At 67.9% G+C, this 57,671-nt stretch carries 41 protein-coding genes and 1 tRNA gene (2 of these 42 cut by a window edge); 21 read left to right on the top strand and 21 right to left on the bottom strand.

Annotated elements, in window-relative coordinates; all coding sequences use genetic code 11:
• From BJY18_RS06085 to lanL, 6 genes are all read left to right on the top strand, one after another.
• Window positions 1-2,679: the 3' portion of a non-ribosomal peptide synthetase gene (locus BJY18_RS06085; protein ID WP_184778432.1), read on the top strand. 1,173 nt of this gene lie to the left of the window's left edge; the window shows 2,679 of its 3,852 coding nt (coding positions 1,174-3,852); the start codon falls outside the window, past its left edge; it ends in the stop codon at window positions 2,677-2,679.
• Window positions 2,676-3,833: a methyltransferase gene (locus tag BJY18_RS06080; RefSeq protein ID WP_376774643.1), complete on the top strand. Its 1,158-nt coding sequence runs from the start codon at window positions 2,676-2,678 to the stop codon at window positions 3,831-3,833. The genes BJY18_RS06085 and BJY18_RS06080 overlap by 4 nt, the downstream gene beginning before the upstream one ends.
• A gap of 13 nt (window positions 3,834-3,846) precedes the next feature.
• A complete protein-coding gene (locus BJY18_RS06075) occupies window positions 3,847-4,614 on the top strand; it encodes a thioesterase II family protein (protein WP_184778428.1) in 768 nt (255 codons plus the stop codon).
• Between the two features lie 119 nt (window positions 4,615-4,733).
• Entirely contained in the window at window positions 4,734-6,515 is a 1,782-nt protein-coding gene (locus BJY18_RS06070; RefSeq protein ID WP_184778426.1) for a non-ribosomal peptide synthetase, read from the top strand.
• Window positions 6,516-6,547: 32 nt separating this feature from the next.
• A complete protein-coding gene (locus BJY18_RS06065; protein WP_184778424.1) occupies window positions 6,548-7,999 on the top strand; it encodes an FAD-dependent oxidoreductase in 1,452 nt (483 codons plus the stop codon).
• 156 nt (window positions 8,000-8,155) lie between these two features.
• Window positions 8,156-10,957, top strand: a complete 2,802-nt coding sequence (gene lanL, locus BJY18_RS06060; protein WP_184778422.1) for a class IV lanthionine synthetase LanL — start codon at window positions 8,156-8,158, stop codon at window positions 10,955-10,957.
• Between the two features lie 875 nt (window positions 10,958-11,832).
• On the opposite strand, the gene BJY18_RS06055 is transcribed toward lanL, so the two are convergent.
• From BJY18_RS06055 to BJY18_RS06010, 10 genes are all read right to left on the bottom strand, one after another.
• Window positions 11,833-12,975 (bottom strand): IS3 family transposase, encoded by a 1,143-nt coding sequence (locus tag BJY18_RS06055; protein ID WP_184778420.1) that lies wholly within the window; start codon window positions 12,973-12,975, stop codon window positions 11,833-11,835.
• 428 nt (window positions 12,976-13,403) lie between these two features.
• Window positions 13,404-15,494, bottom strand: coding sequence for a UvrD-helicase domain-containing protein (locus tag BJY18_RS06050; protein WP_184778417.1), 2,091 nt, complete (start codon window positions 15,492-15,494; stop codon window positions 13,404-13,406).
• Between the two features lies 1 nt (window position 15,495).
• Complete coding sequence (locus tag BJY18_RS06045) at window positions 15,496-17,076, bottom strand: protein kinase domain-containing protein (RefSeq protein ID WP_184778415.1); 1,581 nt, start codon at window positions 17,074-17,076, stop codon at window positions 15,496-15,498.
• Window positions 17,076-17,849 carry a DISARM system phospholipase D-like protein DrmC gene (gene drmC, locus BJY18_RS06040; RefSeq protein ID WP_184778413.1) on the bottom strand — a complete coding sequence of 258 codons (774 nt, stop codon included), beginning with the start codon at window positions 17,847-17,849 and terminating at the stop codon, window positions 17,076-17,078. Before drmC ends, BJY18_RS06045 begins: the two co-directional genes overlap by 1 nt.
• Window positions 17,846-19,744 (bottom strand): MrfA Zn-binding domain-containing protein, encoded by a 1,899-nt coding sequence (gene drmB, locus BJY18_RS06035; protein ID WP_184778411.1) that lies wholly within the window; start codon window positions 19,742-19,744, stop codon window positions 17,846-17,848. The genes drmC and drmB overlap by 4 nt, the downstream gene beginning before the upstream one ends.
• Complete coding sequence (drmA, locus tag BJY18_RS06030) at window positions 19,741-23,535, bottom strand: DISARM system helicase DrmA (protein ID WP_221457587.1); 3,795 nt, start codon at window positions 23,533-23,535, stop codon at window positions 19,741-19,743. Before drmA ends, drmB begins: the two co-directional genes overlap by 4 nt.
• Before the next feature lie 65 nt (window positions 23,536-23,600).
• Window positions 23,601-27,650, bottom strand: coding sequence for an Eco57I restriction-modification methylase domain-containing protein (locus BJY18_RS06025; protein WP_184778408.1), 4,050 nt, complete (start codon window positions 27,648-27,650; stop codon window positions 23,601-23,603).
• 106 nt (window positions 27,651-27,756) lie between these two features.
• Window positions 27,757-31,785 (bottom strand): Eco57I restriction-modification methylase domain-containing protein, encoded by a 4,029-nt coding sequence (locus BJY18_RS06020; protein ID WP_221457586.1) that lies wholly within the window; start codon window positions 31,783-31,785, stop codon window positions 27,757-27,759.
• A gap of 65 nt (window positions 31,786-31,850) precedes the next feature.
• On the bottom strand, window positions 31,851-34,985 hold the full coding sequence (gene drmD / locus BJY18_RS06015; RefSeq protein WP_184778404.1) for a DISARM system SNF2-like helicase DrmD: 3,135 nt from the start codon (window positions 34,983-34,985) through the stop codon (window positions 31,851-31,853).
• A 31-nt stretch (window positions 34,986-35,016) separates the two neighbouring features.
• Complete coding sequence (locus BJY18_RS06010) at window positions 35,017-35,829, bottom strand: hypothetical protein (RefSeq protein WP_184778402.1); 813 nt, start codon at window positions 35,827-35,829, stop codon at window positions 35,017-35,019.
• Between the two features lie 734 nt (window positions 35,830-36,563).
• Between BJY18_RS06010 and BJY18_RS06005 the strand changes: the two genes are divergently transcribed.
• From BJY18_RS06005 to BJY18_RS05990, 4 genes are read left to right on the top strand one after another with little or no spacing between them, the layout of a single operon-like run.
• On the top strand, window positions 36,564-37,049 hold the full coding sequence (locus BJY18_RS06005; protein WP_184778400.1) for a hypothetical protein: 486 nt from the start codon (window positions 36,564-36,566) through the stop codon (window positions 37,047-37,049).
• Window positions 37,046-37,678, top strand: a complete 633-nt coding sequence (locus BJY18_RS06000; protein ID WP_184778398.1) for a DUF3558 domain-containing protein — start codon at window positions 37,046-37,048, stop codon at window positions 37,676-37,678. The genes BJY18_RS06005 and BJY18_RS06000 overlap by 4 nt, the downstream gene beginning before the upstream one ends.
• Window positions 37,678-39,042, top strand: coding sequence for a hypothetical protein (locus BJY18_RS05995; RefSeq protein WP_184778396.1), 1,365 nt, complete (start codon window positions 37,678-37,680; stop codon window positions 39,040-39,042). Before BJY18_RS06000 ends, BJY18_RS05995 begins: the two co-directional genes overlap by 1 nt.
• Window positions 39,043-39,051: 9 nt before the next feature.
• Window positions 39,052-39,816: an ESX secretion-associated protein EspG gene (locus tag BJY18_RS05990; protein ID WP_184778394.1), complete on the top strand. Its 765-nt coding sequence runs from the start codon at window positions 39,052-39,054 to the stop codon at window positions 39,814-39,816.
• A 277-nt stretch (window positions 39,817-40,093) separates the two neighbouring features.
• Here BJY18_RS05990 and BJY18_RS05985 read toward each other — a convergent pair whose 3' ends face one another.
• From BJY18_RS05985 to BJY18_RS05975, 3 genes are read right to left on the bottom strand one after another with little or no spacing between them, the layout of a single operon-like run.
• Complete coding sequence (locus BJY18_RS05985; RefSeq protein WP_184778392.1) at window positions 40,094-40,492, bottom strand: MarR family transcriptional regulator; 399 nt, start codon at window positions 40,490-40,492, stop codon at window positions 40,094-40,096.
• Window positions 40,489-40,728, bottom strand: a complete 240-nt coding sequence (locus BJY18_RS05980; RefSeq protein WP_184778390.1) for a hypothetical protein — start codon at window positions 40,726-40,728, stop codon at window positions 40,489-40,491. The genes BJY18_RS05985 and BJY18_RS05980 overlap by 4 nt, the downstream gene beginning before the upstream one ends.
• Window positions 40,725-41,171: a hypothetical protein gene (locus BJY18_RS05975; protein ID WP_184778388.1), complete on the bottom strand. Its 447-nt coding sequence runs from the start codon at window positions 41,169-41,171 to the stop codon at window positions 40,725-40,727. The genes BJY18_RS05980 and BJY18_RS05975 overlap by 4 nt, the downstream gene beginning before the upstream one ends.
• Window positions 41,172-41,332: 161 nt before the next feature.
• Here BJY18_RS05975 and BJY18_RS05970 point away from each other — a divergent pair, with 161 nt between their 5' ends.
• Complete coding sequence (locus BJY18_RS05970) at window positions 41,333-42,802, top strand: helix-turn-helix transcriptional regulator (protein WP_184778386.1); 1,470 nt, start codon at window positions 41,333-41,335, stop codon at window positions 42,800-42,802.
• On the opposite strand, the gene BJY18_RS05965 is transcribed toward BJY18_RS05970, so the two are convergent.
• The 3 genes from BJY18_RS05965 to BJY18_RS05955 all read right to left on the bottom strand — a co-directional run bounded on the left by BJY18_RS05965 (window position 42,791) and on the right by BJY18_RS05955 (window position 45,190).
• Window positions 42,791-43,141: a cupin domain-containing protein gene (locus BJY18_RS05965; protein ID WP_184778384.1), complete on the bottom strand. Its 351-nt coding sequence runs from the start codon at window positions 43,139-43,141 to the stop codon at window positions 42,791-42,793. The two genes, BJY18_RS05970 and BJY18_RS05965, sit on opposite strands and share 12 nt — an antisense overlap.
• A complete protein-coding gene (locus tag BJY18_RS05960) occupies window positions 43,138-44,643 on the bottom strand; it encodes a helix-turn-helix domain-containing protein (protein WP_184784448.1) in 1,506 nt (501 codons plus the stop codon). The genes BJY18_RS05965 and BJY18_RS05960 overlap by 4 nt, the downstream gene beginning before the upstream one ends.
• A gap of 166 nt (window positions 44,644-44,809) precedes the next feature.
• Window positions 44,810-45,190 carry a helix-turn-helix domain-containing protein gene (locus tag BJY18_RS05955; protein WP_184778382.1) on the bottom strand — a complete coding sequence of 127 codons (381 nt, stop codon included), beginning with the start codon at window positions 45,188-45,190 and terminating at the stop codon, window positions 44,810-44,812.
• 155 nt (window positions 45,191-45,345) lie between these two features.
• On the opposite strand from BJY18_RS05955, the gene BJY18_RS05950 reads away from it, so the two are divergent.
• The 7 genes from BJY18_RS05950 to BJY18_RS05920 are packed head-to-tail and all read left to right on the top strand — an operon-like array spanning window position 45,346 to window position 50,887.
• A complete protein-coding gene (locus BJY18_RS05950; protein ID WP_184778380.1) occupies window positions 45,346-45,540 on the top strand; it encodes a helix-turn-helix domain-containing protein in 195 nt (64 codons plus the stop codon).
• Window positions 45,522-45,848, top strand: a complete 327-nt coding sequence (locus tag BJY18_RS05945; RefSeq protein ID WP_184778378.1) for a WhiB family transcriptional regulator — start codon at window positions 45,522-45,524, stop codon at window positions 45,846-45,848. The genes BJY18_RS05950 and BJY18_RS05945 overlap by 19 nt, the downstream gene beginning before the upstream one ends.
• Entirely contained in the window at window positions 45,845-46,174 is a 330-nt protein-coding gene (locus BJY18_RS05940; protein WP_184778376.1) for a hypothetical protein, read from the top strand. The genes BJY18_RS05945 and BJY18_RS05940 overlap by 4 nt, the downstream gene beginning before the upstream one ends.
• On the top strand, window positions 46,171-46,869 hold the full coding sequence (locus BJY18_RS05935; protein WP_184778374.1) for a hypothetical protein: 699 nt from the start codon (window positions 46,171-46,173) through the stop codon (window positions 46,867-46,869). Before BJY18_RS05940 ends, BJY18_RS05935 begins: the two co-directional genes overlap by 4 nt.
• Window positions 46,862-48,985, top strand: coding sequence for an FtsK/SpoIIIE domain-containing protein (locus BJY18_RS05930; RefSeq protein ID WP_184778372.1), 2,124 nt, complete (start codon window positions 46,862-46,864; stop codon window positions 48,983-48,985). The genes BJY18_RS05935 and BJY18_RS05930 overlap by 8 nt, the downstream gene beginning before the upstream one ends.
• Window positions 48,982-49,146, top strand: coding sequence for a hypothetical protein (locus tag BJY18_RS05925; RefSeq protein ID WP_184778370.1), 165 nt, complete (start codon window positions 48,982-48,984; stop codon window positions 49,144-49,146). Before BJY18_RS05930 ends, BJY18_RS05925 begins: the two co-directional genes overlap by 4 nt.
• Window positions 49,136-50,887, top strand: coding sequence for a recombinase family protein (locus BJY18_RS05920; protein ID WP_184778369.1), 1,752 nt, complete (start codon window positions 49,136-49,138; stop codon window positions 50,885-50,887). The genes BJY18_RS05925 and BJY18_RS05920 overlap by 11 nt, the downstream gene beginning before the upstream one ends.
• Here BJY18_RS05920 and BJY18_RS05915 read toward each other — a convergent pair.
• The 3 genes from BJY18_RS05915 to BJY18_RS05905 all read right to left on the bottom strand — a co-directional run bounded on the left by BJY18_RS05915 (window position 50,869) and on the right by BJY18_RS05905 (window position 53,575).
• Window positions 50,869-50,952: transfer RNA gene (locus tag BJY18_RS05915), tRNA-Leu, on the bottom strand. The two genes, BJY18_RS05920 and BJY18_RS05915, sit on opposite strands and share 19 nt — an antisense overlap.
• 125 nt (window positions 50,953-51,077) lie before the next feature.
• Window positions 51,078-52,418: an NtaA/DmoA family FMN-dependent monooxygenase gene (locus tag BJY18_RS05910; RefSeq protein WP_184778368.1), complete on the bottom strand. Its 1,341-nt coding sequence runs from the start codon at window positions 52,416-52,418 to the stop codon at window positions 51,078-51,080.
• Between the two features lie 20 nt (window positions 52,419-52,438).
• The gene (locus BJY18_RS05905; protein ID WP_184778366.1) at window positions 52,439-53,575 is read right to left on the bottom strand and encodes an LLM class flavin-dependent oxidoreductase; all 1,137 of its coding nucleotides are present in this window, start codon (window positions 53,573-53,575) and stop codon (window positions 52,439-52,441) included.
• A gap of 157 nt (window positions 53,576-53,732) precedes the next feature.
• Between BJY18_RS05905 and BJY18_RS05900 the strand changes: the two genes are divergently transcribed.
• Both BJY18_RS05900 and BJY18_RS05895 read left to right on the top strand, forming a co-directional pair.
• Window positions 53,733-54,584 carry an aminoglycoside phosphotransferase family protein gene (locus tag BJY18_RS05900; protein WP_312873754.1) on the top strand — a complete coding sequence of 284 codons (852 nt, stop codon included), beginning with the start codon at window positions 53,733-53,735 and terminating at the stop codon, window positions 54,582-54,584.
• Window positions 54,585-54,588: 4 nt separating this feature from the next.
• Window positions 54,589-55,611 (top strand): alpha/beta hydrolase, encoded by a 1,023-nt coding sequence (locus tag BJY18_RS05895; protein WP_184778365.1) that lies wholly within the window; start codon window positions 54,589-54,591, stop codon window positions 55,609-55,611.
• A gap of 6 nt (window positions 55,612-55,617) precedes the next feature.
• Here BJY18_RS05895 and BJY18_RS05890 read toward each other — a convergent pair whose 3' ends face one another.
• Window positions 55,618-56,406, bottom strand: a complete 789-nt coding sequence (locus tag BJY18_RS05890) for a nitroreductase/quinone reductase family protein (RefSeq protein WP_312873753.1) — start codon at window positions 56,404-56,406, stop codon at window positions 55,618-55,620.
• Window positions 56,407-56,471: 65 nt separating this feature from the next.
• Here BJY18_RS05890 and BJY18_RS05885 point away from each other — a divergent pair, with 65 nt between their 5' ends.
• Entirely contained in the window at window positions 56,472-57,065 is a 594-nt protein-coding gene (locus BJY18_RS05885) for a TetR/AcrR family transcriptional regulator (protein ID WP_184778363.1), read from the top strand.
• A gap of 25 nt (window positions 57,066-57,090) precedes the next feature.
• Here the strand turns inward: BJY18_RS05885 and BJY18_RS05880 are convergent, their stop codons facing one another.
• Window positions 57,091-57,671, bottom strand: partial view of an LLM class F420-dependent oxidoreductase gene (locus tag BJY18_RS05880; protein WP_184778362.1) — the 3' portion only. The gene runs 343 nt beyond the window's last position; 581 of the gene's 924 nt are visible here — the last part of the coding sequence; its start codon lies off the right edge, out of view — the gene reads right to left on this strand; its stop codon occupies window positions 57,091-57,093.

The following is a 57,671-nucleotide window of genomic DNA, read 5'->3' as shown; positions in this document are numbered from 1 at the left end:
TATCAGGCGGACGCGGTCGGCCGGGACGCCGCGGAGACGATGCTCGCCGCGCTCGAATCGGTTTTCGAGACCCTCGCGGCGGATCCCGGCCGCCCGCTCGGCAGCCTCGACCCGCTGGGACCGCGGTCGCGAACGTGGCTGGAGACGGGCAACGCGACGGGGCGGGACCTCCCGGCCGCCACTGTCGCCGAGCTGATCGAGGATCGCCGCGCCCGCCATCCGGACCGCGTCGCGGTGCTCGCCGGACCGCTGGAGCTGACCTATGCCGAGGTGAACGCGCGGGCGAATCAGCTGGCCCGGTTGCTGGTGGCCCGCGGGGCCGGTCCCGAGCGGACCGTCGCACTGGCGCTGAGCCGGTCGGCGGATCTGGTGGTGGCGCTGATCGCCGTGCTCAAAGCCGGCGCGGCCTACCTGCCGGTCGACACCGCTTACCCGGCCGAACGGATCGCTTACCTGATCGGGGACGCCCGGCCGGTGCTCGTGCTGACCGACGCGGACGGGATCCCGGCGACCGAGGCGCCGGTGGTGGACCTGCGGGACGTCGTGCTGACCGGGTTCCCCGCCGGCAACCTCGCGCCCGCCGAACTGCCGGGCGGTCGCACCGCGGAGTCGGCCGCGTCGGTTCTCTACACGTCCGGCTCGACCGGCCTGCCCAAGGCGGTGATCGGCACTCAGGGCGGGCTGGTCAACCAGGTGTCGTGGTACCGCGATCTGCGTCCGTCCGACGGCGACGGCGTCGTGTGCGCGCGGACCTCGATCAGCTTCGTCGACGGCCCGCTTGAGCTGCTTCGCCCGCTGGCGCACGGCGGACGCGTCGTACTGGTCGACGAGGAGACGGCGCGGGACATGGCGGCGCTGGCGGACCTGATCGCGGCGAGCCGGTCGAGCGTCCTCACCGCGGTGCCCACGGTGTTGCTGGCGTTGCTGGACGAGGCGGGCGGAGACCACCGGCTGGCGACGCTGCGCCTGGTGGGCAGCAGCGGCGAGCCCATGCCCGCGGAGTTGCCCGCTCGGCTCGCGGCCGCGAGCCCCGATGCCAGGCTGGTCAACCTTTACGGCTGCACGGAGGTCAGCGGCGACAGCCTGTTCGTCTTCTGCACCGAAGACGACCGGCCGGTCGGCCGTCCGCTGTGGAACACCCGGGCGTACGTGCTGGACGGGGCTCTGCGGCCGGTGCCGATCGGGGTGGCCGGAGACCTCTACCACAGCGGGATCGGCGTCGGCCGGGGCTACGCGGAACGGCCGGGAGCGACTGCCGCGCGGTTTGTCGCGGATCCGTTCGGCCCGCCGGGCGAGCGGATGTACCGGACCGGGGACCGGGTCCGGCGGCGCCGGGACGGCGCGCTGGAGCATCTGGGGCGGGCGGACGATCAGCTCAAGGTGCGGGGCGTGCGGATCGAGCCGGGCGAGGTCGAGGCCGCGCTGGCGCGTCATCCCGGCGTCGAGCGCGCGGCGGTCGCGGTGCGCGCCCGGCCCGGTGCCGGACCGGCGCTGGTCGGGTACATCGTCGGCACCGCGAAAGCGGCGGGCCTGCGCGCGCACGCCGCCGAAGTGCTGCCCCGCGCGTTGGTGCCGAGCGACTTCGTCTCCCTCGACCGGCTGCCCACGACGCCGAACGGGAAACTCGACCGACGCGCTCTGCCGGTGCCGGAAGCCTCACCGGAAGCGTCGCCGCCCGCTACTCCCGCCGAGCAGGTGATCTGCGAATTGTTCGCCGAAGTGCTCCAGCTCCCGTCGGTCGGCACGCAGGACGACTTCTTCGCGCTGGGCGGCCATTCACTGCTGGCCACCCGGTTCGTAGCCCGTGTGCGAACAGTGCTCGGCTACCGGCCGACAGTACGGATGTTGTTCGCCGCGCCGACTCCCGCCGCATTCGCCGCGCGGCTGGGAACCGCTGCCGCGGAAGGGTCCCTCGACGTGCTGCTCCCGCTGCGAGCCGGCGTCGGGAGGCCGCTGTTCTGCCTGCCTCCGGCCAGTGGATTCAGCTGGTGCTACGCGGGTCTGCTCCGCTACCTCCCCGTCGACCGGCCGATGTACGGGCTTCAGGCCCGTGGCCTGACCGACCCCGGCCGGATCGACGCGACGATCGAAGACGTGGCCGCCGACTATCTCGCGCAGATCCGTGCTGTGCAGCCGAAAGGACCGTACGACCTGCTGGGCTGGTCGCTCGGCGGCCAGTTGGCCCATGCCGTCGCCGTCGGGCTGCGCGGACTGGGGGAGGAGGTGTCGCTGGTGGCGATGCTGGACTCCTATCCACCCGGACAAATTCCGCTCGGCGAACCGGCGGCCCCGGATCAGGGCCTGCGGGCGCTTCTCGTCGAATACTTCGGTCTCGACGCGGTGCCCGAAGGGCCGCTTCGGCCGGCGGCGGTCGCGGAGATGCTGCGAGCACGCGGGATCGCGGATCTCAGCGAAACGCTCCTGTCGGCGATGAGCGAAGTGCTCACGGCGAGCGTTTCGCTGGCGCGGTCGCACCGGCCGGAAATGTTCGACGGCGACGTCTTGTTCTTTCGCGCCGCACAGGGATGGCCCGGCGCCCCGCCCGATCCGCAGGCGTGGCGCACCCTTGTGTCCGGCCGGATCGAGGTGCACGACGTGCGGGCAGCGCACGGAGCGATGACGAAACCCGCGTCGCTGGCCCAGATCGGCCAGGTGCTGCGCACCCGGCTCGGCCGATGAACGCCGGAAGCGAACCGGTTCCCGGTCCCGTGCCGGGAAGAGCAGAGGAATTGTCGATGAGTTACCGAAGGAATGGCTTTTCCGGTGTTCGGCCCTTGGTGGACCCGTCCCCGCTCGAGGACCGGGGCGGGGGAGGGCCGGAGATCGGAGCCGCGCACCGGGTGTACGAACACTTGATTTCGCTCTGGGCTCCTGGCGTGATCGAGGCGGCGCACGACCTGGGCGTGTTCGTCGAGCTCGCCGGGGAGCCGCGTTCCGGAGCCGAACTCGCGCGGGCCCTCGACGCGGATCCGCGGGCGATGTCGGTCTTGCTCGACGCGCTGTGCGCCTACGACCTGCTCGTGGAGGACGGGAACGCGCGCTACGCGCTGCCCGCCGAACTCCGGGAATGCCTGCTCCCGGACGGATTGTTCAGCCTGGTCGGGAAAATCGAATACGACCGGACCCTCGCTTGGCGCGCGTGGCGGAACCTCGCCGATACGGTGCGCGCGGGCACCCGCGTCGAAGACGGCTCCGATGCGCCGAACCAGATCGGCGAAACCGAATACCGGTCGCTGGTGCACGGCATCAACTTCTGGGCGCCGCCGATCGTGAACGTGCTCGCCGGAGCGCTCGCCGAGCGCGGCTGGACGCCCCGGCGGCCCGTGTCGCTGGTCGATGTCGGCTGCGGCAGCGGCATCTACAGCCACCTGCTGCTCCGCCGGTTTCCGGCGCTCACCGCGACCGGGATCGACGTTCGGCGGATCATGCCGCTGGCGCTCGCCCAGGCGGACCGGCTGGGGGTCGCGGACCGTTTCCGGCCTGCGGTGATGGACTTCTGGTCGGAAGACTGGGGCCTCGGCTACGACCTCGCGCTGTTCGTCAACATCTTCCACCTCCAGACCCCGGCCTCGGCTGAAGAACTGTTGCGCAGGGCGGCAAAGTCGCTGGCAGGCGGCGGCCTGGTCGCCGTTGTCGACCAGATCGTCACCGGCGACGCGCACTCCGCCCAGAACCGGTTCTCCCGGCTGTTCGCCGCGTCGATGCTGGCCACCGGCGGCGGCGGGGCGTACCGGACGGAGGACTACGACCGCTGGCTCGACGGCGCCGGGCTGACCAGGGTGGCGCTGCTGGACACCCCCATGCATCGCGTCCTGCTCGCCGGGCCGCGGTAGCCGGAGGATGACCATGGAAACCGGAGAACCGTTCGGCCCGTTGCTGTGGCGTTACGGCAGCGGAAACCCGGAACGCACGTTCGTGCTGGCGCCGTACGCCGGGGGCAGCAGCTTCGGCTTCGCCGAGTGGGTGCCCCCGCTGGTCGGGCCGGACGAGGCCGCGCTCGTGCTCCGGTACCCGGAACCGCGGTCCGGGGAGGACAGCGCGCTCGCCGCGTTCGCCGCGGAGGCCGCCGAAGCGGTGGCCGAGGCCGCGACGGGACCGCTGGTGCTGCTCGGGCACAGCATGGGCGCGCTGGTCGCCTATGAGATGGCTGTCCGCCTCGGCCGCCGGTCCCGGTCGCCGCTGCTGCTGGTGGTGTCGGCCAGCCGGCCGCCCGGCCAGCCGGCGATCACCGAGGCGGAGGTGCTGGGCAGGACCGGCGAGCAGTGGCGCGCAGAGGTGCTCGCGCAGGGAATTGTCGACGAGGAAATGCTCGATTCCCCGCGAGTGCTGGATTTCGTGGTGTCCCGGCTGCGCGCGAACTGCTTGCTGGCGGCGCGGTACCGGCCGAGTGCCGAACGGGTTTCGTGCCCGCTGCTGGCGATCGGCGGAGACGCTGACGCCTTGGCGCCTCCTGAGCTGCTTGCCCGCTGGGCCGCGCACACCTCGCGCGACTTCCTGTCGAAAACCTATTCCGGCGGCCATTTCTACTACCGGGACCAGTTGCCGTCGGTCTGCCGGGAAGTCTTGGCCGCGGCCGGATCGGGCGCTGCCCGGAGAACGGAGCGACCGTCTTGACAATCGAGGGCGAGAATCAGAAGGCTGGAGATCGCACGATTTATTCGGCCGGCGGCGGCGAATCATTTCGGCGGGCCGGCGACGCGCGTTCCGTGCCTCCGAAGAACGGGGTTGCCGCGATGGCGGAGCACGATCTGTGCATTCATGAGCTGGTGGCGGAGGCAGCGGCCCGGAATCCCGATTCGGCCGCGGTGGTCGCGGGCGAGACCGTGCTGAGCTACCGGCGGCTCGACCGGGCCGCCGCCGTGCTCGCCGGGGACCTGCGCGCACTCGGCGTCGGTCCCGAGACGGTCGTCGGCGTGCACGCCCGCAGATCGCCCGCCCTGGTCGTCGGGGCGCTGGCCGCGCTCAAGGCAGGCGGCGCGTACGCCCCGATGGACCCGGACGGCCCGGCGACCCGGGCGCTCGGCCGGAATTGGGGCGCGATCCTGACCGAACGCGAGTCGGCCGCGCGGTTCACCGGTAGCGGCCTGCCAGTGCTGGATCTCGACGAGAACCGCGACGACCGGACCCCGGCTGGGCTTCCGGGCCCCGCGGCCGCCCCCAGGAACCTGGCCTACGTCATCTACACCTCCGGGTCCACCGGGTGGCCCAAAGGCGTCGCCGTCGAGCACCGCTCGATCGTCAACTCCACCCGCGCGCGGCTGGCCGCATATCCGCCGTACCGCAGGTTTCTCCTGTTGTCGTCGGTGGCGTTCGACAGCGCCGTCGCCGGGGTTTTCGGCACGCTGGCCGGCGGCGGGACGCTCTACCTGCCGCCGACAGGAACCGAAAGCGACGCACGGGCGCTCGTCCGCCAGATCGCCGACCACCGCATCGACACGGTGCTGGCGCTGCCGTCCCTGTTCGATCTCGTGCTCGAAGCCGCGGGCCCGGACGAGGTGGCCTCCCTGCGGACAGTCGTCCTGGCAGGCGAAAGCTGCCCGCCCGCACTCGTTCGCCGGGCGCGGCAACGGGTTCCGGACGCGCGGCTGGCGAACGAATACGGTCCGGCGGAAGGCACCGTGTGGAGCACCGCCTGGCACGCGCCGTCCGGTGTGCTGCCCGAACTCGACACCGTGCCGATCGGCCGCTCGATCCCCGGCGTGCGAGTGAGCGTGCTCGACGAGTCCGGCCGTCCGGCGCCCGCGGGCGAGATCTACCTCGCCGGTGCCGGGCTGGCGCGCGGATATCTGGGCAGGCCGGGCGAGACGGCGGCGGCGTTCGTCGCGGACCCCGACGGCGTTCCGGGCGCGCGAAGGTACCGGACCGGCGACCGCGGCCGGTGGCGCCCCGATGGCGAACTGGAGTTCCTCGGCCGGACGGACCGCCAGCTGAAGATCAGCGGCTACCGGGTGGAGCCCGGGGAAGTCGAGGCGGCGCTCCTGGAGTTCCCGGGCCTCCGGCAAGCGGCGGTCGTCGAATCCCCGCGCGCCCCGGGCCGCGCGCTCGCGGCCTGCGTCGCGCCGTCCGGGACCGACCTGCCGGCCTTGCGGGACTTCCTCGCCGGCCGGCTGCCCGCGTACCTGGTCCCGCCGGACGTCCGGCCGGTGCGAGCGCTCCCGGTCAACCCGAACGGAAAGGCCGACTACGCGGCGGTGCGAGCGCTCCTCGCGACGCCGGTGCCCGCCGCGGTGGAACCGCCGCGCGGCGCGGTGGAACAGGCGGTCGCGCGAGTGTGGTGCGACGTGCTCGGCCTGCCGGACGTCAGCCGCTCGGCGGGCTTCGCGGACCTGGGGCGCTCGATCGACGCGATGCGCATTTCCTTGCGCCTGTCCCGGATCTTCGGCGTCGAGGTGCCGCTGCTGTGGGTGTACGAGGCCGCGAGCGTGGCGACTCTGGCCGCCTGGCTTTCCCGCACCGCCCCGGACGCCGGCGTCGCCGCGGAGAAGCGGCTCGCACTCGACCCGCCCACCCCATGAGGGACGAACAAACGACACGAGGGACGCACATCATGGATCAATCGGCACACCCCGAGTTCGACGTCATCGTGGCCGGCGGCGGGCCCGGCGGGGCGACGGCGGCGACGCTGCTGGCCAAACGTGGACACCGGGTCCTGTTGCTGGAGAAGGAAAGGTTCCCGCGCTACCAGATCGGAGAGTCCCTGCTGCCCTCGACCGTGCACGGGGTGTGCGAGATGCTCGGGGTCTCCGACGAGCTGGCCCGCGCCGGGTTCCCGGTCAAACGCGGCGGCACTTTCCGCTGGGGAGCCAATCCGGACCCGTGGACCTTCACCTTCGCGCTGTCGCGGAAGCTGGCCGGGCGCACCTCGACGGCCTACCAGGTCGACCGTGCGCGGTTCGACCAGATCCTGCTGGAGAACGCGCGCAAGCACGGCGTCGACGTCCGCGAGGAGCACGAGGTGCTCGCGCTGATCGAAGAGGACGGCCGGTACCGGGGCGTCCGGTTCCGCGACGATTCCGGCGCGGTGGCCACCGCCGCCGCGCGGTACGTCGTGGTGGCGGCGGGGAGCTCGACCGCGCTGTACAAGGGAGTGGGCGAACGAGTCTATTCGGACTTCTTCCGGAACGTCGCGGTATTCGGCTATTTCGAAGGCGGGAAACGCCTTCCCGCGCCGAACGAAGGCAATATCCTCTGCTCGGCCTTCGACGACGGCTGGATGTGGTACATCCCGATTTCGGACACGCTGACCAGCGTCGGAGCCGTGGTGGCGAGCGAGCGGGCGGCTACGATTCAGAAAGACCGCGAAGGCGCTTTGCACGGTTTCGTCGACTCGTGTCCGATCGTGCGCGATTATCTTTCGGAAGCGCGGCGCGTGACCTCCGGGAAATACGGTGAGGTGCGGGTGCGCAAGGATTACTCGTACCGCAGCACCCGATACTGGCGGCCGGGGGCGGTCTTGGTCGGGGACGCCGCGTGTTTCGTCGACCCGGTGTTTTCCACCGGAGTCCACCTGGCGACTTACAGCGGTGTGCTCGCCGCGCGATCGATCAGCACCGTCCTGTCCGGGAGCCTGCCGGAAGCGGAGTGCTTCCGGGAATTCGAACGGCGGTACGCCCGGGAATTGGAGGTGTACCACACGTTCCTGCAGGCGATGTACAACATCAACGAATCGGAATCGTCGTACTTCTGGGAAGCGCGCAAGGTGCTCGGCACCGACCAGCCGGACGAGGAGGCGTTCGTCGACCTGGTCGCCGGGGTGTCCGCGCCCGGCGCGTCGCGGTTCGGGGACGCGCTGCGAGACGCGACGCGGCCGGAATCGCTCGACGAGGGGGACGCCGTGTTCGCAGGCGAAGGGACCAGATTCCTCGGTTCCGTGCTGCGCGAGGCCGGGGATCTCCAGTTGCGGGCGGTTGCCGGCGAACAGGACGAGCCGGAGCCGGGAATGTTTCCCGACGGGCTCGTGTCCTCGGCGGACGGTCTCTCCTGGGAACGCCGCGCCTGACGGGTCCAGTGATCGGTATTTTTTTCGCGCGCGAAATTCGACGGGAACCGGCCGCGCATTCGAAGCGGCCTGGACGAAGTGGAGGCCACAACGGATGAAATGCTTGAGCGGTGGACCGGGCGCGAGCGGATTTCGGCCGGAGGCACGGTGAGCGGGGTGCCGAGGCCGGCGGATTTCCGGGAACTGCCCAGCGTTTTCGGTGCCGTCTGGAGGCTGGGCGGTCAGCCCGTCCCGCCCGCCGATTCGCCTTATGTCCGGGTGCTGCGCGCCCAGGCGTCCGGGGACGCACTCGACGTGGAGTTCGACGAGATGTGGTGTCACGTGCGCCCGGACGGCGCGTCCCATCCCGTGCAGGGCTGGAAGATCCACGTCTCCGCGACGACCGAGGCGGCGGCCGAAGTGCTGGACCGCTCGGCGGAGGTCCTGCTGCGGAACCGGTGCGTGTTCAAGTTCGCGAGTTCCCCGGACCGGCTGGCCCTGCTCAATTCCGCCCATTATCCGAGGCAAGGCGCGGCCAAGTTCATCACCTGCTACCCGCGTGACGACGAGCATTTCCGGCTGCTCGCCGAAGAGCTGCACGAGGCGGCCGAAGGACTTCCGGGTCCCCTCATCCTCTCCGACCGCGCGTACCGGCCGGGAAGCCCGGTGCACTACCGCTACGGCGGTTTCTCGCCGCGCCGGATGCTGACCAATGACGCGGAACTGGTCGGAGCGCTGGTGGTTCCCGGCAGCGGAACGGAACCGGTGCTGGTTCCCGACCGCCGCGAGGCCTGGTTCGCCCCGCCGCCGTGGGCGCGGGATCCGCTGGCGGACCCCGCGGCGCCGAGCGCCGCGCCCACCGGGCCCGCTCCGCGGGTCGAAGTGCTGCTGGGCGGCCGGTTCGCCGCGGCCGAGGCGATCCGCCACTCCAGTCGCGGCGGGGTGTATCTCGCGACAGACCGGGAAAACAGCACCGGCGTCATCGTGAAACAGGCCCGCCGGCATGTCACCGGAAACTCGGGAAAAACCGCGCAGACGGCGCTGCGGCACGAGGCCGCGGTGCTCGGGGAACTCGAAGCGCTGGGGCACACTCCGGCGAAGCTGGCCCTGTTCGAGCAAGACGGGGATCTCTTCCTGGCTGAGGAAGAGATCGAGGGAGCGGCGCTGCGGCGGTGGGTCCGCGAGCACAGCGGGGTCGTCGGCGCGCAGACGCGTCGCGAGCCGGGCGTCCCGCTGCTTGCCGCGCGCGCCATCCTGCGGCAGCTGGCGGACGTGGTGGAATCGGTGCACCAGGCCGGTTGGGTGCTGCGCGACCTGAGTCCCGGCAACGTCATGGTGCGGCCGGACGGCACCGTCGCTCTGGTCGACCTGGAGTTCGCCGCCCCGGCCGGCAGCGACGCGCAGCCGGGCGGCACACCCGGGTACGCCGCCCCGGAACAGCTCGACGGCGCCCCCGCGGCCGCCGCGGCGGACTGGTACAGCGTCGGCGCACTCGGGTTTTTACTGGTGATCGGCACGGACCCGGTGTTCCCGGCGGACAGCCCCGAGCCGCGTCCGGCGCGGGACCGGATGTCGCCCTGGCTGGCAGCTGCGAACTCGGCGGGGGCTGTCGCGCTGACCCCGTTGATCATGGGGCTCGTCGATCCTGACCCGCAGCACCGGTGGACCGGCGGCGAGATCCGCGCATTTCTCGCCGCCGAGACGCCAGCGGCGCGGCCGGCGACGCCCGGTCACTGGCCGGATTCGACCGCGCGGCGGGTGCTCGCGGACGGCCTCGCCCACCTTTGCGCCACTTTCGACCAGCAGAACACGAAGCACGGGCCGTGGCCGAGGACTTGCACGACCGGGTTCGTCGACCCGGCCAACGTGCAGCACGGCGCCGCCGGTGTGCTCGCCGTGCTGACCACTGCCTTCCGGCAGCAGCCGGACCAGGGACTGCGCGACACCGTCCAGACGGCTTCGCACTGGTTGCGCGACTACGTGGCGACGGAGTCCCGGCGGCTTCCCGGTCTGCACTTCGGCCGCTCGGGCACAGGCTGGGCCATGCACGACGCCGCCGGAGCGCTCGGCGACCGGCAGCTCGCCGACGCGGCGGTCGCACTGGCCAAACAGGTCCCGACCGACTGGGAAAACCCCGATGTCGCGCACGGGGCCGCCGGAGCCGGGATCGCGCAACTGCGGTTCTGGCAGGCGACCGGCGACCCCGAATTCCGGGACCGGGCCCAGTCGTGCGCCGAAGGTCTCGCCGCCAGGGTCGTCCGCACCGGAGACGGAATCCGCTGGCCCATTCCCGCCGCATTCGCCTCGCGGCTCGCCGGGCTGACCCATCTCGGATTCGCGCACGGCACCGCGGGAATCGCCTGTTTCCTGCTGAGCGCAGGACTGATCTGCGACCGGGACGACTGGGTCTCGCTCGCGGCCGACGCCGGCCGTAGCCTGGTCGCCGCCGCGGTCGGCGCGGACGCCACCGCCGCGTTGTGGCCGTCCTCCGCGGACGACGACAGCGATCCGATGGAACACTGGTGCAGCGGATCGACCGGTGTCGCGACATTCCTCCTCAGATTGTGGGAGGCGACCGGCATCCAGGAATTCTTCGACTTCGCCGACCGCGCGGCCACCGCCGCTTACCGGCGGCGGTGGCACGCCTCCCCAGTGCAGTGCCACGGGCTGGCCGGAAACGGGGAATTCCTGCTGGACCTAGGCGACGCGACGGGCGACCTCCGCTACCGGCAATGGGCCGAAGAACTTGCCTCGACCGGCTATCTCCGGCACGCGCTGTTCGAGGGCAAGGTGCTGATCCCCGACGAAACCAGCGTCGGATTCGGCACTCAGTACGGTGTCGGCATGGCCGGGTATCTCGGCTTTCTCCTGCGGCTGAGGTATTCCTTGCCACGACAATGGATGGTGGCGACGCCAGCACCGCGCCGGCACCGGGGCGGCGGTGCCGCCCCGGCGGAACTGTCGTCTGAATTCGCGTGATTCCACCACACAAGAAAGGGAAAACGGAATGGTCACGACCGACGTTTCTCAGCTGCAAGTTCTGCCCGAGCGAGAAGCTCTACCCGCCGGCGCGCATGTTGCCTTGTCGTGTCACGTAACCTGCCCGGTCGACACGAGCGACTCGCTGCCCAGCGACAACTGCCTGGGCTGATTGACCAGCACCCGAAACCGGAGGAGCGCGGTTGGCCACGGTCAACCGCGCTCCGCCGGATCTCTTCCGCGGCAAGCCGGCAGCGGATAGTGCTCGGCCACACCGGCCGCCGCGCCGCCGTGTCCCGCCGCCCGCCACTCGCCGCCCGTCGCCCGTGCGGTCCGCGGCAGTGCGGGTGGGTGTCGTGAGTGTTTATCCCGATTCGAGCCAACACTCAATTGGTTACCTACCTGTGACCTGGGCATGCAGGCAAGGGAACCCGGCACTCGCCACTGCGACTGGCCGCAGCGTCAAGCATCGTTGATCAATATCTAGCCGCCTGCTGGCGACCCCGGCAGGCGGCTAACCTTCCTGGCGCAGTCCCCCCGATAGTGGATCGCCGTTCTCGCGCTAGCGCCTGTTTGATGTGCTGAACAGCTAAGTTTCTGGCTGGCGTTGTTGGTGCGGCGTGTCTTAGGTCAAATAGATGAGGTCTCCGGTAGACCGATCAACGACCAAGCTGATCAAGAACACCGGAGACCTCGTGCCCAGCTTAGCGGCGACGGGGTGAGCCGACCTGACCGACGCGCAGTGGGCGATCCTGGAACCGCTGCTGCCCGTCGGCAAGAAGCCCGGCCGTCCACCACTGTGGACCAAATGATGCGCCCCGGGTCTGGTGCAGGTTGGTCTGCCCCGGGTTTCGTGGAGTCCGGTTGCTGGATTGTCATGCCACGATGGTTGCTTTTTCGTACTCTACTGGACTGAGCCAGCCGAGGCTGCTGTGGCGTCGTTGGCGGTTGTGCCAGATCTCGAGGTACTCGAAGATCGCGTTGGCCAACTCGACCCGCGTGCGCCATCGGTGGCGGTCGAGCAGTTCGACCTGCATGCGCGACCAGAACGACTCCATCATCGCGTTGTCGTAGCAGTCGCCGACGCTGCCCATCGACGGAACCAGCCCGGAGTCCTTCGCGCGCTTGGTGAACGCCCACGATCCATATTGGACTCCCTGGTCGGAATGAATGATCGTGCCAGACTGCGGCGCCCGGTTGTCGATGGCCATGCCGAGCGCGTTGGTCACCAGGGCCGCGGTGGGCGAGGAATCGATAGACCAGCCCACCACGCGACGTGAGTAGACATCGAGAACGACCGCGCAGTAGACCTGGCCCTCGCGGGTGCGATGCTCAGTGATGTCTGTGAGCCACTTGCGGTTCGGCCCCGCGGCGGTGAAATCACGCTTCACCAGATCCTTGGCGATCTCATCGGGCTTGGTGCGCTTCCACCGCGGCCGCCCCATGGCGCCGACCAGACGGGCGCGGCGCATCAGCATCTCCACCGCCCCGTGACCGACCTGGATCCCCCGCCCCAGCCGCAGCTCGGCGTGCACGCGGCGGGCACCGTAGCGCCCCTGGGAGTTCTGGTGGATCTCGGTGATCAGATCGGTCAGCCAGGCATGCCGGATCGATCGGGCTGACGGTGACCGCGATCGCCAGGCGTAGAACCCCGACTCCGACACTCCCAGCACCCGGCACGCGAGCTGGGCCGGCAAACCCTCCTCAGTCATCGCCGCGATCGCGGCGTAGCGGGCTTTTGGGCGCACCGCCTCCTTCAGCAGCTCGGTCGCTCGCCGATGCACCGCCAACTCGCTCTCCAACTCGGCGATCCTCTTCTTCGCGGCGGTCAGCTCGGCCTTCTCCGCGCTGGTCAACCCGGACTCCAGGCCCCGGTCGATCCGATCCTGTCGCCGCCAGCTGTAGATCGTCTGATCGCTGAGCCCCAGATCATGCGCCACATCGGCGACCTTGCGGCCGGCCTCGATCAGGTCCAGCACCCTCCGCCGGAACTCCGGCGGATACCCACGTCGTCCCATACCACCCTCTCAAGATCAAGTGGCATAAGAATCCAACAAACAGACTCTGTCAAACCCGGGGCAGACCAGTCACCACACGGGCACGGCACCGGAGCACCGGACGGTGGCCGCTGACGAGCATCGCCGCGCATTCCCTGCAATCGGCGAGCGACCGATACCATCAGGCGGTGTTAGCCATGGACCGATATAGAGATAACCCCACGGATCTGAAGATTCGTGGGGTAAAAGAGTGTCCGAGGACGATCTTGCTCGTTAGCCACACGCTTGCAGCTGGCCCTTTGAACGACGTAGTTTTCCCGCAGAAGCCAGCCCGTCCGTGTGGCTCTGGCCTACTGCCGGCGGAAGCTGACTCCACGACCGTATCGGGTGTTGATCGAGAATGGTGCTGAGCTTGGACATGATTGACCTTTCGGCTCGGGTATCCGTGGTCAGGCCAGGGCCGTCAGGAACGGGCTCGAAGCTCCGTGCCAGGAGACTGACAGCTGCTCGCGGGCCCGAGTGCAGGCGACGAACAGCAGGCAGCGTTCGCGTTGCATGTCGTGTTCATGGGTGATTTGGTCCTCTTCGGCCGCCGTCACGGCGTTGGGCAGTGGCACCTGTCGTGCCCCGGCTCCGACGACCGCGAGGCAGCGGAATTCGAGACCTTTCATGCGGTGCATGGTTCCCACCGACACCGCATCCTCCCCGGTCGATGCGCTGGCCAGTGCACGCACCGGTATGCCGTCCTTGCCGAGGGAAGCCTCGGTGGCGGTGACCAGATAGTTCGACCGGGCGGCGATCCCGATCTCGGCTGGGTGCACCCCCGCGGCGATCCAGTCGGTGACGGTCTTCGTCAGATTGGCGAGTTCGGTGTCCCAGTTGCCGAAGCCCTTGAGTTCAGGCGTCATGCCGTGCACGTCGGACCGGCAGCCCGCGATGGAGTCGAGCCCGCCATCCATGTCATCGATCCGTTCGCCACGTATCAGGCCGAGGCTCCAGGCCAGAATCTCAGCGGTCGTCCGGTAGTTGATGTTCAACTTGCTGGAGCGTCCCGCTATCGCGATGCCGACGTCTCGGAAGCTGACGCGGCTGTTGTAGATCCTCTGATGCGTGTCACCGGCGAGGAAGAGATCGTCGGGCGCCTGGGGCACTGCGGCACGCAGGAGCCGCCAGTGCACCGGGCTGAGGTCCTGCGCCTCGTCCACCACGATGTGGCGGTACGGTTTCTCGAGCCGGTCGTTGAGAAGCCGTGTTGCCTCGATGCAGATGGTCTCGTGTGTCGAGAGGTTGCGACGACGCAGCTCCTGCCGGAATTCCCAGATGACCTGCCAGACTTGGGCTTTCTGCCGGGCCCCGAGCCTGCGTCCGCGGCCCGTGCGATCGGCGGCGCGATAGTCGTCGGCATCGGTCACTTCCTGGGCAAGCACCACCTGGCGCCACTCTTCGGCGAGGAATGCCTCGCTGAAGTGCGCGCCCGCTTTTCGCGCCGCCGAGCGCCACAACTCCTTTTCTTGATCGGACCGCAACAGCAAGGGAGCCCCGTGCTGTTCCCGGTAGATCTGGTGTGAAAGTTGGTCGACGTGGCGGATGTCGATGTGGTCGAGGACGCCGGGCGAGTCCGCCAGGAGCTTGAGCCCTGCGCTCAACGTCGCTGGGAGAGTGGAGATGTAGGTGGTGACGAGTATCCGCCCCGCCCCGGCCTGAGCTAGGTTGTGCGCACGGTGCAGGGCTACGACGGTCTTGCCAGTGCCCGGTCCGCCCTTCACCTGCGCCGGTCCGGAGAATGAAGATTCGGCCAGACGGCGTTGCTGCGGGTGCAGGTAGACCCGCCAAAGGTCAAAAGGCCGCTCGAACATGACCATCAGTTCCTCGGGGCCGTCCACCAGCACCACGCGGTCGGTGCTGCGCTCGACCGCTGCGCCGATGTCGGAGGTGTCGACCTCGCCCGCCGTGGTGAACGCGCCGACCTCGGCCCACACCTCCTCCGGTGAGAGCCCCGCCGCCAGGCCGTACAACGCGTCCCACTGGTTCTGCGGCAGGAACGACTTGGAGGCGTCAAGCTGGACCGGGTCGGTCAACGCCCGCGCGAACTGCAAGGTCTGCTCGTCGATTCCCAGTTTGCGCAGTTCTGCGTCTTTGACGCCGTCGAAGAGGCGGGCCGGAGCGCTCGCGGCCATCTGCGACAGCGCGGGGAGCGTGGCGTCGATTGCCTCGGTGTCGCGGATCTCGATCCGCCCGGTCGCGGTGTTTACCGACGCGGTTCTCCGTTGCGCCCATGCGTAGGCGTCGTCGTGTGGCAACACCTTGAGCAGCGTGTAGCTGTCCCCGGATTCCGGCGCGAGCACGACACCACGCCAGAACTGGTCGATCCTGATCGTGCGGAAGTGGTCGTCGCGGGCGTTGGTGATCTTCTCCAGGTGCGCGCCTGCGTGCGTGGCAGCGTCGAACTTGCCGAACGATTCCAGCACCCGTTGTTGCACGGTCTTCTCGAGCTTGCTGAATTCGCGAAGGAATTCCTTGTCGATCCCCAGTTTCGCCATGTCAACGGCCTCCCTCTTGCGGTATTCCGCTCAGCAGATCGCGCACCTTCGGCACCGATGGATGAGTTGGCCCGTGAACCCGGATCAGGTCGTCGAGCAGCCGGGAGAGGGTCCGCGTGGCCTCGTCGCGTTGACCTCCTGCCAGGTGAAGCAGCCCGATCTGGCGGCGTAGCTCCAGCGGCCGGGAGTCATCGGCTCCGTAGACCCGTTGCTCGTCGGAGAGCAAGCTTTCCAGCGAGCGCACTGCGAGGCTGGTGTCACCGATCAGGGCCAGGCAGGTCGCCTCCTGCAGGCGGCAGCGGAACACGAGTTCGGAGTCCGGGCCGTCCTTCTTCGTGAAATCACGAGCCAGGTCGCGGTAGGCCGGCGCGGCGCGGCGGTACTCACCGCCTTCGAAGAGGACATTCGCCCACTCCAGGCGCAGTGCGAAAACGCCCTCGCCGGTGGGGTCCGAGGTTGCGAGCGAGGCGTGGACGGCGCCTTCGAGAACCTGCGCGGCCTGCGCGTAACGCGACTGCTTGACCAGGGATCCAGCCTCGCGGCGGGCCTGGCCGACGTCCGGCCGGCTCGCTGGTGGACGCTCGGCCGGTGTGGGGACCGGCGCCGCGGGTGTCGTGGAGCTGCCGGTCGCGATCGTGGTGTCGAAGGTCCTGCTCACGACCGACGCATACATCCGTAGCGGACTCGGAACCGCCGGCGGAGTCAGCGCTCCAGGAATGGGCCCGAGGTCGCGCACAAAGGGAAGCAGCCGTTCATACACGGATCGCGCGTCGGCCGGCCGGTCCTCCGGCTTCTTCTCCAGCAGTTCACCGACCAGCTGTGCCAGCGCACGTGGCGTGTCCGGTCGCGATGAAGTCACCGCGGGAGGGTGCTCGTCCACCTGCTTGTTCATCACAGCGTATGCGGTGGACCCGCCGAACACCTGCTGCCCGGTGAGCATCTCGAACAAGGTGCAGCCGAGCGTGTAAAGGTCACTCCGCGGCCCGCTCATGGCGGCGAGCACCTGTTCGGGAGCCATGTACGCGGGTGTCCCGATCGTCTGGCCGGAGCGGGTGATCTGTGACGCATCGGCCATGTCGAGGGCGACGGCAAGGCCGAAGTCGAGAACCTTGACGGTGCCGTCGGGTTCGAGCATGAGGTTGGCGGGCTTCAAGTCGCGGTGGACCAGCGATGCCTGGTGCGCGACGATGAGTACCGCGCACGTCTGGGCGGCGATCGAGGCGCACCAGCCAACAGACAGAGCGCCGCGTTCGGCCACCAGGTCAGCGACGCTCATGCCATGAATGCGTTGCATCACCAGGAACGGGCGCCCCTCGTGGGTGCCGACATCGAATACCGCGGGCACACCGGGATGCTGCAAGCGGGCCGTGATGCGCGATTCCCGAACGAACCGGCGCACCAGCTCGTCGTCGGGTGTGCCATCGGGGAACCGGATGAACTTGACCGCGATCTCGCGGTCGAGCTTGGTGTCACGGCCCTCCCACACCTCACCCATTCCGCCCCGCGCGAGGGGCAACGGCGTCAGCTCGTAACGTCCGTTGAGGACCGTGCGCTTGGACCTGTCTCCTCCTTGCCCCGGCATCAGAACGCCCCGTCGGTGCTCACGGACAACCGGTCCAGGACCTTCCTGGACCTCAGTTCGTCGATGTGCTCGGCGACCCGGCGGGGCGCGTTGCCGCCGCGGACGAGCAGCCCCGCCTCGATGTTCTTGGCGACCCCCGACTGCGTCAGGTTCGCGCTGGAGACGAGCAGGACACGGCGGTCGGCGATGGCCAGCTTCGCGTGCATCTTCGACCCGGGCTCAGTGCGTTGGGTGACCGGCCAATGCCAGAGGATGACGCCGGAAATCTTGGCAAACGCCGCGGCGGGTTCGGACCCGGCGAGTGCGCTGCGCGCACCTTGCAATGTCTCGACCACGGCCGATACCTCGACACCACGGGCCACCGCGTCCTCGAGCGCGGAGCGGATGTCGTCGTGGGGTTTGGCGGAGTAGGTCATCAGCACCAGTTCGTGCTCCGCGCTTTTGATCACCTCCACGAGAGCCTGTGCGGTGGCCCGCACGGGTACCGTATGGCTGCTCGGTCCGCTCCAGACGGTCTCCACGGTGACCGCGGAGGTCAGTTGCTCGTGCCCGGTCGCGAGGCCGCGGAGGAACGCCGCGGCCTCGCCGGAGGCCAGGCCCGACTGCTCGCGGGCGGCGAGCAGCGGTGCCGCGGCGCCGGCGAAGGGATGGCCGAGCCAGTCGAGAATCGCACCTGCTGGCCAGCCGGCGCGAAGACGTTCGGCCACACCACGCAGGGTTGCGGACCCGAGCTGCGAAGCCGATGCCGCGGCGACCTGTTCGAACGACGTCACGGCAGGTCCGGGAACAGGGCGAGCGCCGGGTCGTCGATCGGCAGGACGAACCGCCGGTCCAGAAAGCGATTACCGCGCTCGCAGGTCGTCTCCGACAGGAACAGGCAGACATGGCAGGCGGCCCCGTGCAGGTAGTCCGCGGGAGGTTGGGGGAGCCGTTCCTTGCAGAGCGGATCCGACGAGCAGGTCATGCCCTCGTTCAATGCCCGCCGGACCAGTGGGACGAGGCGCTCGGGCTCGGCTTGGGACACCAGACCGCCGAGGCTTCCCTCGGCGTCCGGTACCGCCGTGTAGATCAGGATTCCGGTCCGCGGGTCGTCCTCGGTACCCGCGTACACCCGTTCGGACAGACTTGCGGCGCTATAACCGCAATCGAGTGCGATCGTTCCGAGCAGCAGATGGGACAACGTGTGCAAGGCGATATACCGCGCGCCCGGCCAATTGCGCATCGGATCGAATGAGCCGGGGATCCGGTCCGAGTACCGGTTCTTGCGGAACTCGGCGTAGGCATCGCGATGGTGCGTGAGCGCGCTCGATCCGGCGATGCGGCTCTCCCAGTCGTCGAGTACCTGTTCCGGAATGTTCAGGAAGATGCCCTCACCGCGCACCTCGCTGGCCGGCACCCACTTCGGTGTTTCTCGCGCGAGCGGCGCAGGGGAGACGAGTTCGGGGTCTTCGGGATCCGGCGCGTCGAGTCGCGTGAAAGCGACCAGCGCGCGCACCTCGCGGAGCCGTTCGACCTGAACGACGTCGCCAAAGATCGCTTTCAGCGGATCGGGAACCCCATTCGGGTCGCGGTAGAGTGCGAAGTCGTCGGTCGGTTCGGGCAGCTGCCTGGCCGAGAACACGTCCCACTCCGCGGTGCGCAGGTCGGGATAGCCCTGGGGTTGCGGGTCCTGCGCGCTGTCCTTGCCGGCGCGAACTGCTGCGACCGCTGCTTCGATCTCGTCGTCGGACCACTTGCTGAGCTCACGAAACGCGGGCACGTTGTCCCTGGCGTAGGGATACATCGCCTTCGGGACCGGCGAGACCGGATCCCAATGCTGCTCGATCTTGGCTTCCAGCTCGCTGGCGCCGCTGCGCGGGACAGCGATCGCCGAATACACCTGAGGGAACCACTGATTCGAGGCTCCGACGACGAGCACCTTGGGATCCTGGTCGCATCCCTCGGGTTCGAAGATGCCGAGGTGTGCGTGGCGGCCGCGGCACCGTGGCAGGTTCGGAAGGTTCCGCACACCAGTGGCCTGGCGCATGTTGCGGCGTTCGTTGCAGCTCAGGCAGCGAATCTCGACGTTGGCGCCGATATTGCCACCTCGGTCGTCCATCTGCATACGCGGGTGGCTCGCCTTGGGGCACGGACCGCCTTGGTGCACGAAATGCGCGTACGGGAAGTCGTCGAGATGCCCGGCGGTGCAGGCCAGCACGAACCGGGCGGGCACCGCCAGCGGCTTCTTGCCCGAGCGCTTCTTGCCGCACAAATCGTGGAAGAACCGCGCGTCATGAGGCCTCTTCGGCAGGAAGTTCTCGAATCCGAACACCCGGGAATCCAGCGGTCCCAGCTCGTTGCAGGCCGTGCACCGCAACCAGGTGGGGAACGGCATGATGGGAACGCCGACGCGGGCGGCCGGCCCGCTGGGTTCGGTATCGGTTCCCGGCATCCAGGGAGCGGGCTTCAACTGTTCGACGAAGCGCATGCCGTGATGGGTCTTCACCGCGGCGAGCAGCCGCGGCTCGGCGATCGGCTCCCATTCGGGCACGTTGTCATGCCGCCAGTCGTCCAGACCGCTGACCAGCACGGAGAAGTTGGGCAGATCGACGAGCGCGCCCACCCCGGTGGTGAACATCAGGTGGCTGGGGCGGACGGCGCCGACTCGCCGCCGGTACTGCGCGGTCATTTCGTTCCTCGCCTTCCGCTGGTTTCGGGCAAGGCAGAGTCGCCCATCTCGTCGCCCTCGGGGGCGTCGTCGTCGGTGGTCTCTCCGTCCGGAGGTGAAAACGACCAGTCCGGCGCGTTGTACTGCGGGTCGAAGAACTCACCTCCGCCAGGCAGCAGGAGGTTGATCTCGTTCTCCGTTTCCCGCATCGAGAGGCCGACCGTGGTGTCGCGCCATTTAACTTCGCCGGGCTTGGTCAACAGCCCCAGCAGATGCTGCTTGCGAAAGGTCGCCTTCTCGTAACCGAGCCGGGTAGCCGCGGTCTTCGCCTGGGTCCAGATGTCGGCGAATCGTTTGATCCGTTCGCTGAGGTAGTCACGGCCACGCTCGCCACCGATCCGCTCGGCCCGGGCCAGCATACGCGCGGTGAGCCGGTCGATCATGGTGTCGTCGAGGTCGACGTCGTGCGCATCGGTGTTGCGCGAGTTCCGTTCGGCCATGTTGCGGACGGCCGCGACGAATGTGGCGGTGGTGCCACGGTCCAGGGATCGCCGGGTGTAGGGCGTGACGGACAGTGCTTCCACTTGGCGATAGAACGTGGCGTGGTAGTGCTCGAAGTCTTCGAAGTGCGCGAGGTCGCGTGGGCGTGACCAGTTGTACAGGGTGACGACGAGGCCGGGCCGCCGCGCGTCACGACCGACGCGGGAAGATGCCTGGATGTACTCCGCGGTGTTCTTCGGCTGCCCGGTCACCACCATCAGACCGAACCGGGTAACGTCGACGCCGACCTGCAGCATCGACGTCGCAAGGACGACGTCGACCGGTACCCGGTCACCCTGACGCCGGTCCATCATGCGTTGTGCCAGCGGATGGGGTTCCAGCCGGTCCTTGCTGCGGAGCGACTTGCCGCGGTTGGCGCCGATCACGTCGCTGAGGTTCTGGTTGATCGCGCGCCGGCGGGCGGTGGTGTCGATGTCGGGGTCGAACCCGATCTCCAGCCGTTTGAGCACGTCGCTGATATCGCCGGAAGAGATGCGGGAGGTGAGCTCCTGAATGGCCAGCATGGCCGTGGACCCGACGATCCGGTCGGAGAGGCCCTTGCTGCGCCCATGCCGGCGTACCCGGGTGGCCACGTCGTCGTCCAGGAAACGGCGCATGCCGGCCAGCTCACGGGTCGAGCTGAAGTAGCCCACGAGCGTTAGGTACGGATCGGCTGGCGCACCGTAGCTGTCGAACATCGTCTGACCTGCCAGGAGCAGGATTTCGGAGAGCCGGATCTCGGCGGACTTCAGGCGGACACCGTGGGCGCAGATTCCCAGGTAGCGCCGCCCGGGATTGGTTTCCGAGACGGGCACCTGCTTGGAGAAGAACGTGTCGGCGACGTCGGTGACCTGCGGCGGGAAGATCTCCAGGTCGCGCCCGAACACTCCGCGCACCTGCTCGCGGGCCCGCTTGGTTGTCGCGGTGGAGGCCACGATCTTCGGACCCACCTCATTGCCGCTCCGGGTGGTCCACGTGCACAGTTCGTCCACCGCAGCCTCGAAGAGGCCGACGGTGGTGCCGAGGGAGCCGGAGATCAGGTGCAGCTCGTCCTGGATGATGAGGTCGGGCGGCCGCAGCCGTGGTACCGGCTGGCTGACCACGGCGGCGAGCTTGTTCTTCTTGTTGTGTTTGGCTTTGCACTGGGTGCGCTCGTCGAGGTCATCGTGGCGGTATCCGTGCCGGGGGCAGTATTCGCGAACACGGCCGAAGAGAATGCCGGCGTATCCACGCCACGGCAGCTGCGCGAGCTTGTCCACGGTCGCGATGACCAGGCTCGGCGCGTAACGGTAGATCTCCTCGTCCACCGTCAGAATCGGTAGCCCCTCGTCCGACCGGGTTCGGGAGAACGGGCAGGCCGTCGTGCCTTCCGCGTTCGGGCAGTGCAGCAGGATGCGCCGGGTGTCCTCGTCGGGGTAGAGGTCTCGATGGGCCTCGAGCTTGGTTCCGCACCACGGGCAGGACAGGGTTTGCAGTACGTTGGCCCGCTTGCCCTGCCCGGCCTCGCGGGCCTCGGCGATCTGATCGCGGGCCTGGTCGAAATAGTTGGGGGAGACCGAGCCACCGACCCACAGCCCGATGCGGAACGGCTCGGCGCCCCAGCTTCGTACGTCCTTGCGCCGGATCACCTCGGCGGCGCACACGAGCGCCGCGGCGCGCTGGAACTGTTGTGCGGTGAGCAGGCGGAGGGTGTAGCGCATGAGCACTGCGACGCCGGCCATCCCACTTCGCGCGGCCTCGGCCGTGCCGACCACGCCTTGCAGGCGGCGGATGGCGAAGGTGTAGGCGGTCAGACCGAGGTAGGCCTCGGTTTTGCCGCCACCGGTGGGGAAGAACAGCAGGTCGACGGTGGCATCCGGGTCGGCCGCGCGTTCGGGGTGGTCGGGGTCGGTGATGGACGGGAGGTTCAGCAGGACGAATGCCAGCTGGAAGGGCCGCCACGACGCGGCTTCCGCGCCCTGCGCCTGCACTTGGGCATCGGCCTCGGTGTAGCTGACGTCCGGGTTCTCGCGGAGCCGGGAGATTTCGGTGTGGCGCCGCTGCAGTGCCATGGCACGGTTGGCGAAGTGGAACGCTTGAAGCGCCTCCGCGTGCCGGGGATGGCCCGGGTCGGTGAGCAGAGTGATGCCGGCGCTGATACGCCGATGCGCGGTGCGCGCCCGGAACAGCGCGGCTTCGGCCGCTTCCTGCAAAGTGCCGGGCAGGGTGGCGATGTCGGTTTCGCGTTCGTTCAGCCAGCCGGTGTAACCGTCGACGAGAGGCGTGAGACCCGCACGAAGCTGTTCCGGGGACGCCTCAGCAAGGGCGTCCATGGACAGCTCGGTGCCTTCCAGCGGAGTCCCGGGGCCGACCTGAGCGATGGTGGCGGGCACGTTGTAGGTGGGCAGCCACTGGGTTTCCAGCTTGTGCGCCCGGCGCAGCCGGTGGTCGTCGTGCGCGTGCACGGCGACGTTCTGGCCGGTCGCGAACTTGAGCTGATCGCGGTAAAGGAGCCGCAGGTGCAGGTCTTCGCGGTCTTCGACGGCCGGGTTGGGGTCGGTCATCGGATCGTCGATGGGCAGGAACACCGGGGCCCCACCGTCGAGCGCGGTCAGAGTCAGCTTGGTCTGGAAGATCCACGCGACGTCGGCTTTCGCCTGCGGCTCCTGCTGTCCGTTCACCAGCGTCACGTTGACGGTGCGCCGCTGGTCGTGCGTGCGGATTGCGACGGAGAGGTATACGCCGGGCTCACTGAGGTCGGCGGTGGTGGTGAGCGGGACCTGGTAGTCCTGTTCCCCGTCAAGGCGAAGTTCCCGTTCGAACTCGACCGGTTCCCGCGCCCACACCGTGCGTTTGCGACCCTCGGTGTCTTCGGTCTCGTGCGTGAAGTAACGCCCCCAGGACGCGGTCACAGCAAGCACATCGGTGTCCGCGCCGACGCGGAAGTACAGCCCCATCGACGACGCCCACAGACGCCCCAGGGCTTGTGGTGTCAGGATCTCCGGCAACTCGGCGCCGTCCTCGCCCTTGGCATCGCCGTGCACGCCGACGTCGGTGTCGGTGACCGAGTCGGCGGTTTCCGCGGTCGTCTTCGGTGCGGCCTTGGGGCCAAGCATCCCCACCAGATACCGCTCTCGGGGCCCCATCGCACGCGGCCGGAACTCTTCGGCAACACCGTCCCACGGTCCGAGCAGGTCGCGCTCGACGAGTGACTGGAACTCGTCGCGCACAGCGAACGACGTGCTGTCGCCGAAGGTCTGCGGGGTGTCCAGCGGCGTAGGTGTCTCCGGCACAGCACCGGAAGCGCCCGGTGTGTTTTGCTCGCCACGTGGGTCCGGAAAGAGGGCGTCTGAGCCCATCAGAAGATACCCCCTTCGGTTGCCTTCTTGATCTTGCCAGAACGTCGTTTCTGGATGTGGAGGCCTTTCGCGACTTCCTCGGCGTAGCGTTCGTGGTTGAGTTCGAGGAGGCTGTCGAGGATTTCGCGCTGTGCCGCGGGGCCGATGGTGTAGCGGGTCTCGCGGCCGACCTGGTGGAAGCCATGGTCAAGACCGCCGACAGCTGCGATGCGGTCTTCCCAGTCGTAAGCGCGGACGGTGGCTTCGTCGATCTCGCGGTGGATGCGGCGGAGTTCGTTGATGTCCTCGTCGTGGCAATCAGGATTGAAAACGAGGTTGTAAGTCTTGGTCAGGCCGGTCTGGCGGGAGAGCATCACATCGCGCCGGTAGGAGTCGAGCCGGTCGCCGAGCTGACGGAGGTCGTCGGTGAGCGGTGGTAGCGGCAAGGTCTCGAAGACATCGCTTGGTGAATAGTTGATGTCTGTCTTCATCGTCGAACTTCGACGGACCGTCCACCAATAGTGTGGGCCGCTGGACAGGAGTGCGAGCATCGCCATGTCATCGGTGGCGAAGACCGCCAGCTTATGCGCGAAGACCTGGCCGGTCGGCACCATCATCGGCATCACCGTCTTGCTCACGAGCGTGATTACTACGACTCGGGCCAGCCCTACGATCGCCGCGTACAGTTCTGGGGCAGGACGTGTGAACTGCCACCAGAGCTCGCGGCGATGCTTGTCGTTGTTCTTGGCTCTTACCGGTCGGACCAGACGTAGAACCTGGGCGTAGCACTCGGTGTAGGATTTCGCGCGGCTTTCTGTCCAGTTGTGGAAGTTGATGACCCACCGGCTGGCTGCGCAGTCCGGATCGGAGTTGAGGTCCTGGCCGTTGAGGTAAGGGAAGAGTACTTCACTATTCTTCGGATCGCGTCCGATCAACCTGTCGGCTTGCAGAGGGGGCATCGTGAATCCAAGACCAAGAATATTCGAGCCCTGAAATGAGATCCCTCCGTTGATTGCTAATTTTCTGGGCGGCGCGATCACTCGTGAGGAAGGTTCGAGTCCTGCTGTCAACCCGATAGTTGACCTGACGTTGGCGTGCGATGCCCAGACGACGCAGCACTCCAGAACGGAGCTTCGTGATGGCCAGGGCATACTTTTGATTGCGTTATAAATGGTCAAGCCATTCGCCGCGGCCTGGTCGAGCCCTACTTGCCGGGTGTCGCCCTGCGCCAGGGTGTTCGTAGCGACTAGCCCCAGTGTGCCTGTGTCATTGATGAGCTCGGCGGATCTGAGGACGAAGTATGCGATGAGGTCGGCACTGCCACGTACGCCATGGGCGAGCTCGTGGACGAGATACTCCCGGTAAGCTTCGCCGAGCGCGCCGGTTAGCTTCTGGCCACCCAGGTACGGCTGGTTTCCGATGACGGCGTCGAACCCGCCGCGGTCGTCAAAGACCTCGGGGAATTCGAGAGGCCAGTGGAATGGTCTGCGCCCGAACCCGATCTCGGGCGCATCGGTCGACAACCATCGGTGCGCTTGGGTCGCAGCGTGGTCGTCTTCGAAGTCGCGCAGTCTGTTGTGCGACAGCCGAGCCGCTTCTGACGCGCCGTTCGATATGCCTCGTGCCTCCCGTTTTGCATTCGCCAGCGCTGAGGCGACCAGGAGATCGGCGTTGCGTCGCAGTTCGGCTGTGTCCTTGTGAATCTCTTCGAGGAGTTTGCGTTTTTCGGCGAGCCGGACGAGGGGATTGTCCCGGACGTCGATCTCGATAACCTGTCGCCGAGTGTCCGCGACCTTGGACATGAGAGCCTGGCCCGGCGCGACCCACTGAAAGAGGTCATGGTGCTGCTTTCGACCCTGTTCCGGATCGAGGTGCATGTGCCAGAGCTGGTCCAGCGACCTGACACCGAGTAGCGAGTCGCCGGTCTTGAGCCGGTCGTCCAGGAAGGTGAACGGAAGATCGGGGTCCATGGAGATCAGCCACAAGGAAACCTTTGTGATCTCGACCGCGCTGGGGTTGATGTCCACCCCGTAGAGGCAGTGTTCGATCACCTGCCGTCGCGCCTTGATGATCACGGGATCCTCGTCGGTGTCTCCGACAGCGCGGGAAAGCTGGGAGAGCAACGCTTGTTCGTGGCCTTCTCGTGTCCACGCTTCGACGAGACGTTCCGCTAAAAAGTGTGCCGCGGACACCAGGAACGCTCCGGAACCCATCGCGATGTCGGCGACCTTGAGCGCGAGGATGTCGTTGCTGCGCTTCAGAACCCACTTGGTGCGGTCATTCGTCTGCAGGGACCCCGGCGAGTAGACCAACGGCTCAAGGGCGTCTTTGACGACGAGCTCGGCCAGGTGCCGCGGTGTGTAGTGGGTTCCCGTCAGCCGTCGCAGCGGAGAGTCGGTGACGAACAGTTCGCCCGGCCGGATCACGATGGGCAGACCACGAAGGTCGTCGCGGATCAGGCGGGCGAAGGGCATGAGCCGGTCGGCGAGTTCGTTGTCGCCACGGGTTGCTGCGAGCAACCTCCTTCGCGTCTGCTCGCGCTCCACAGCGGCGAGCGGTCCGAGCTTGCGTTCCAGGACACGCGGCGAGCCGATGCCGGAAGTTTTGTACTCCTGTGAGAGCCGAGAGCCCAAGACAGACGCCGTCGCCGACTCAGCGGCGAGCGCTTCGAGGTCGGCAAGTGCAACCTCTTGCTCGTAGCCCTGCTTACCGATCAGGCTGACGGTGACCTCGCCGGCGCGGAAGCCGTTGTGGGCGAGGAGTCCCTCGTATACGTAGCCGATTTGCTCGACCTGTAGCTCACGGAACGAGAGCTTGCGTCGTTCGCGGGTGCTCCTGGTGCCCGCCTCGATGAACTGCACCGCACGGAGCATGTGCAGGATCGTCCGGTCATCGATGGAGCGAGGGAACCAGGCGGCAGACGTGGTGTCGAACAGAGACCCGTCATGCGGATTCATCGTCAGCCGAGGGTGGTCGATTCCGTAGTAGACGGCCTCGAACAGTGCGAGAAGCCGATGCCACGCCGCGAAGCTGTGCTCCAGGTCGTCCTCACTGGACTCCAACGCGCGCCGCTCCAGGTCCCCGCACAGACGCCCGACCGAGTAGGAGGCCGCGTAGAGCTCATTGTCCGAGGGCAGCATCTTGCGCTCTTCGGCGAACAGAAGGAAGACGATGCGCATCATGACGGTGACTGCGGTGCGGTAGACGTCTTTGGCGTCCACCCCCGTCAATCCGGCCTCGCCACGTTCCCGTTGCGCTGTGTCGGCGCGGCCGATCGCTGACACGAGAAGCTCAACGGCTTGACGGACCTGCACACCGAGCGCCTCGGTGATCTCCTCCTGGGAACCTTCGCTCGCAGCCAGCAATGCGACGATCTTGTCCGATTCCGGAACTCCGAAGAACCGCCGTCGAGATAGCAGAGAGACGAAGGCGCGCACCACTTCGCGCTCGGCAGCATCTGGCCAGCCGATGGCATCGAACGTTGCAGTGGTGGCGACTTTGCCGTTCCGAGCCCACACCAGAGTCCACCACCGCCCATCTGTGACGAGGCCCAGCTGAACTTCGCGTCTGCGGCACAAGTGCACCAGGCGATCGACCGAGTTCGCCGCCCAGTCGTCATCGGCGATTCGCGCACTGGGGTGCTGACCGGGCGGGCAGACCAGGCCCACCAGTTCCGTGAACGCCGGTTCGGCTTCCTTATCGGGACGGACCAGTGCGAACGTTGGCACTACGTGGGCTTCGTGTTCGGGAACTTCGATCGCCAGCGATGCGAGCCCGTCCGCGCCCGCCCACCGCAGGCCATCGTCCCAGCCGAGAAGCGCACCGAGCACGTACTCGATCCACGCCCGCTGCCGGTTGGCCGGATCGGCCTGCCACACCTTGTGCTCGAGCCGTAGTCGATCGCGGGCCGGCTTGTCCAACGACTCGAGCGTCGGCCACGCCTGCCGGAGTACGGGCAGGGAGAGGAACGGGCCTTCGACATCGACCATGCCCAGCCAGTCACGATGTTGCTGTGCGCCCTCAGGCGCACGACGCTGGCGGGTCAGTCTTTGCCGGGTGCCAGAGCTCATCGGAGTATCCAGTCTGGCAGGGCAGTGGGGCACCGTGGTGTGAAGTCAAGAACGGTGGTTGTCAGGGCAACGAATTCCACCGGTGCGCTCGGCACGATGCGCTCCATCAGAAGAGAGTCCCTTCGTCCGCCTTGGGTTTCCGCGCGCCCTTCTTCTTGTCCTGCAGGCCCTGCGCAACCTCTTCGGCGTAGCGCTCGTTGTTCAGTTCGAGGAGGCTGTCGAGGATTTCGCGCTTTGCCGCGGGCCCGACGGTGTAGCGGGTCTCGCGGCCGACCTGGTGGAAGCCGTGATCCAGTCCACCGACAGCTTCGATGCGGTCTTCCCAGCCGTAGGCTCGGACGGTGGCTTCGTCGATCGCCCGGTGAATGGCCCGGAGTTCCTCGATATCCTCGTCGGTGCAGCTCGGGTCAAAGGCCAGGTTGTAGGTCTTGGTCAGGCCAGTCTGGCGGGACAGCATCACGTCACGGCGGAAGGTATCGAGCCGGTTGCCGAGGTGGCGGAGTTCCTGAGTGAGTTCGGGCAGGGGGAACGTCTCAAAGACATCGGATGGGGTGTAGCGGAGATCGGTCTTCATCGAGGACCCGCGCGATTTGGCCCACCAGTAGTGCGGTGCGCTCGACAACAACGCCAGCATCGCCGTGTCGCCGGTGGCGAAGACAACAACTTGCTCTGACATGACCTGGCCGGTCGGCACCATCACCGGCATCACGGTCTTACTCACTCGCGTGATCACCACGACCCGCTCCAACCCCGCGATGGCTCGAACCAACTCAGGCGTGCGCTCTGCGTATTGCCACCATCGTTCGCGTCGCGGCTTGCGGTTGTTTCGATCTCGTTCCGGCTTCACAAGCCGCAGGACCTGGTCGTAGCACTCGCGGTAGGTTTTCGCGCGGTCTTCAGGCCAGTTGTGGAAGTTGATGACCCATCGGCTCGCTGAACAGCGCGGGTTGGAGTTCAGGTCCTGGCCGTTGAGATAGGGGAACAGCACGTCGGCATTACGGGTATCACGGGCGACGAGCTCATCGGCTGCGGCCGGTTCCATAGTGAAACCCATTCCAAGCACATAGGAGCCGATGAAGGAGGTGCCGCTGGTGGTCGACAGCCTCGCTGGGTTGCCAGTGGCCCGGGAAACTGCATCGAGGGAGGGGGTTATGCCGGGTACAACGACACCGTCGGCGAGACGCTGAGCCTTGTCGTTGAGCTTGGTGCGGCTGGTCCACACCGCGCAGAACTCCAACACCGCCGACTTCGAGGGCCAGGGTTGACTCTTGATGGACTGGCGGATCGTCGTACCGCCGGCGGCAATTTGATCGAGTCCGACCTCGCGGGTATCACCTTGGGTCAGTGTGTTGGTGGCGATCAGGCCGGTCTGGCCAGTCGGAGGCAAGACCTCGTGGGCTCGGAGCGCAAAGTAGGCGATCAAGTCGGCGCTGCCGCGTACACCACCGCCAAGGGAGGTGACAAGGTATTCCCGGTAGGCCGTACCCAGTGCGCCGGTTAGCCTCTGTCCCCCCAGGAACGGTGGGTTGCCGATGACGGCGTCGAAGCCGCCTTGTGCGAACACCTCCGGGAACACCAGGGGCCAGTGCAGCGGTTCGCGTGGAAACGAACCGGAGGGAAGGTCGGTTGCCAGCCACTGGTTGCGTCGGGTCTGGGCTTTTTCTTCCGCAGCACCGGAGGCGATCTGGTCGGCCAGGCGCTTAGCTTGGACCACCAGGTTGTCCCGGTCGCGCGCGTCCTCGTCGGCGAAATGCTCCCGCAACTGCGCATTGCGTGAACCGGTCACCTTGCGGCTGCCGGCCAGCGCCGCACCCACAACGAGGTCAGCGAACAGCCGCAGCCGGTTGGACTTTTCCTCCGCCTCCCGCAGGGCTGCTCGCTTGGCCTGTAGGCCGGACAACGTCGAACCATCCATTTGGGACAGTCGCTCCCGGATATCGGCGACCTCGGCGACCAGAGCGGGAACTTCGGCGGCCCAGCCGAACAGGTCGGCCTGTTCGCGGCGTGCCCGGCCGACGTCCAGGTCCATGTACTCCAGTTGCTCGGTCGAGGTGATGCCCAGCAGCGAGTCGCCGGCCGCGAGCCGGTCGTCGAGGAAGGTGAACGGGCGCTGCGGGTCCATCGACACCAGCCACAACGACAGCTTCGCCATCTCCACGGCCATCGGGTTGATGTCCACGCCGTACAGACAGTGCTCGATGATGGCGCGACGGGCCTTGATGATGACCTGGTCGGTTTCCGCCTCACGCTCGGTGCCGGACGGTGTGTAGTCGCGAACCGCGGGATCGTCTTCGCGGGTCCAGGCCTCCATCAGCCGGTCGCCGAGGTAGCGCGCGGCGGCCACGAGGAATGCGGCGGAGCCCATGGCGATGTCGGCGACCTTCAACGCGAGGATCTGCCGCGACGACTTGAGCTCCCACTCCTCCTTGTCGGCCGTCTGCAATGGACCCGGGTGATACACGAGCGGTTCGAGTGCGCCCTCGACGATCTGCTCGGCCAGGAACCGGGGCGTGTAGTGGGTGCCGGTGTTCTTGCGCAGTGGCGAATCGGTGACGAACAGCTCGCCGGGCATGATGACGACCGGCTGCTCCCGCAGGTCCTGCCGGATTATGCCGAAGAACGGCAGCAGCCGCTCGGTCAGCGAGTTGTCCCCGCGCGTCACCGAGAGGAGTTTCCGGCGGGCTTCCTCCTTGGCGCCCTGGGCCGGCGGCGCGAGGCTCCTTTCCACGGCCTTCGCGGAGCCGACCTTGTATTCCTTGAACTCCTCGGAGATCGTCTTCGCCAGCGCCGGGACATCAGGGCACTCGGCGGCCAACGATTCGAGGTCACGCAACGCGACTTCCTTCTCGAAGCCCTCCTTGCCGATGAGGCTGACGGTGACGTCTTCGGCGCGGAAACCGTCGTAGGACAGGAGGCCCTCGTAGACGTAGCCGATCTGCTCCACGTCGAGTTCGCGGAACGACAGCGTGCGCTTCTCCCGCGCGTTCCCTGTGCCGATCTCGACTTCCTGCAGGGCCTTGAGCATGTGCAGGACGGTCCGATCGTCGATCTTGAGGACCTGCAGCCACGGGAACTGGTCCGGGGCGAACAACGACCCGTCGAGCGCATGCATCCGCAGGCGGGGATGGTCGACGCCGTTGTAGATGGCCTCGAACAACGCAAGCAGCCGGTACCAGGCGGCCGAGGAGTTCTCCAGCTCCGTCTCCGAACCCTGCAGTGCCTGGTCCTGAAGGTCCGTGCGGAGCCGCCCGGCCGAGTACGCCGAGGCGTAGAGGTCGTTGTCCGAGGCCAGGAGCTTGCGCTCCTCCGCGAACAGAACGAACACCACGCGCATCATCACGGTGACCGCGGCCCGGTACACCTCTTCCGCGCCAGCCCGCTCCAGTCCCGGCTCGCCGCGCTCGCGGGCGGCGGTGTCGGCACGGCCGAATGCCGCCACCAGCATTTCCACGGCCTGGCGGACCTGCACGCCGAGCCGCTCGGTGATGTCCTCTTGCGAGTCCTCGCTCTGATGCAGCAACGCGACGAGCTTCTCGTCGTTGGGCACACCGAAGAACCGCCTGCGGTTGAGCAGTGAGAGGAACGCCCGGACCACATCGCGCTCGGCCGCCTCGTTCCATGCGACGGCGTCGAAGACCGCTGTGGTGGTGACCTTGCCGCGCGGCGCGGAAACGAGCACCCACCAGCGTCCGTCGGTCACGAGCCCGAGCTGGACCTCGTGATGGCGGCACAGCTGCGCCATCCGGTCCACGGGCGTCGCCGCCCAGGCTTCACCCGCGATCCGAGCGGCCGGCTGCGTACCCGGCTCGCACATCAGCCCGAGCATCCGCGTCGTGGCGGGTTTGGGGTCCTCGCCCGGCTCGACGAGTGCGAACGACGGGTTGATCCAGGTCTCGTGCTCGGTGACGTCCACGCCAAGCGCATCCAGCCGGCCGAGGTCGTTCCAGCGCAGAGCATCGCCCCAGCCGAGCAGCTCGCCGAGGATGAAGTCGGCCCATGCCCGCTGACCCGCGGCCGGGTCGCCCTGCCAGGTGGTGTGCGCGAGGCGCAGCTTTTCGCGCGTCGGCTTGTCGATCGCGTCCAGGTTCGGCCAGGTGGCGCGAAGGACCGGCAGCGACAGGAACGGGCCGGTCACCTCGATCAGGCTGAGCCAATCACGGTGCTGCTGCGCGCTGTCCGGGGCAGGGGGCCGACGGGGCGTCATCGGATGGCCTCCCGTTTGGGCACCACGAACACCACGGCAACGGGGAAGCGGTGTGGTTCCTGGTGGCGGTAACGGGCCGCGATGGCGTCGAGCTCGCGGTCCCGTTCGGTGGTCAGTTCGGCGAGACGTGCTTCCCAGTGCCTGCGGTCCCTGCGGTACTGCTCACGCTCTTCCTTCGATGCCTTCTGCACGTCGACGAGGCTGAACAGCGCCTCCTCGTCCTGTTCGTCGGCCAGCTTTTCACGCAGGGTCGCCGAGAACTGTTCGATGGTCGAGGTGATGCGGTTCTTCTCCTCGTCCTCACGCTGTTTGAGCGCGCGGCTGAGCGACTCGAGCCGCGTGTTCTTCCGCCACTCGATGGCGTTGAGCAAGCCATCGTACACGCGCGGCCAGCGCTCCGCGACGCGGCGCCACACCGGGGCGGACACCGGTTTGCCCTGTCCGAGCGCGGTGTCGAGGATATCGCCGAGCACACTCAGGTTCTCCAGCCGGCGGAACCGGCCGTGTTCGGGCGCCCAGCCGCCAGCGTGCAAGACCTCCTCGTGCAGCCGCACGCCGTCCGCACCGACGATGAGGAACCGCGAGTAGGCGCCGACGAGGACATCCTCGAGTCGAGGGTCGTCACTGACCACCGCCGTGACCCGGTGCAGGCCGATGTCGTCATTGGACACCGCTGCCCGGAGAAGCCGGGTCGACATGGCGACCAGCGGGTGGTTGAGGTGGGCGAGCACGACGTCGTCGCGGCCGCGGGCGACCTCCTGGTCGAAGGTGACCGGCAGTTGCCGCGGAACCACGCCTTTCTGGTGCTTGTCCGGCTGGTATTTCTCCAGCAAACCCGCGCTCGCCCGCACCCATGACCCGGTCAGTGTCGGCACCTCGAACATGCCCTCGGCCAGGTGCTTTTCGTCCCGGAACGGCTTCAGCTCCTGCTGGCGGGCCAGTGTCAGCGCCGTGTCCACCACTCGCTTGACCCGAGCTGGCGTGATGCCGAGCTCGGTCACCGTCTCGTCGAGGTTCGACCGGATCCTGCGCACCTGATCGCGCACGTTCTGTTCGGCGGGCAACCGGTCCTTCTTCTGGCCGGCCCTGTCAATGTCGAAGTCGGCGATCTGACCGACCATCCGCCGCTGGATGGCGTCGGAGAGCACGGCGTTGACCGAGCCGAGATCCGCCTCCATTTTCGCGACCTTCATCGCGACCCGCGACAGGAACTCCAGATCGGCCTCGTACCGGTCGACCGCCCCTTCCCAGCCGATGCCGACGAAATGCCGGATCTCTGGTGTCCGGGTCTGTCCGTAGCGGTCGATGCGGCCGATGCGCTGTTCGAGCTTGTTCGGGTTGAACGGGATGTCGTAGTTGACCAGCCGGTGGCAGTGTCGCTGCAGGTCGATACCTTCGCTCGCGGCGTCGGTCGCGACCAGAATGCGCACCTTGCTTTCGGTGGGATCCTTCTGGAACGCGAGGCGCAATTGCTCACGTTCATCGGTCGTCATACCGCCGTGCATCTCCGCCACATATGGCGCACCCATTCCTTCCTGCCTCAGCAGGTTGAGCAGCCAATGCTGGGTGTCGCGGTACTCGGTGAACACCACGACCCGCTCGTTCATCCAGTGCTTGTCCGGCTTGCAGATCGCCTTCAGGTACTTGATCAGCTCGCGGGCCTTGGCGTCGGGCTGGGCCTCGTGGGTCAGCGCCCACTCATGCATGCGCCCGAGGAGGGTTTTCTCCTCGTTGTCCGCGTCGGGCTGCATTGAGCGGGTGCGACCGAACGCGTCATCCTCGGCCTCGGAAAGCTGCTCGTCGTCGTAGGTCGCGATGTCGTCGAAGAAGTCCTCCATCCACTCCGGCACCTCATCATTTGCCGGTGTCACGGCACGGATCTTGGACTCGAGAGTGTCGGTGTAGAGGGCCACGGTGTGCGCGAACGCGGCGGGACTGGAGAACAGCCGCTTTTTCAGCAGGAGGGTGACCAGGTCGGTGGCCTTGCGGCCGCGCTGGGTCGTGAGCTTCTTGTGCCGGAGCTCGGCGAACTGTGTGAGCACGCGATGGATCTCGCGCTCGGTGTCGGGATATTCCACCGGGATCGGTTTGGTCTCGCGGGCCACAAAGCGTGGCGTGCCGTCGGCATTGACGATGTCCCGTTTGAGCCGTCGTACGACCGTGTCCCGTGCCGCGGACTTGTCCGGCTCGACACCGCGCGCGAAACGCTGGTCGTCGAGGATCTCCAACAGCGCGGTGAACGACGCCTGGTAGCCGTTGTGCGGGGTCGCGGAGAGAAAGAGCCGATGGGTGAAGTGCGGGGCCAGCCTGCGGATCAGCTTGGTCTGCTGGGAATCGACGGCGTAGACCTGTTTCGGCGCGGCTGGGGCGATGTGATGGGCCTCGTCGAGGATCATCAGGTCGAACGTGCGCGGGTAGGTCGGTCCGTCCGGCGGCAGCACCTCGTCGAGGAGGCGTTGCGCCTTCGCGCCGCGAAGCCAGGGCAGGCTGACGATCGCCAGCGGGTGGACGTTGAACGGGTTGGCCGCGCTGCCGAACTCGCGGCGGACCTCGGCGCAACGCTCCGAGTCGATGACGGTGAAGGCGAGGCCGAACTTGTCGGCCATCTCGTCTTGCCACTTCACCGTCAGACCGGCGGGGCAGATGATCATGATCCGTTGGGTTCGGTGACGCAGCAGGAGCTCCTGCGCGACCAGGCCGGCTTCCACCGTCTTGCCGAGCCCGACGTCGTCGGCGAGCAGCAGGTTGACACGAGGGGCGTGGAGGGCGCGGACGACCGGTTCAAGCTGGTAATCCTCGATCGCGACACCCGAGCGGAACGGCGCTTGGAGGGTTCGGACATCCGCCGATGTGACGGCGGACCAGCGGACCGCGTCCAGGAAGGCGGCGAGCTGCCCGGGCGGATCGAACCTGCCGGTCACCTCAGGCAACGATCCGGAGGGCAGGACCTGCCGCGCGGGTTCGACCTCCCAGATCACCTCAAGCGACTCGCCGAAGCGGCCCTCGTCGACGCTCTGCAGCTTGAGGAGGGTGCTCGAATCCACTGCGTCGATGTCGCTGACGAACCACTTCTGGCCTCGGACCGAGACCAGATCACCGATGGCCGGCGTATCCGTCGTTGCCGCGGTCATGATGGCTTCCCTCGTTCACAGCTTTGCTCGTTCACTTCGCCCACGCCTCCTCCAATGCCGCGACGATCTCATCGTCACCACGTCCCCGGTAGGTGGCGAGCAGCCTGCGCCGGTCCATCGCTCCCGACAGCCGAACGGCCGCCGCCAGCTCGCGCTCGGCGTTCTGCGTCGGTGCCTCCCAGCGGCCCGCAAGCCACAGCGCGCGAGCGAGCGGCGGATCGTCGGGCATCTGGCCGGGGACCTCGACGTCGAATATGCCGTCGTCGCCGAACCGCAGGAACACCACCGCGCCGATGGGTGTGCCGGTCCGCTCGAGCAGGAGCCGCACGGACGGGCTGGTGGGCTGTAGCCGCGACCAGCGCACGGCGCTCAGGCCGACCGGCGAGTGGAACTCGACCTGGTCGTCGCGGGCGAGACCGATCGCGGTCGCGAGCGCGATTGGAATCGGAACGCTCGCCTCGCGGAGATGATCCTGCGTGACTCGCACTCGCAACAGCCAGGCGCCGTCCTTGCGGAACAACCGGCCGGCCTCCTCGGGCGTCTTGCGTGCGGCCAGGGACCTGGTGCCGCGCCAAACGCGCCCACTACGCGTTTCGAAGGGGTGTTGTGCCGCGGCCGCGGAGATGGCCGCCTCCGAGGTACCCCGGGCGCGTGCCTGGATCCGGCCGATCAGCTCGTGCAGCGGGATACTGCCAGTCATCTCGAGAATGGTGCCGATCGTGGTGACCAGGTCGTTGTCTGCCTCGGAACGCCACGTCGCCAGCGCCCACCCGCCGCGCTCGGCCAGGGTGAATCGAGAATCCGCCCCGAGTTGCTGGGCCGCGTCGGCAGGCGGCCGGCCCATCGCCTGTCGGGCGCCTTCTGAAGACGTCCGCCGGCTTGCGCCGCACATAGTGACACAGTGACCTCCCTGGCTCGTCCTAAGATCGTCTCCACCTACGAAGTAGTTACAGGACTCGGTCGAGAGATCGCGTCGGTCAGCTCAGCGTCGCGTACTCAGCCATCCACACACCCATCGGCGACCTGGATGGCACCTGAGGAGTTGTACTCACTTTAGGTTAAACATTGCACGCGAAGGGTATCCTGCAACTCTCGTCCTCGACCATTAGACGCTGACAAGGGAGAACCCGATAGCTTCGGTTGATCTTGTACTGCAGTGAGCTGCTCAGCACGAAGTCACGTTCGCCGAGCCTCGCCAGGTCAAGTCGACCGGTCTCCGGCGTGTAAAGCACCAAGGTCGACATCCGACGCCTCCCCGACGGCTACTCATGGACAACGATCAACCACTTACAGTGCAACACAAGGCGCAAGTGGGGCAACTGGCCATTTGGGTGTAGTCCAGTAAGGGCTTCTCCGCAGGAGTCCTCGGGCAATGCGGGCCCGGTGCGCGCGACCAGGCCTCGCGCACCGGGCCTGACTCCGTGGCGACCGCGCGGCCCAGGCTGGGACCGGCGGCCAGCACGTGTTGCCCGGTTTTGACCACCCCACCGTGAGTGATCGGTTACTGTGACGGACGGAGTAGCCATCGGATGGGCTGCTCCGACGCGTGGCTGACGTGTGTCAAACGAGGGGTGCACCATGGCGCAACAGGCGCCTGCGGCAGGCAGCTGGCTAGCAGGGCTGGACTTCAATATCATTGACGCTTTCGGCGCGGCGACCGCCGCAGGGTCCGCAGTGGGCGGTGGAGCCGGCGCCGGCGGGGCCGCGGTGTCGACCGGTCAGGGGTTCACTCTCAGTCGCGATGAGGCAACTGCCATGCTCAAGGACGCGCAGGGCATTCGCGACGATCTCGCGAAGATGATCCCGGTCGCGGAGCGGTTGACGCACTTGAGTCCACCTGCAGCCGACCCAGCAAGCAACGGCTACAACAACCTCCTGACCGGATCAGGCGGACAGGCCGGCGCGTTCGGATACGGTCTCGGACACGTTCAGCGTGAGCACGACTACGTCGGAGAGCTGATCAGCCGGTTGGAAAAGGCGCTGGGCATCACGCAGGACTCTGATAGCAATGCCACCACAGACGTGAACAAGGCCGCAAACAGCGGCGGAGGGATGATCGGATGATTTCGCGGAACTTCGTCGTGACCTGCGGTTCCGTCGTTGTCGCGGTGGTGTTGGCCGGTTGCAGCTCGGGGACTCCGAACCCGAACACAAGTCCCTCGGCGAGTGCACCCACTGATTCTGCGCAGGATGTGTCCCTGCCGTACGCCGGTGCACCTAAGGTCTCGAACCCGTTGCAGTCGTCGCTTCTGGGTGCACAGCCATGCCAGGAAGGTCTGACGTCAAGTCAGCTGACCGACGTTCTCGGCAAGGTCGTGGCGGGCTCGCCCACGACGACGGCCGGCCTCGGGGTGAGTTGCACCTGGACGAACAGTGAAAAAGGCTCGTCTGTCGATGTCGCGTACGACACCGCCACGAATGATGGCTTGAGCAGCTGGTACCAGAACACCAAGCCGAAGGCTGTGGTTTGGCAGCCGACACAGGTACAGGGTTTTCCCGCGGTCGCGCACGTGACGAACGGCGGCGCACCCGACGAGTTCTGCCAGGTCACGGTCGGCATCAACGATCAGCGAACGATTGACGTCTCGGTCGGCCTCGGCCCTGCGAAAAAGGGCAAGCTCAACCCGTGTCAGGCGGCCGAGCAGGTCGCCGACATGGTGATGACGAACCTGAGGCAGAAGGCCGGTTCGTAATGGGGTTCTTCGATTGGGTAGGTGACACCGCCACGGCGGTCGGGCACGGCCTTGAAGACGCAGCTGACTGGGCTGGTGACCGGCTCAGCGATGTAGGCAACTGGTTCGGCGACTTGTACCACGGGAATCTCGGCGAACAGACCGTTCCGGCCTCTAACCTGGTGCAGATGGTCATGGCGAGCAAGGGCGCGCCGGAGTGGCACGATGGTAGCGCGCAGGCGTCGCAATTGGCGCAGCAGCACGCGGAAATGAGCGGTCGCGTGCAGCAGCTGAGTTCGAATCTGGAATCGGTGTGGACCGGCGGCGGCGCGGACGCAGCGCAGGCTCGAATCAGACCGCTTGCGGACGTATCCCAATCGGCGTCCGAGACATTCACGTCCAACTCGCAGAACGTCAGCGACCTGGCGCATGGGTTCGACGAGATGAAGTCCTCGTTGCAGCCAATGCCGGCGAATCCTCCGCACAAGAACTTCTTCGACGAGGCAGCCTGGTGGCAGACCGACACGGAGAAGCAGATCCAGGACTACAACAACATCAGTCAACAGAACCTCCAGAAATACCAGGGGTACGCGGCCCACGCGCAGACCGCCGGTCAGGGACTGAAGAGCGATTACGGACAGCTGGCGGACTTCGGCGGCGGGAACGTCACGATCGGCTCGGGGCACCCTGTCCCCGGCCAGCGATCTGGGCCGAACTCCCACGACACGACCGCCAGCGGCCCGGGCAGCTCTGCTGGCTACCAGCCCTCGACCGATGGCTCGTCGCCGACGTTCACGCAGGGGCAGGGTCCGACGGTCCCGGTAACCACTGGGCCTGGCGCGACCACGCCCATTGGTTTCAAGCCCGGCAGCGGGCCGGGTGACGGAACGACGACCTCGGGGTGGACTCCGCCGTCCACGAATCCGACCGGCGGGCCGAGCTGGACTCCCCCGTCGTCGCTGCCGCCCGGCGGCGGCAGCGGCGGCAACTCGTGGTCGCCGGGTGGCGTCAGTGGGTTCGGCCCGACCAGCGGGTTTGGTGGTGGTTTCGGTGGTGAATCGGGCGGCGTGAGCGGTGGTGGCCGCGCGGGCGGCTCGGCCGGCCGGCTGGGCGCCGGTCCCGGAGCCGGTGCAGGTGCTGAGGAATCGGTGGGGCGAGGAGGGGCCGGTGCGGGGGCGCGCGGTGCCGCCGGCGGTCGTGGTTCGTCCGGGATGGGCGCCATGGGTGGTTCCGGTAAGGGCGGCAAGGGCGAGGAGGACAAGGAGCACCAGCGCAAGTACGTGCTGGAGGACGATTCCGCGTTCGACATCGTCGACGACGAGGACGGCCGGCTGCGTGACCCGTGGTCCGGGCTCCCGCCGACCCCGCCGACGATCGGCGGCTGAGACACGACGATGACGATCATCGACAAGCCGGTCCGGATGCCGCGATCGGCGTTCTTCGTCGCGTGGAAGCTGGCCGAGCTGGGCGATCTCCCAGCTGTGGTCGACCCGGACGACAGCTACTCGACAGCTGAGTTCGCCAAGGAAGTCACGAGGCGCTCGTTGTCCCGGTTCACCGCACTGCGCCTGGCCAGAGATGACGATCGGCTCACGCCGGAATTCCGCGCGACGCTCAGCCTATTGGCCGTGCCCGAGCGGGAGTTCTACTCGTGGACCGCGTTCGGGAGCCACCCGGATGACAACGGCGCCGTTTTCGTGGCCGCGGCCGGCCCGGACGCGGTGCGGCTGATCACCGACAATCGGTCGATCCAGCTCGACCCGATCCGGCCCCGCGACGTAGCGGCCAGCCTGGTGGACACCTTGCCGGGCTGCGCGCCCGCCCGCATCCAGCAGCTGAGGGTGCCGACTGCCTATCTCGAAGGCAGGGATGCTGATCCGATGTCGGAGCTGTCCGGAGTGGCCGACGAGATGCGGTACCTGATGCGCGCCGAGCGCGTAGCGGTGCACAAGCTCTACGCCGCGATCCGCGACGGGGACGGCGACCGAGTCCGCAGCACCCCGTTGACCGTGTACGACCTGGCCCACACGGGCCGAGTCCTGGCTTTCACCAGCGACACGAACGACGGTGAGCTGGAAGCCAACATGTGTGCGGGCAGCCGTACCAACCTGATCGACGCGCTCAACCTCACCCGCGACGGCCTGGCCGCGGCCTGGTAAAGCCAGCATCCGGCCGGCGCAGTCAAACTGCGCCGGCCGGACCGGCTCGGCCGTTCCGCTCGGATGGTCGCGAGGGGAGCGACGCCGGAACAGCCAAGACTCAACGCCCGTCACCGGGCCGTGGTGGTGGTCTTCCTTCCCTTGTCACCGGGGCCGCGTTCCTCCCGTCAGCCGTCACGGCCGTCACACGGCCTGTGACAGCGACAAATGCGGGTTGACCTGTGAGAACGCCTGCGTGACGGCTGTGACAGCTCGGGTTGGAGTCCCGTCACAACCGTCACGAGCAGCCGTCTTCGGACGGTTCAGCGCATCGGGCCACGCCCGTCACAGCACGCCGGATCGGCGGAGCGCGCCGAGCAGTGACGAGTTCGGCGGCTGTGTTCGCGACTGACCGGAGTGCCGTCACGTGCTCGGTCAGCCGGTCGAGTCCGAGCGGCGTCAAACGGAGCACCAGGCTAGCTCTCTCGAACCGGGTCTGCAGGTATCCGGCGGCGCGCAGGGTCATCAAGTGGGGCGCGAGACTCCGCCCATCCACGCCCAGAGCTGTCCCGACCACGACAGCCCTGCGCCAGCACATGTCCGCCAGCTGGCACAGTACGAACAGCCGGACCGGCAGGAGCAGCAGTGGATCCAGCTCGCGTTGAAACGCCGGCGCGATCGGCGGGCTCGGCGTCATCGGTCGATCGCCGGACGATCGGCGTCGCCCGGGGTGGGTGCGAGGCGAAGGCAGGTCACGCACGGCATCCCGACCGGACGTTCCAACAACTCAAGCTCGCTCCGGCCGAACATCGCGCCGCAATACGCGGTCAGCCGTTCAGGTGCCAGGCCCTCTGCTGGGAGCGGGAAGACGTGGACGACGCGACGGGATTCGCCGACCATGCCGGGCAGCGGGCGCGCGATGAAGACCGTCATCGGGCCGGCTGCCGGTGATGGTGGTCGGCGGGAACGGGCGCGCTCGGGGTGCTGCCCGTTCCCGCCGACGTGGTGGTCCGGCTGTCCTGCTCGGGAATGAGCCGCACGCGTTGAGGTGGGCGCGGCAGCAGGACAGCCGGAGTCTGGAGACGGCCGAAGACGCGACGCCAGCACGACGGCTTGCGATGGGACGAGGGTTCGGCCGACGGCGGGGCCGTGCGGAGCCAGACCAGCGACTTGCAGGTAGCGCACGGCCGACCGGGAGGCATCAGGCAGGAGTGGAACAGCACATCGCGGCCGCAGAGCGTGCGGTAGCAGCCTTCGTAGCGCGCAATGCCATCGGCTAGAGCGTCGTCGGTGACGGCGTGGTCCAGGTTGTCGGCCACGCAGCGGTACCAGGTCACGTACAAGCGCGAGCCGTGTTCGCCGCTGGTCACATCCACCCCCTGGTCTTTGGATCTGTTGAAATCATCCAATCCGGAGAGGCGGGCGCGGCCCAGAGCGGAAACGTTGATGTTTCGCGGCGGGGATGTGGCACTTGGAGCATTTACCTGCAATGACAGCTGCTACGCTCTGATCACGTCAACCGGGATGAGGTGGTCGAGTGGTCAGCGTTCGTCGGCGCAAGGAGCTTGTTTCAGCGCGTAAGGCGGCCGGGCTGACTCAGGAGAACCTTGCCGGGGTAATGGGCGTCGACCGCACGACGGTCATCCGGTGGGAAGCCGGCGACTACGCGCCCCTGCCGTACCAGTGGCCGAAGCTGGCCAAGGTTCTCGGCCGCACCGCAGACGAGCTGCGCGAACTGATCGGCCTGCATCCGCCGAACGGGACGGCGGAGCTTGGCTCGGCGCTTGAGCCTGCGTTCGGCTGGCTGGATCGGCACGCTGGGTGGTCTCCCGGCACTGCACGCGGACGCGTGGCAATCGCCGCGTCGGTGAAGCCGCATTCCGACGCGCCGGTCGGTCGGAGTCGGGTTGCAGCCGCCTTGGCGAACTATTACAGCGACTCGGTTCCCGGGCATGTGCTGTATGCCGCGCGCTGCGGACAGGTTGAGGTCGCGACCAGCGTCCTGACCCGGCCGGACTGGCTGGACCTTGCTTGTCCGTTGACGGCCGAGAACGACCGGATTGTGTTGTCTGCCAACGAGAATGCGGCACGTGAGCCGGTCGACGAAGTCGGGGCGGTTCGGCGGCTGGCCGAAGCCGCGGCCGACGACGTGCGCATCGCGGACGTGCCGCTGTATCGGCTCACGGACGTGCAGATCCGACCGGAAATGGTCGGCGGCGACGTCCACGTGGTGCCGTTCGTCGAGTACGCCCTGAGCATGGACCTTCTCGAACGGGAGCTACACCATAGCCGCGCGGTACAACCGGGTCGGATGCCGCTCCGGGACCGGTACCTGCCGGATCTTCAGGCCGTGCTCGACCTTCCGGGACGGCTTTGCGCTGGTGGCGTCCTCGCGTTGACGGCGATCGCACGGCCCGCCGATCCGTTCCGCGGTGAAGCGGACTACCTCCTGCTGGTGCAGGAGCGCTCGCGGCACGTGGTGAACGCGGCTCGCAGGCTGGCCGTCATCCCGAAGAGCTTCCACGGGCCGCTCGCCGATCAACGCGCCGACGCGCGGATCGGCGCCACGCTACGCCGCGAGCTGGAAGAAGAGCTGTTCGGCAGGGGCGACGTCGACCGGACAACCGGCGTCCAGCGGGCCGCCGATCCCATGCACCCGGCCCGACTCTCGGCGCCGATGCGGTGGTTGACCGACCAGCCCGGCCGGTTGCGAATGGAGTGCACCGGGTTCGGGTTCAACCTGGTCAGCGGGAACTACGAGGTCGCCAGCCTGGTCGTGATCGAAGATGAGGAGTTCTGGCCGCGGTTCGGCGGTGATGTGGAAGCGAACTGGGAGGCTGCCGGGCTGCGGCAGTACTCGACGCTCGACGGAGACCTGATCACCGAACTGATCGGTGACGAAACCTGGAGTAATGAGGGATTGTTCGCATTTCTCCAGGGTCTGCGTCGACTCTCCGAGATCGGCGGTGAGCGGGTGAGGATTCCCGCAGTCGAATTAGGTCGCTGACGGCCAGCGGACCGTCAAGACAACCGAATCCGCCAACGCTTCCCAGGAATGGTCGATTCCCGGGCCCCACATGAGGTAGTCGCCCGGCCGGTTCATGACCGTGCTCCCGCCGGTGACTTCCACTCGGAACTCACCTGAGACGAGCATTACCAGCGTGGTTCGCTGGTCGTCGGACGTCCACTCGGGACGCTTATCGCCCGCAGGATGGTTCGCCCACTTGACTTCCACGTCCTTGGACGCTCGGACACCCCGCGACGGATCGATGAAGTGGCCGACCAGCCAGCCGCGCGTGTCCGCCGCGTCTTCGTTGGCGTTGCCAGCGGTCCAACCGTCAGTCACTGGCTGATCTCCCATTCGATCGCAGGTAGTTTCACGCGCTCTCCGCCGATTTCCGCAAGGCGCCTGAGCCCTTGCGACATGGCGAACAATCCTTCGTTGCTCCACGCTACATCACCCAGCAACTCGGTGACGAGCTCGTCGTCGGTAGTCGAATACTGACGAAGAGTCGCGGATTCCCAGTTTGCTTCGACCACTCCTCCGTAGCGTGCCCAAAACTCTTCGTCGTCGATGACGATCAGGCTGGCGAACTCGTAGTTTCCGCTGACGAGGTTCAGGCCGAACCCCGTGCACTCCATCCGCAGCCGGCCGGGCTGCGCGATGAGCCAGCTCATCGGCTCGGTGAGCTTGCTTGGGTGCAGTGGGTCCGCCGCTAGCATGTCGCCCAGGGTGTTGTCGACGTCGGGCCGGCCGAACAGCTCTTCTTCCATCTCACGGCGAAGTGTCATGCCCACCTGCGCGTCGCGGCGGAGGTCGGTCAGCGGCTGGTGGAAGCCCTTCGGTATCACCGCGAGCCGACGCGCCGCGTTCAACACGTTGCCGGACCGCTCTTGGACCAGTAGCAAGTAGTCGGCGTCTCCGCGGTACGGGTCGGCGGGCCGGGCGATCGCCGTCAGCGCAAGGACGCCGCCCGCGCAGAGCCGCTCGCCGACGTCGAGCACCGAGCGGAGGTCCGGCAGGTAACGGTCCCTGAGCGGCATCGCCGTCGAGCCCGCGGCCACCGCGTCGACCAGTTCACCTTCGAGAAGGTCGGCCGTCAGCGCGTAGTGCACGAACTGGGACACTCCGAACGTGCCGCGAAGCTGGTGTTCACGGATGTCCGCGCTCGTGAGCCGGTAGATCGGACTGTCCGTGAGCCGGGTGTTCATGGACAGCGTCTCGGCGAGTCGCTGAACGGCGCGGTCGGCGGCGTGGTCCGCCAGGTCGAGGTCGGCTTCCGGCTGCGCGCTCGGAACCCGGAACTGGTCGTACGGCGGACGCAGCTCGCAATCCAGGTCGAGCCAGTCTGCGCAGGTCAGGACGCTGGTGTTCATGGCGAGATCACCGCATTGCGCCGTATACAGGCCGTGGTCGTCGAGCCGGCTGCCATAGTAGGTGGTCAGCGCGGCGACGACGTCACGTTGGCTGACCCAACCACGCCGAGTCCCGCGGTCTTGAAGCTGTTGGACGTCGATGCGGGCGAGGCGATCGGCGACGGCGCGACGCGCGGTGCCCGGCGTCCAGTGCGCGTGACGGTCGAGCCACTCCAGTGCGGCGCCGATGTGAGGGTCGGCGTCCAGGCGTTCATCAGCCTCGCTCGACGCGGCCGGCGAGGCGCTGGCCGGTGCGTCGCCGGTCAGCTCGCCGAACCGGTCGCGCTCGGCGTCCGACGCCTGCGCCAACGCCGTGTCCAAGACCTGTTGCATGTCTGATTGCGGTCGAAGATCCGGTTTCTTGTGCCACGCCCCGACCGTGCGCGCGCTGATTCCCAGGCGTTCGGCGAAGCGCTCCTGACTCAGCCGCAATGCAGTCTGCAACGCTGCCGCCGTGCGTCCCGTCCATCCCCCGGCCGGATTCAATTGCGCTCCCGAATGTCGGTGATCTGCGGTGGTTGTGCGGTGGTGCTGCGGTGCTTGTGCATGGGTTGCGAGGCCGCTCCAGCCTTGAATTGAAGGCATGGAAAAGACCTCGCTAACGCTTCGGCCGGATGTGCTCGACCACGGTCGCCAGGCTTGTTTGAACGTCTTCGAGCCGGTCGGTGATTTCGGCCAGCCGCTGTTCAAGCGCGTCCAATCTGGACGCGAGCTCGTTGCCGTCGTCGGCCGGCTCATCCGGGTGCGGCGGCGTGCGGTTCTGCAGCACGGCGAGCAGATGCCGCGGGTGCCAGCCCAGCGTCGTCGACAGCGCTTCAAGCGTCCGGGCACTGCGGCGCCGCTCGACGACGTGGTGCTGAAGCTCGCGCACGGTCGCTTGCGACACGTGCGACCGCTCGGCCAGCTCGCGTTGCCGCCAGCCCAGTTCCCGCACGCGCATGTCGATCGCCTTCGCGACCGCCGCCCAGTCCTCCGTCACGTATTCCTCCGCGCTCCGCCTCAGCGCCGAGATTAGCGGCTTTTCAAGCGTTCATTAGCGCCGCGGGTGCGTGTTGCCGCGGCGCGCGGACAAACACGTCCACGTGGCAGCTGAAATAAACAACATAGTCTTGAAATCAACAGAATGGTTCTCTCATGAACACCAAAACGACCTTTCACGCCATTTCCGAGTCCGCGTGGATTCTCGGCGTCTCCCGCAACACGGTCAGCCGGGCGATCCGGACTGGCGCCCTGCGCGCCACCCGATGCCGGACCGGCCTGCGTGTCTCCTCCGCCGAGCTGGCCAAGGCGCTTCAGGACGGAGGTGCGGCATGGACGACCTCCAGCTGATCGGCATCGCGTGGCGGCTGGACCGCTTGCGATGGGTGCCCACCGATGTCCTGACCAACATCGTGACCAGCGACGGAGCCTGCATGACTCCGGCCGCGGGCGGGCCGCCGGACGCTCGTGACGATCGGGAGTTCGCCAAGCGCTTGTGCGGTGGCTGCCCGGTCCAGGACGAGTGCCTTGAACTGGAGCTTTGGACGGCCGGCGCCGAGACGGTCGGCGTCTGGGGCGCGATGACCGACGACGACCGGCGCGCGCTGCACCCGCACTGGCTGCGGCGCGGCGAGCGGATCGATCGGGGTGAGCGATGAACGGACTGACCGTGACACCCACGCAGATCCTCGCCGGAGCCGGCGTGCTGTTCGTGCTGTTTTGGGTCTGGCGGGCCGGCGCCCGTCGGGCGAAGGCTGCCGCCGAAGCCGCTCGGAGCGGGGCGCGGCTCGCGTCGCTGGTCGGGCGGGTGCTGTTCAACGCCGGGTTGATCGTCGCCGTCCAGTGGGTGGTGATTGCGCATCCGGGTAGCCCGTGGCTGCTGGTCGCCGTGCTCGGCCTGCCGGCACTGTTCGCGTCGTACGCGCTGACTCGCGCCATGACCGTGACCACCGTCGACACGCGGAAGCGGGGTGGTCGGCGATGAACCGTGCACAACGGCTCGCGCAGGACGCGGCCGAGGCCGCGGAGGTGCGCGCCTACCAGACTGATCCGGACGTCGTCGCGCTGCGGATCGAGCGAGTCCGGCGGCAGGTCGATTGGATGTGCTGGACCGGGATCGTGCTCGGACTGGCGTTCACGATGACCAACGTCCAGGGCTTCGCGTCCGCCGGAACACGGTCGGGCTCGCTGCCGTGGCTGGCGGCGTGGGTACTGGACCCGACCGTCTCACTGGTCCTGCTCGCGATCCTGCGCGCGGAGCAAGTGACCGCGCGGTACCAGGTCAAGACGGGTCCGTGGGTGCGGCGGGCGAAGTGGTTCACGCTCGCGGCTACGTACGTCATGAACAACTGGACGTCGTTCGCGGCCGGCGATCCTGCATCGATCGTCCTGCACTCAGTGCCGCCGCTCGTCGTGTTCGTCACGGTCGAAGCGATCACCGACCTTCGGGACAAGCTCACCGACGCCGTGCTCGTGGCTGCTGAACGGCGTCCTGTTCACGAGGAACCCGTGAACGCCAGTAGGCGCGTCCTGTTCGGCGACTACCTCGCGATCGCCCGGGAGAGCTGGACGCCGGACGTCGAGATCACGCCGGCGTGGGTGCGGCGGGCGACCGGCTGTTCGCGCGGGCTGTCACCGCGGCTTGCGCGAGCGCTGCGCGCGGAGGTGGCCAATGGCTGACTCATTGCCGGTGAAGGCCGATCCCGTGCTCGACGGCGAGCTGGTCGATGACACGTTGCCGCAGCCACGTCGGCGTGAGCGACGTCGGAACCGTTTCGTGTTGTGGTGGTTGCACTCGCCGCGGGTCCCGTTGTGGCTGAAGAGCAAGCCGCAGGCGGTGCAGGCGCTCAAGGATGCGGTGGTGTGGCTAGTGCTGTCGCCGTTGCGGTTCCTCGGTGCGGTTGTGCGCGGTGTCGTCGTCGGTGCGCGGTGGTGGCGTGGGTGGGTAACCGTCCGGGATTACCGGACGGCCGCCGAGGAGTCGGAGAAGCTGGCGGACAAGTTCATCGAAATCCGGGCGCTGACGTTGTTCCGGTGGAAGGTCAGCGGTGCCGTCACGGTCGTTGTCGCCATTGCGGTGGCCGTCGTCGATCTGGTGTATGGGGACGATCCACTGTGGATCGCCGGGGCGGCTGCGTCGGTAGCGCTCGCGGTTCTCGGACGCAGGAAGGACGGCAGTCCCGGGCGTAAGCCGGCGCTCGCCGGACCGCGGACACTGACCTGGACGATGGACCCGCAGGTCCTGGTGGACGCGTTCCGGGACGCGAAACTGATCGGCAAGGACGAGACGTTGCGGCTCGTCGAGCGCGCGACGCGCGTCGGTGACGGCTGGGCGGTCACCGTCGACCTTCCTGCCACGCGCAAAGCGGCCGACGTGGTGAAGAACCGGGACGCACTCGCGTCGGCGCTCGCGGTCGACGAAGTCCAGCTGATCGTCGAGCGGGTACGAGGCAACAGCGGGCACGCCGGTCGGGCGGCGATGTGGGTGGCTGATGAAGACCCGTACGCATCACCGCCGTTGCGGACGCCGCTGCTCGGCGTGACGCAGTGGGACGCGTGGCGGCCGATTCCGTTCGGACGGGATGCGCGGGATCGGCGGATCGACCTTCCGCTGGTGTGGACGTCACTGCTCGTCGGCGCGATTCCGCGGCAGGGCAAGACGTTTTCCGCCCGGCTCGCCGCTGCCGGGCTCATCCTGGACGCGTGGGTCCGGCTGTACGTGGCCGACTTCAAGGCCGGGAAGGACTGGGACGCGGCCGGCCTGGTAGCGCACCGGTTCATGTCCGGCGACGAGCCCGAACACGTGCTGGCCTTGGTCGACTGGCTGATCGAGCTGGTCGGCGAGGTGCAGACGCGATTCCGGCGGATGCGCGACCTGGACGACCTCACCTGCCCGGAGTCGAAGGTCACGCCGGAGATGTCCCGTGACAAGGCCTTGAACATGCCGATCACAGCGATCTTCATCGATGAGGTCCAGGTTCCTTTGGAGGACCGCACACCCGTTGACGTACAAGGAAAGAAGCTACCGGCCGGTGAGTACGTCGGTGAGCTGCTGACGTGGCTGGCGAAGAAGGGACCGGCCGCGGGGATCGTGCTCGTCCTCGCGACGCAGCGGCCGGACTCGAAGACGATCCCGTCAGGGCTGCGCGCGGTGCTCGGCTCTAGGTTCGCCTTGCGGGTGATGGACTGGCGAGACTCGAACATCGTGCTCGGCGAGCAGATGAACACGCGAGGATTCGACTCGTCGCGGCTGCTGCCCTCACACAAGGGTGTCGGCATCCTGCGGCCGGACGGCGACACCGCCGCCGGCGCCGACGTCCTGGCCATGACGGTCCGGACCTACTACATGCCGAACGAGGACTGGCGGACCATCTGCGAGCAAGGCCGCGCGCTGCGCGAAGCGGCCGGGACGCTCACCGGGCATGCGGCCGGGCAGGACACGATGCCGGTCCTCGACGACGCCGCGGCAATGAAAGCAATCAGTGCAGGTCAGCCCGTCGGCGCGGTTGAGCTGCCCGCGCTGCTCGCGTCGATGGTCGACTACCTGGGCGACGATCTCAGTGAGGAAGGCCGGGACTTTGTACCGACGGCCGAACTGCTCGACGCGCTGGAGATGGACCGGCGGACGTTCGCCCAGGAAATGACCGACCTCGGATGTCGGCCAACCCGGGACCGGGTGACCAGCGAAGACGGCGAGATTCGGCAGGTGCGCGGATATTTGACAGCTGAAATCAGGGGCGCAGTCAGTCGAGTGACCAGCGGCGACGAGCCGGACGTCGAAGAAGATCAGCCATGAGTACCGATCACTCCGAGGATCGACCGATCCGAGTTATCCTACCTGCGGGATTGCCAAACCTGACGCCTGCTGTCGCGCGCGGCTTGCTGGTCATCCTGATCGAGCTTACTGAGGTGCCGGTACTGGACGGACCGGCGGAGGAGGTGGACTGTGACGGCTGAAATCAGCAGTGACCCGTGGTCGACGCTGGACGACATCTTGGGTCTCGAAGTTGCCGATCCGGTCGACGACGGGATCGGAGAGCTGGCCGTCTACGGCCGGTGCTCTACCGAGGACAACCAGGACCCCGAGACTTCGCGCGGCTGGCAGTTCGGGAACGCGCGAAAGTTCGTCGAGCCGCTCGGTGGCCGGGTCGTGGCCGAGTTCTTCGACATTGGGCAGTCCCGCTCGGTGCCTTGGGACCGACGTACCGAAGCCGCGCGGCTGCTCGCCGAGCTGAAGAACCCGCGACGCACGTGGAATGCCGTAGTGGTCGGCGAGGGAACCCGGTGTTGGTTCGGCAACCAGTTCTCGCTGATCGCGCCACGGTTCGCGGCGTACGGGGTGGACCTGTGGGTGCCTGAACTGGGCGGGAAGTTCGACGCCCGGAACCCGTCGCACAAGATGCTCATGAGCGTGCTTGGCGGAATGAGCGAATCGGAGCGCCAGCACGTCCAGGCACGCGTTCGCGCAGCGATGGACGCTCAGGTCGTGAACGAGGGTCGTCACCAGGGCGGCCGGGCGCCGTACGGGTACGTCGTGGTAGATGGCGGGCCGCACCCGAACCCGCGGAAGGCCGCAGAGGGGTTCCGGCTGCGCGTGTTGGCGCTCGACGATGAGGCGGCCGGCGTCGTCCGACGGATCTTCGCCGAGTACCTGGAAGGTGTGGGCGACCGCGCGATCGCGAAGGGCTTGAATGAGGACGGGGTGCCGTGCCCTTCGGAACGTCGACGCGACCAGAACCGGCACCGGCTCGCCGATGGCTGGCAGGGCAGCACCGTCCGATCCATTTTGGAGAATCCGCGCTACACCGGGTACGCGATCTTCGGCCGCTGGACCAAGCACGAAACGTTGCTGAACCCGGACGATGTGAGCGCGGGCCATGTCGTGCGATTCCGCCGGGCGGAGCCGGAACGCGTTGTTCGATCGCGGCGGCCCGCGCATCCAGAAATTGTCTCGGTGGAGACCTTCACGCAGGCACAGCTGGTGCGCCGGTCCCGCGCGGCCGGCGGGATGCGCGGCATTGCGAAGCTTGACCGGGATCGGAGCGCCACCAAGCACACCTATCTCCTGAAAGGGTTGGTGCGCTGCGAGATCTGCACAAGGAAGATGCAGGGTGCGGCGATCCGAAAGGGTGTCTACTACCGGTGCATCGCCCGAACCCTGGCTCCAGGCTCCGCGGCGCTGGCCGATCACCCCAAGACGGTGAACCTTCGCGAGGACGTCGTGACTCCGCCGATCAACGCGTGGCTGTGTCAGATGTTCGATCCAGCCAACCGGGACGAGACCGTGGCCGCACTGATCGACACGCAGGGCAGCCAGCCGAGTACAGGCCGGGAGGCCGTGGAGAAGCGGCTAAAGGACGCGGAAGCGCGGTTGCGCAGGCACCAGGCCGCGATCGAGGCCGGGGTTGACCCGGCGGCCCTGGTCGACGCGATGAACGTCGCCCAGGCCGAGCGACAAGCCGCGAAGGAAGAGCTTCAGCACCTGCCAGAAGCGCAGACGCTCGACGTGGCTGAGGTGTACGCCATGCTCGACTCGCTCGGCGACGTTGCCCGGCACCTCAACTCACGGAACCCCGACCGGATCATGCAGGTCTACCGGGACCTGGGCCTACAAGTCGTCTACAACAACAAAAAAGAGGCGGTCGTGGTGACCGCCTCTCCCCGTGTGGGTAACGTGTGTGTCCGAGGGGGGACTTGAACCCCCACGCCCGTTAAGGGCACTAGCACCTCAAGCTAGCGCGTCTGCCATTCCGCCACTCGGACTTGCTGATGGAGAGACTATACGACGGTCCGCCCGGGGTTTCAGGGGGGTGGGCGTCGGTGGAGGAGGGTGGCATGGGAATGTCATATGTTCTGCTCATCTCAAAAGACAAGTCAACAGCGCCTGCCTAGTCCGCCAGGCCCAGGTGGTGGCGCAGGGTCGGGCCGGTGTAGTCCTCGCGGTAGACGCCTCGTTCTTGGAGGCGGGGGACCACCTGGGTGGCGAAATCGTCGAGACCGCCCGGGGTGACGTGGGGGACCAGGATGAAACCGTCGGCGGCGTCGGACTGGACCAGGGTGTTCAGGGTGTTCGCGACGGTTTCCGGGGAGCCGATGAAATTCTGCCTGCCGGTGACCTCGATGATCAGTTCGCGGCTGGTCAGGCCTTTCGCTTCGGCCAGGGCGCGCCATTCGCGGGCGGTGGCGACCGGGTCGCGGTACATGCGGACGCTCGCGCGGCCCTTCGAGATCAGGTTCTCGCCCACGGACGGGTCGAACGCGGGGAGCGGGCCGTTCGGGTCGTGGGCGCTCAGGTCGGTGTTCCAGAGTTGTTCCAGGAACTTGATCGCCGTCTGCTCGCTCACCTGGGCCAGGCGGACCTCGTGGGCCTTTTCGTGTGCCTCGGCGTCGGTGTCGGCCAATACGTAGGTCGCGGCGGGCATGATCACCAGCTGCCGCTCGGTACGGCCGTACTTGGCCAGCCGGCCCTTGACGTCGGAGTAGAACGCCTGGCCCGCTTCGAGCGTGCCGTGGCGGGTGAAGATGGCGTCGGCGGTGGCGGCGGCGAATTCACGGCCCTCTTCCGAGTCGCCTGCCTGCAGGATGACCGGACGGCCTTGCGGGCTGCGCGGGACGGGGAACCGGCCCTCGATGTCGAAGTGCTGGTCGTGGTGGGCGAAGGTGCCGGCCTCCGGGGTCGCCAGGAAACGGCCGGAACTCTTGTCCGCCAGGACTTCGCCGCCCTGCCAGGAGTCGAACAGTTCCCAGGTGGTCCGCATGAACGTTTCGGCGCGGGAGTACCGCTGGTCCTGCGGCAGGAAGCCGCCCCGGCGGAAGTTCTCGCCGGTGAAGGCGTCCCAGGAGGTGACCACGTTCCACGCGGCGCGGCCGGCCGAGAGGTGATCCAGCGAGGCGAACTGGCGGGCCACCTCGAACGGCTCGTTGAACGTCGAGTTGATGGTGCCGGCCAGCCCGAGCCGTTCGGTGACGGCGGCCAGCGCGGCCAGCACGGTGAAGGTATCCGGCCGGCCGACCACGTCGAGGTCGTAGATCCGGCCGTTCTGCTCGCGCAGCCGCAGGCCCTCGGCCAGGAAGAAGAAGTCGAACTTCGCCCGTTCGGCGGTCTGCGCCAGCTTCACGAACGAGTCGAACTCGATGTGGCTGCCCGCCTCCGGATCGCTCCACACCGTGGTGTTGTTGACGCCCGGGAAGTGTGCTGCCAGGTGGATCTGCTTGAGCGGCTTGGTCATTTCGTCTCCTCGGGCGGGAATCAGGCGGCGTAGCGGTTGGCCGGACGGGGAAGGCCCAGCAGCCCGCGAAGGGTGCTCGCCTCGTAGCCGGTGCGGAAAGCGCCGCGGCCGCGCAGTTCGGGGACCAGCCCGCCGGTGATCGCGGCGAGGTCGTGCGGCAACACCGCCGGGCGCAGCCGGAACCCGGACAGGCCGGTCGCGTGCCAGTCGAGAAGAAGGTCGGCCAGCTCGGCCGGGGTGCCGGTGAAGACGTGCGCGTCGGACGTGGACTCCGAATCGTGCCGCTCGTCCAGGCGGGCCTTCCGGTCGGCGGCGGTCTGGCTGCTTTCGTCCAGGAACACGACGAGGTCGGCGAAGACGTGCAGCGGCGAGCCGGTTTCGGCGGCGCGGACCTCGCGGAGGATCGACTCGCTGCCGGTGCGGTCGCGCGGGGTCACGTAGACGAGGTCGGCCTGCCGGCCGGCGAGCCGGTAAGCGGTGGCGTTGTGCGCCAGCGCCGCGACCAGCGGCTGGCCCTGCGGCGGGCGTGGGGTGATCGACGGGCCCTTGACCGAGAACCAGCGGCCCTCGAAGTCGATGTAGTGCAGTTTGTCCCGGTCGACGAACCGGCCGGTCGCGACGTCGCGGATCTCCGCGTCGTCCTCCCAGCTGTCCCACAGCCGCCGCAGGACCTCGACGTAGTCGGCGGCCTCGTCGAACAGGTCGTCCACGGCCGGCGGAGTGCGGCGGCCGAAGTGCCGGAATTCCTCCGCGCTCCCGGATACCTGCACGCGCACGCCCGCGCGGCCGGTGCTGACGTAGTCGAGCGTCGCGATCGCCTTGGACAGGTGGAACGGCTCGGTGTGCGTGACGACCGCGGTCGGGACGAGCCCGATGTGCGAGGTGAGCGGCGCGACCCGGGAGGCGATCAGGACCGCGTCCAGCCGGGGCTGCGTGACGTCCGTGCGCGCGCCGGACTCCGAAGGGGTGCGAAGGGACAGGAAATCCTCGAAGGTGACGAAATCGAGCCGCGCGTCCTCGGCCTGGCGGACCAGCTCGGTCCAGTATCCGGCGGTGAACAGCTCGGCCGGACGTGCCTCGGGCTCCCGCCACGCTGCCGGATGCCAGCCAGCGCCGTCCAGCGCGACCGCGAGCCGTGGTCCGGTAACCCCTGTCATGGTGCGTCCTTTCCTCGTCCGACACCGGCAGTGTGCGCCGGATCGCCTCGCGCGGCAGCCGCACCCAGCGTCTGGGATTTCCGGCGGATGCGGGAATAACCGGGGCCGGTGCGGAAAACGGCTTGCCTCCGCCGGCCGTCACGGGTGGGCTGGGCGGATGCGGATGCATCCCGGCGAGCCGGAGATCCGCCCCGGCCTGGTGAGCCGCCTGGTCGCGGCGCAGTTCCCGGAGTGGGCCGGTTTCCCGGCGACCCGGGTGGCCTCGTCGGGCACGGACAACGCCCTGTTCCGGCTCGGCGAAACGCTGGTGGTCCGGTTGCCCCGGCTGTCCGCGGCGGTCGGCGGCCTCGAGCGGGAACAGCGGTGGCTGCCGTGGCTCGGCCCGAGGGTGCCGGTGCGAATACCGGAGCTGGTCGCGGTGGGCCGTCCGGGCGAGGGGTTCCCGTGGCCGTGGTCGGTGCTGAGCTGGCTGCCAGGGCGAAACCCGGGCGCGGGCGACACCGGGCTGGCCGGTGACCTCGGCGAGTTCGTGGCCGCGCTGCACCGCGTCGAGCCGGCCGGGGGACCGGAAACACAGCGCGGACGGCCGCTACGCACCCGGGACGAGCCGACGCGGGAGGCGATTGCGCAGCTCGGTGGTGATCCGGCGTGCGTCGAGGCGTGGGAGCGGGCGCTGGCCGCTCCGGACTGGACGGGGGCGCCGGTGTGGCTGCACGCCGACCTGTCCCCGGGCAACGTCCTCGTGTCCGGGGGAGCGCTCAGCGCGGTGCTCGACTTCGGGACCGCCGGCGTCGGGGACCCCGCCGTGGACCTGATCCCGGCATGGAACCTGCTGCCGGCGGCGGAACGCGAAACGTTCCGGGAGGCGGTGGGCGCGGACGCCGCGACGTGGGAACGCGGCCGTGGCTGGGCGTTGTCGATCGCGGCGATCCAGCTGCCGTACTACCGCGAGACGAACCCGGTGCTGGCGCGGAACGCGCGACACACGCTGGAGGCCGTGGTTGACTGAGCGCATGCTGCCTTGGGAGGCGCCGCTGGCCGGCCGGCTGGACCGGCACACCTTCGACTCCACCGTGTTGCGGGGCAATCCGCTCGGGGATCCGCACGAGCGGCCGCTGTGGGTGTACGTGCCGCCGGGGTACGCCGAAAGCACCGAGCGGTACCCGGCGATCTACGTGATCCAGGGCTATACCGGTCACCTCGGGATGTGGGCGAACCGTTCGGCGTTCCGGCAGCCGTTGCCGGAGACCGCGGACGCGGTGTTCGCCGGTGGAGCGCCCGGGTGCGTCCTCGTGTACGTGGACGCCTGGACCTCCTACGGTGGCTCGCAGTTCGTGGATTCGCCGGGCACCGGCCGCTACCACTCCTACCTGTGCGACGAGGTGGTGCCGTGGGTCGACGAGCACTACCGCACGCTGGCGCGCCCGCAATCCCGGGCGATCGCGGGGAAGTCGTCCGGCGGCTTCGGCGCGATGATCACCCCGATGCTGCGTCCGGACCTGTTCGGCGCGCTGGCCACGCACGCCGGGGACGCGCTCTACGAGGCTTCCTACATCCCGGATTTCGCGCGCTCGGTGCGGTTGCTGCGCGACTACGACCACGACGTGTTTCGCTGGTGGGAGGACTTCCGGTCGCGGACGGCGTTCACGAAGCAGGGCGACGAGACGTTGCTGATGATGCTCGGGGTGTCGGCCTGCTTCTCGGCGGGTGCCGACGGCACGCCGGAGCTGCCGTTCGACCCGGTCAGCGGCGTGTTGCGGGACGCGGCCTGGCAACGGTGGCTCGACTGGGACCCGGTCCGGATGGTCGCCCGCCACGCGGAAGCGGTGCGGTCGCTGCACGCGGTGTGGATCGACGCCGGTACGCGCGACGAGTGGTTCCTCGACCTCGGGGCCGTCGCGTTCCGGGACGCTGTCCGCGCCGCAGGTCTTCCGGAGGAGCGGCTGTCGTTCGAGCTGTTCGACGCGGGACACGGCGCGATCGACTACCGGTATCCGCTCGCGCTGCGGTGGCTCGCCGGCCGGCTGGCTCGCTGAGCGAGCTCAATCGAGGTCGATGCGGATCGTGAGCAGGTCGGTCCCGAAGGCGCGGACCACGGTGCTGTTCATGCGTGGCAACGACTTCAGCCGCGCCCGGGCGTCGTCCTCGGGGACCGGGTGGGCGACGCCGTGGTGCCAGCGCCCGCGCAGCCGCAGCCGTACGCGGGGATCCGCCTGGATGTTGCGCACGTAGTGCGAACGCACGCCGAACTCGGACACCAGCCAGAACTCCCCGCCGGTGCGGCGGCCGCCGATCGGGGTCCGCCGGGGGAGCCCGGACGTGCGCCCGGTGGTCTCCAGCAGGGTCTGCCCTGGCAGCCGCGCGAGCAGCGGGTTGCCCAGCCGGCGCTGGAAACCGGTCACGAGCCGGTGCTGCCGGTCGCCGGGCCGCCGCGGGTTCTTCGCGGCACGGCGCAGGCGGGCCGGGATGACGCGGTGGTGGATCGGCGCGGCGAGTGACCACAGGAAGCGGGCCGGGGCGCGGTCGAAGTCGACGTCGGTGGTCCATCGCACGCGCTTCTCGTCGAGCCGGACCACGTTGCGGGAGGTCATGATCCGGGACGGGTTCTCGAGCACGATCCGGTGCGGCGCGGACTCGGCGACCGTCCAGCCCAGCACGCGGCCCGGGGCCGGACGGCCGCGCAACCCCAAGCACCACCACCCGGTACGGAGGAACAGCCGCATCGGCGAGGACGCTTCTTCCCAGACCGCCCGTGCCCACTGCTCGGCGGTACGCCGGTCGCCGGCCGGCCGCTCGATGTCCACTGTGGACGTGTAGTCCGGCACGGTCACCCCTTTGTTGTACGCGTGTGCAGTAAGCTAGCACGTAGTAGACGCGTGTCAAGTAAGCTGTCGGGATGACCCGGCGACGCCTGACGCCCGACCAGCGGCGGACCCAGCTGATCGACCTCGGCGCGCGGCTGTTCGCCGAGCGCCCGTACCACGAGGTGCGCATGGACGAGGTCGGTGCGGCAGCCGGTGTGTCGCGGGCGTTGGTGTACCGCTACTTCCCGAGCAAACGTGACCTGTTCGCGGCGGTGTACCGGCGCTCGGCCGACGAGCTCGTCACGGTGACCGGACCGACTCCCACTCCCACTCCCGCTCCGGGGCCGGTGCGGGAGTGGGTGTCGGCCGGGCTCGACGCGCACTTCGACTACTTCGCCGCGAACCCCACCACGGTGCTCACGGCGAACCGCGACCTCGCGGGCGATCCGGTGATCCAGAGCATCATCGCCGACGAGCTGGCGACCCTGCGCGGCCGCTTGCTGGACGCGCTGGAGCTGTCCGGAGCGCGCCGCGAGGTGGCGGGCGTGGCGTTGCTGGCCTGGCTGTCGTTCGTCCGCGTGAGCAGCGTGGAATGGTTGCTGCACGGTCGGATCAGCCGGGACGAGTTGCATGCCCTGTGCCTGCGGACCCTGGCGGCCGCGCTCGGGTGGGACCAGAGCCGGTAGCGATGTCGGCCGGAGGGGCCGGCCGCTACGCCAGCCCGCCGAGGGCGTCGAAAGTCCGGCGCTGGTCTTCGGGGCTGCCGAGGTCGGTCTGCGTGAACACCACCTCGGTCGCGCCCGCATCGAAGTAGCTGCGCACGGCGCTCGCGATGCTGGACTCGTCGCCGATCACCGCGAGCTCACCGGCGCGCGTCGCGCCGGCCAGGGAGACGACGCGCTGATATGAGGGAACCTGGTCGTAGAAGGCCATTTCGCGCAGTGCCTTCTCGCGTACTCCCTCGACGTCCCCGGTGACGGTTCCGGCGACGAACGCGACGATCCTGGGGGCGGGCCGGCCGGCGTCCTCGGCGGCTCGGGTGATCGTCGGGACGATGTGTTCGCCGAGCACCCGCGGGCTCGCCAGGTAGGGGAGTGTGCCGTCGGCGAGTTCGCCGGTGGTGCGAAGGGCTTTCGGCCCCATCGCGGCCACCAGCACCGGGACGCGCGGCTCCGCGCCGGCGACCGTGACCGGCAGGGTCGGGGCCGCGGTGAGGCGTTCCCCGTGGAAGGCGTTTTCGCCGCCGCCGAGGAGTCCGGCGACTGCGGTGAGGAATTCCCGGAGCAGCGCGA

The sequence above is a fragment of the Amycolatopsis jiangsuensis genome (assembly GCF_014204865.1).
GTDB lineage: Bacteria > Actinomycetota > Actinomycetes > Mycobacteriales > Pseudonocardiaceae > Amycolatopsis > Amycolatopsis jiangsuensis.
Note: the sequence above shows the minus strand (reverse complement) of the source record. Positions and strands in the feature narration are given on the sequence as shown.

Bases quoted from the DNA above. Each gene is read 5' to 3' on its own strand.
- BJY18_RS06080 (WP_376774643.1), top strand. From the start codon at position 2,676: ATGAACGCCGGAAGCGAACCGGTTCCCGGTCCCGTGCCGGGAAGAGCA.
- BJY18_RS06075 (WP_184778428.1), top strand. From the start codon at position 3,847: ATGGAAACCGGAGAACCGTTCGGCCCGTTGCTGTGGCGTTACGGCAGC.
- BJY18_RS06070 (WP_184778426.1), top strand. From the start codon at position 4,734: ATGGCGGAGCACGATCTGTGCATTCATGAGCTGGTGGCGGAGGCAGCG.
- BJY18_RS06065 (WP_184778424.1), top strand. From the start codon at position 6,548: ATGGATCAATCGGCACACCCCGAGTTCGACGTCATCGTGGCCGGCGGC.
- BJY18_RS06055 (WP_184778420.1), bottom strand. From the start codon at position 12,975: ATGGGACGACGTGGGTATCCGCCGGAGTTCCGGCGGAGGGTGCTGGAC.
- BJY18_RS06050 (WP_184778417.1), bottom strand. From the start codon at position 15,494: ATGGCGAAACTGGGGATCGACAAGGAATTCCTTCGCGAATTCAGCAAG.
- BJY18_RS06045 (WP_184778415.1), bottom strand. From the start codon at position 17,076: ATGCCGGGGCAAGGAGGAGACAGGTCCAAGCGCACGGTCCTCAACGGA.
- drmB (WP_184778411.1), bottom strand. From the start codon at position 19,744: ATGACCGCGCAGTACCGGCGGCGAGTCGGCGCCGTCCGCCCCAGCCAC.
- BJY18_RS06025 (WP_184778408.1), bottom strand. From the start codon at position 27,650: ATGAGCTCTGGCACCCGGCAAAGACTGACCCGCCAGCGTCGTGCGCCT.
- drmD (WP_184778404.1), bottom strand. From the start codon at position 34,985: ATGACCGCGGCAACGACGGATACGCCGGCCATCGGTGATCTGGTCTCG.
- BJY18_RS06010 (WP_184778402.1), bottom strand. From the start codon at position 35,829: ATGGGCCGGCCGCCTGCCGACGCGGCCCAGCAACTCGGGGCGGATTCT.
- BJY18_RS06005 (WP_184778400.1), top strand. From the start codon at position 36,564: ATGGCGCAACAGGCGCCTGCGGCAGGCAGCTGGCTAGCAGGGCTGGAC.
- BJY18_RS06000 (WP_184778398.1), top strand. From the start codon at position 37,046: ATGATTTCGCGGAACTTCGTCGTGACCTGCGGTTCCGTCGTTGTCGCG.
- BJY18_RS05995 (WP_184778396.1), top strand. From the start codon at position 37,678: ATGGGGTTCTTCGATTGGGTAGGTGACACCGCCACGGCGGTCGGGCAC.
- BJY18_RS05990 (WP_184778394.1), top strand. From the start codon at position 39,052: ATGACGATCATCGACAAGCCGGTCCGGATGCCGCGATCGGCGTTCTTC.
- BJY18_RS05985 (WP_184778392.1), bottom strand. From the start codon at position 40,492: ATGACGCCGAGCCCGCCGATCGCGCCGGCGTTTCAACGCGAGCTGGAT.
- BJY18_RS05980 (WP_184778390.1), bottom strand. From the start codon at position 40,728: ATGACGGTCTTCATCGCGCGCCCGCTGCCCGGCATGGTCGGCGAATCC.
- BJY18_RS05950 (WP_184778380.1), top strand. From the start codon at position 45,346: ATGAACACCAAAACGACCTTTCACGCCATTTCCGAGTCCGCGTGGATT.
- BJY18_RS05945 (WP_184778378.1), top strand. From the start codon at position 45,522: ATGGACGACCTCCAGCTGATCGGCATCGCGTGGCGGCTGGACCGCTTG.
- BJY18_RS05940 (WP_184778376.1), top strand. From the start codon at position 45,845: ATGAACGGACTGACCGTGACACCCACGCAGATCCTCGCCGGAGCCGGC.
- BJY18_RS05935 (WP_184778374.1), top strand. From the start codon at position 46,171: ATGAACCGTGCACAACGGCTCGCGCAGGACGCGGCCGAGGCCGCGGAG.
- BJY18_RS05930 (WP_184778372.1), top strand. From the start codon at position 46,862: ATGGCTGACTCATTGCCGGTGAAGGCCGATCCCGTGCTCGACGGCGAG.
- BJY18_RS05925 (WP_184778370.1), top strand. From the start codon at position 48,982: ATGAGTACCGATCACTCCGAGGATCGACCGATCCGAGTTATCCTACCT.
- BJY18_RS05910 (WP_184778368.1), bottom strand. From the start codon at position 52,418: ATGACCAAGCCGCTCAAGCAGATCCACCTGGCAGCACACTTCCCGGGC.
- BJY18_RS05905 (WP_184778366.1), bottom strand. From the start codon at position 53,575: ATGACAGGGGTTACCGGACCACGGCTCGCGGTCGCGCTGGACGGCGCT.
- BJY18_RS05900 (WP_312873754.1), top strand. From the start codon at position 53,733: ATGCGGATGCATCCCGGCGAGCCGGAGATCCGCCCCGGCCTGGTGAGC.
- BJY18_RS05895 (WP_184778365.1), top strand. From the start codon at position 54,589: ATGCTGCCTTGGGAGGCGCCGCTGGCCGGCCGGCTGGACCGGCACACC.
- BJY18_RS05885 (WP_184778363.1), top strand. From the start codon at position 56,472: ATGACCCGGCGACGCCTGACGCCCGACCAGCGGCGGACCCAGCTGATC.